Annotated in this window: 44 protein-coding genes (1 of these 44 running past the window's edge); 12 read left to right on the forward strand and 32 right to left on the reverse strand. The window is 66.3% G+C overall.

The features are described from left to right. Positions 1-127 precede the first annotated feature (127 nt). Positions 128-1,804: a long-chain fatty acid--CoA ligase gene (locus QMZ25_RS12265; protein ID WP_065175618.1), complete on the forward strand. Its 1,677-nt coding sequence runs from the start codon at positions 128-130 to the stop codon at positions 1,802-1,804. Between the two features lie 205 nt (positions 1,805-2,009). Further along, positions 2,010-2,879, forward strand: a complete 870-nt coding sequence (locus tag QMZ25_RS12270; RefSeq protein ID WP_053520223.1) for a crotonase/enoyl-CoA hydratase family protein — start codon at positions 2,010-2,012, stop codon at positions 2,877-2,879. 12 nt (positions 2,880-2,891) lie between these two features. On the opposite strand, the gene QMZ25_RS12275 is transcribed toward QMZ25_RS12270, so the two are convergent. The 7 genes from QMZ25_RS12275 to prfB form a co-directional block, all read right to left on the reverse strand. Then, positions 2,892-5,606: a response regulator gene (locus tag QMZ25_RS12275; protein WP_283219701.1), complete on the reverse strand. Its 2,715-nt coding sequence runs from the start codon at positions 5,604-5,606 to the stop codon at positions 2,892-2,894. 1 nt (position 5,607) lies between these two features. Beyond that, positions 5,608-6,747 (reverse strand): two-component system response regulator, encoded by a 1,140-nt coding sequence (locus tag QMZ25_RS12280; protein ID WP_053520222.1) that lies wholly within the window; start codon positions 6,745-6,747, stop codon positions 5,608-5,610. Between the two features lie 206 nt (positions 6,748-6,953). After that, positions 6,954-8,465 carry a lysine--tRNA ligase gene (gene lysS / locus QMZ25_RS12285; protein WP_283219702.1) on the reverse strand — a complete coding sequence of 504 codons (1,512 nt, stop codon included), beginning with the start codon at positions 8,463-8,465 and terminating at the stop codon, positions 6,954-6,956. Between the two features lie 169 nt (positions 8,466-8,634). Continuing rightward, complete coding sequence (locus QMZ25_RS12290) at positions 8,635-10,275, reverse strand: acetolactate synthase large subunit (RefSeq protein ID WP_283219703.1); 1,641 nt, start codon at positions 10,273-10,275, stop codon at positions 8,635-8,637. Positions 10,276-10,339: 64 nt separating this feature from the next. Next, entirely contained in the window at positions 10,340-11,725 is a 1,386-nt protein-coding gene (locus QMZ25_RS12295; protein ID WP_283219704.1) for an NAD-dependent succinate-semialdehyde dehydrogenase, read from the reverse strand. A 569-nt stretch (positions 11,726-12,294) separates the two neighbouring features. Continuing rightward, positions 12,295-13,077, reverse strand: a complete 783-nt coding sequence (locus QMZ25_RS12300; RefSeq protein ID WP_053519318.1) for a helix-turn-helix transcriptional regulator — start codon at positions 13,075-13,077, stop codon at positions 12,295-12,297. 45 nt (positions 13,078-13,122) lie between these two features. Next, positions 13,123-14,248 (reverse strand): peptide chain release factor 2 gene (gene prfB, locus QMZ25_RS12305; protein ID WP_111186457.1). Its coding sequence is split into 2 segments (ribosomal slippage): positions 13,123-14,172 and positions 14,174-14,248, totalling 1,125 coding nucleotides; the frame shifts between segments, so codons are not numbered across the junction. Between the two features lie 183 nt (positions 14,249-14,431). Here prfB and QMZ25_RS12310 point away from each other — a divergent pair. Then, positions 14,432-15,172: a M48 family metallopeptidase gene (locus QMZ25_RS12310; RefSeq protein ID WP_053519322.1), complete on the forward strand. Its 741-nt coding sequence runs from the start codon at positions 14,432-14,434 to the stop codon at positions 15,170-15,172. A gap of 38 nt (positions 15,173-15,210) precedes the next feature. Here QMZ25_RS12310 and QMZ25_RS12315 read toward each other — a convergent pair whose 3' ends face one another. Further along, positions 15,211-16,071: a LytTR family DNA-binding domain-containing protein gene (locus QMZ25_RS12315; RefSeq protein ID WP_065182669.1), complete on the reverse strand. Its 861-nt coding sequence runs from the start codon at positions 16,069-16,071 to the stop codon at positions 15,211-15,213. Between the two features lie 175 nt (positions 16,072-16,246). Here QMZ25_RS12315 and QMZ25_RS12320 point away from each other — a divergent pair, with 175 nt between their 5' ends. Further along, entirely contained in the window at positions 16,247-17,455 is a 1,209-nt protein-coding gene (locus QMZ25_RS12320) for an acyltransferase family protein (RefSeq protein WP_283219705.1), read from the forward strand. Between the two features lie 64 nt (positions 17,456-17,519). On the opposite strand, the gene QMZ25_RS12325 is transcribed toward QMZ25_RS12320, so the two are convergent. From QMZ25_RS12325 to dapB, 14 genes are all read right to left on the reverse strand, one after another. Beyond that, entirely contained in the window at positions 17,520-20,426 is a 2,907-nt protein-coding gene (locus QMZ25_RS12325) for a VIT domain-containing protein (protein ID WP_283219706.1), read from the reverse strand. Between the two features lie 162 nt (positions 20,427-20,588). After that, positions 20,589-21,176: an SUKH-4 family immunity protein gene (locus QMZ25_RS12330; protein WP_197571300.1), complete on the reverse strand. Its 588-nt coding sequence runs from the start codon at positions 21,174-21,176 to the stop codon at positions 20,589-20,591. Positions 21,177-21,227: 51 nt separating this feature from the next. Next, the gene (locus tag QMZ25_RS12335; RefSeq protein WP_197571299.1) at positions 21,228-22,094 is read right to left on the reverse strand and encodes a hypothetical protein; all 867 of its coding nucleotides are present in this window, start codon (positions 22,092-22,094) and stop codon (positions 21,228-21,230) included. A gap of 53 nt (positions 22,095-22,147) precedes the next feature. Beyond that, on the reverse strand, positions 22,148-22,648 hold the full coding sequence (locus tag QMZ25_RS12340) for an SMI1/KNR4 family protein (protein ID WP_053519334.1): 501 nt from the start codon (positions 22,646-22,648) through the stop codon (positions 22,148-22,150). Position 22,649: 1 nt separating this feature from the next. Next, positions 22,650-27,080 carry an RHS repeat-associated core domain-containing protein gene (locus tag QMZ25_RS12345; protein WP_262218549.1) on the reverse strand — a complete coding sequence of 1,477 codons (4,431 nt, stop codon included), beginning with the start codon at positions 27,078-27,080 and terminating at the stop codon, positions 22,650-22,652. Positions 27,081-27,099: 19 nt separating this feature from the next. Then, positions 27,100-27,228 carry a hypothetical protein gene (locus QMZ25_RS12350; RefSeq protein WP_006441023.1) on the reverse strand — a complete coding sequence of 43 codons (129 nt, stop codon included), beginning with the start codon at positions 27,226-27,228 and terminating at the stop codon, positions 27,100-27,102. Continuing rightward, positions 27,225-28,841, reverse strand: coding sequence for a hypothetical protein (locus QMZ25_RS12355; protein ID WP_283219707.1), 1,617 nt, complete (start codon positions 28,839-28,841; stop codon positions 27,225-27,227). The genes QMZ25_RS12350 and QMZ25_RS12355 overlap by 4 nt, the downstream gene beginning before the upstream one ends. A 19-nt stretch (positions 28,842-28,860) precedes the next feature. After that, positions 28,861-31,104, reverse strand: a complete 2,244-nt coding sequence (gene tssI, locus QMZ25_RS12360; protein WP_065175609.1) for a type VI secretion system tip protein TssI/VgrG — start codon at positions 31,102-31,104, stop codon at positions 28,861-28,863. A gap of 200 nt (positions 31,105-31,304) precedes the next feature. After that, complete coding sequence (gene recJ / locus QMZ25_RS12365) at positions 31,305-33,062, reverse strand: single-stranded-DNA-specific exonuclease RecJ (protein ID WP_164152632.1); 1,758 nt, start codon at positions 33,060-33,062, stop codon at positions 31,305-31,307. 175 nt (positions 33,063-33,237) lie between these two features. Next, entirely contained in the window at positions 33,238-34,155 is a 918-nt protein-coding gene (locus QMZ25_RS12370; protein ID WP_197571295.1) for a phosphoglycerate mutase, read from the reverse strand. A 4-nt stretch (positions 34,156-34,159) separates the two neighbouring features. Beyond that, the gene (greA, locus tag QMZ25_RS12375; protein WP_026347191.1) at positions 34,160-34,624 is read right to left on the reverse strand and encodes a transcription elongation factor GreA; all 465 of its coding nucleotides are present in this window, start codon (positions 34,622-34,624) and stop codon (positions 34,160-34,162) included. Positions 34,625-34,632: 8 nt separating this feature from the next. Beyond that, positions 34,633-37,875 carry a carbamoyl-phosphate synthase large subunit gene (gene carB / locus QMZ25_RS12380; protein ID WP_197571294.1) on the reverse strand — a complete coding sequence of 1,081 codons (3,243 nt, stop codon included), beginning with the start codon at positions 37,873-37,875 and terminating at the stop codon, positions 34,633-34,635. Positions 37,876-38,025: 150 nt separating this feature from the next. Beyond that, positions 38,026-39,153 carry a glutamine-hydrolyzing carbamoyl-phosphate synthase small subunit gene (gene carA / locus QMZ25_RS12385; protein WP_053519346.1) on the reverse strand — a complete coding sequence of 376 codons (1,128 nt, stop codon included), beginning with the start codon at positions 39,151-39,153 and terminating at the stop codon, positions 38,026-38,028. A 326-nt stretch (positions 39,154-39,479) separates the two neighbouring features. Beyond that, positions 39,480-40,211 (reverse strand): 4-hydroxy-tetrahydrodipicolinate reductase, encoded by a 732-nt coding sequence (dapB, locus tag QMZ25_RS12390; RefSeq protein ID WP_081284436.1) that lies wholly within the window; start codon positions 40,209-40,211, stop codon positions 39,480-39,482. 89 nt (positions 40,212-40,300) lie between these two features. Between dapB and QMZ25_RS12395 the strand changes: the two genes are divergently transcribed. Further along, positions 40,301-41,062, forward strand: coding sequence for a 3-oxoacyl-ACP reductase (locus tag QMZ25_RS12395; RefSeq protein WP_262218468.1), 762 nt, complete (start codon positions 40,301-40,303; stop codon positions 41,060-41,062). A gap of 42 nt (positions 41,063-41,104) precedes the next feature. Here QMZ25_RS12395 and QMZ25_RS12400 read toward each other — a convergent pair whose 3' ends face one another. From QMZ25_RS12400 to QMZ25_RS12410, 3 genes are read right to left on the reverse strand one after another with little or no spacing between them, the layout of a single operon-like run. After that, on the reverse strand, positions 41,105-41,359 hold the full coding sequence (locus QMZ25_RS12400; protein ID WP_065175605.1) for a DUF6587 family protein: 255 nt from the start codon (positions 41,357-41,359) through the stop codon (positions 41,105-41,107). Next, a complete protein-coding gene (gene feoB / locus QMZ25_RS12405; RefSeq protein WP_053519515.1) occupies positions 41,359-43,221 on the reverse strand; it encodes a ferrous iron transport protein B in 1,863 nt (620 codons plus the stop codon). Before feoB ends, QMZ25_RS12400 begins: the two co-directional genes overlap by 1 nt. Continuing rightward, a complete protein-coding gene (locus tag QMZ25_RS12410) occupies positions 43,218-43,472 on the reverse strand; it encodes a FeoA family protein (RefSeq protein ID WP_053519514.1) in 255 nt (84 codons plus the stop codon). The genes feoB and QMZ25_RS12410 overlap by 4 nt, the downstream gene beginning before the upstream one ends. A gap of 119 nt (positions 43,473-43,591) precedes the next feature. Here QMZ25_RS12410 and QMZ25_RS12415 point away from each other — a divergent pair, with 119 nt between their 5' ends. The 5 genes from QMZ25_RS12415 to yeiP all read left to right on the forward strand — a co-directional run bounded on the left by QMZ25_RS12415 (position 43,592) and on the right by yeiP (position 47,163). After that, complete coding sequence (locus QMZ25_RS12415) at positions 43,592-44,380, forward strand: enoyl-CoA hydratase/isomerase family protein (protein WP_053519513.1); 789 nt, start codon at positions 43,592-43,594, stop codon at positions 44,378-44,380. A 2-nt stretch (positions 44,381-44,382) separates the two neighbouring features. Next, positions 44,383-44,784: a VOC family protein gene (locus tag QMZ25_RS12420; RefSeq protein ID WP_065175603.1), complete on the forward strand. Its 402-nt coding sequence runs from the start codon at positions 44,383-44,385 to the stop codon at positions 44,782-44,784. After that, positions 44,781-45,674, forward strand: coding sequence for a hydroxymethylglutaryl-CoA lyase (locus QMZ25_RS12425; protein WP_065175602.1), 894 nt, complete (start codon positions 44,781-44,783; stop codon positions 45,672-45,674). Before QMZ25_RS12420 ends, QMZ25_RS12425 begins: the two co-directional genes overlap by 4 nt. Before the next feature lie 103 nt (positions 45,675-45,777). Beyond that, complete coding sequence (locus tag QMZ25_RS12430) at positions 45,778-46,548, forward strand: SDR family oxidoreductase (RefSeq protein ID WP_128988706.1); 771 nt, start codon at positions 45,778-45,780, stop codon at positions 46,546-46,548. A gap of 48 nt (positions 46,549-46,596) precedes the next feature. After that, entirely contained in the window at positions 46,597-47,163 is a 567-nt protein-coding gene (yeiP, locus tag QMZ25_RS12435) for an elongation factor P-like protein YeiP (RefSeq protein WP_005409468.1), read from the forward strand. A 53-nt stretch (positions 47,164-47,216) separates the two neighbouring features. Here yeiP and QMZ25_RS12440 read toward each other — a convergent pair whose 3' ends face one another. The 4 genes from QMZ25_RS12440 to QMZ25_RS12455 all read right to left on the reverse strand — a co-directional run bounded on the left by QMZ25_RS12440 (position 47,217) and on the right by QMZ25_RS12455 (position 52,706). Further along, entirely contained in the window at positions 47,217-47,915 is a 699-nt protein-coding gene (locus QMZ25_RS12440; protein WP_197571289.1) for an MliC family protein, read from the reverse strand. Positions 47,916-47,998: 83 nt separating this feature from the next. Next, positions 47,999-48,391: a nuclear transport factor 2 family protein gene (locus QMZ25_RS12445; RefSeq protein ID WP_197571288.1), complete on the reverse strand. Its 393-nt coding sequence runs from the start codon at positions 48,389-48,391 to the stop codon at positions 47,999-48,001. Then, positions 48,378-51,521, reverse strand: coding sequence for a multidrug efflux RND transporter permease subunit (locus tag QMZ25_RS12450; protein WP_283219708.1), 3,144 nt, complete (start codon positions 51,519-51,521; stop codon positions 48,378-48,380). The genes QMZ25_RS12445 and QMZ25_RS12450 overlap by 14 nt, the downstream gene beginning before the upstream one ends. Positions 51,522-51,557: 36 nt before the next feature. Then, positions 51,558-52,706: an efflux RND transporter periplasmic adaptor subunit gene (locus QMZ25_RS12455; RefSeq protein ID WP_283219709.1), complete on the reverse strand. Its 1,149-nt coding sequence runs from the start codon at positions 52,704-52,706 to the stop codon at positions 51,558-51,560. A gap of 129 nt (positions 52,707-52,835) precedes the next feature. On the opposite strand from QMZ25_RS12455, the gene QMZ25_RS12460 reads away from it, so the two are divergent. Both QMZ25_RS12460 and QMZ25_RS12465 read left to right on the forward strand, forming a co-directional pair. Continuing rightward, the gene (locus QMZ25_RS12460) at positions 52,836-53,552 is read left to right on the forward strand and encodes a response regulator (protein ID WP_180876004.1); all 717 of its coding nucleotides are present in this window, start codon (positions 52,836-52,838) and stop codon (positions 53,550-53,552) included. Then, positions 53,552-54,619 carry an ATP-binding protein gene (locus QMZ25_RS12465; protein WP_053519504.1) on the forward strand — a complete coding sequence of 356 codons (1,068 nt, stop codon included), beginning with the start codon at positions 53,552-53,554 and terminating at the stop codon, positions 54,617-54,619. Before QMZ25_RS12460 ends, QMZ25_RS12465 begins: the two co-directional genes overlap by 1 nt. Here QMZ25_RS12465 and QMZ25_RS12470 read toward each other — a convergent pair. From QMZ25_RS12470 to QMZ25_RS12480, 3 genes are all read right to left on the reverse strand, one after another. Beyond that, positions 54,597-56,351: a DUF4105 domain-containing protein gene (locus QMZ25_RS12470; RefSeq protein ID WP_283219711.1), complete on the reverse strand. Its 1,755-nt coding sequence runs from the start codon at positions 56,349-56,351 to the stop codon at positions 54,597-54,599. The genes QMZ25_RS12465 and QMZ25_RS12470 overlap by 23 nt on opposite strands. Before the next feature lie 145 nt (positions 56,352-56,496). Next, the gene (locus QMZ25_RS12475; RefSeq protein WP_053519503.1) at positions 56,497-56,796 is read right to left on the reverse strand and encodes a DUF2388 domain-containing protein; all 300 of its coding nucleotides are present in this window, start codon (positions 56,794-56,796) and stop codon (positions 56,497-56,499) included. A 62-nt stretch (positions 56,797-56,858) separates the two neighbouring features. Beyond that, positions 56,859-57,671: the 3' portion of an FAD-binding oxidoreductase gene (locus tag QMZ25_RS12480; protein WP_283219710.1), read on the reverse strand. Its footprint extends 576 nt past the window's final position; 813 of the gene's 1,389 nt are visible here — the last part of the coding sequence; its start codon lies beyond the right edge, outside the window — the gene reads right to left on this strand; the stop codon is at positions 56,859-56,861.

Genomic DNA, 57,671 nt, shown 5'->3' on the forward strand with positions numbered 1-57,671 from the left:
GCGATCGCACAGGCCGTCGCGCGATGCCCTCTTCGCGTTTCCCCTACGGCGGGGTATGCTGCAATGACCGGCCGCTGTCAGTACGCTCAGGGTCGGACCCAACAATCACGATTCCTGGAGGGGGAATATGAGTCTGGATCGTCCCTGGCTGCAGAGCTATCCGAAAGGCGTTCCCGCCGAGATCGACGTCAACGAATTCCATTCGGTAGCCTCCGTCTTCGACGCCTCCGTCGCCAAGTACCGCGACCGCCCCGCCTACTCCAGTTTCGGCAAGGTCCTCACCTATGGCGAGACCGATGCGCTGGTTGACCAGTTCGCGGCCTACCTGCTGGGTGAGCTCAAGCTCAAGAAGGGCGACCGCGTCGCCCTGATGATGCCCAACTGCCTGCAGTACCCGGTCGCCACCTTCGGCGTGCTGCGTGCCGGCCTGACCGTGGTCAACGTCAACCCGCTGTATACCGCACGCGAACTCAAGCACCAGCTGGTCGACGCCGGCGCCTCGGTGCTGGTGGTGGTCGACAACTTCGGCGATACCGTCCAGCAGGTCATCGCCGACACGCCGGTCAGGCAGGTGGTCACCACCGGCCTGGGCGATCTGCTCGGCGCGAAGGGCGCGATCGTCAACTTCGTGCTGAAGTACGTCAAGAAGATGGTGCCCAACTATCACGTGAAGGGTGCCATCCGCTTCAAGCAGGCACTCAAGCTCGGCAGCCGCCACACCCTGCCCGAGGTCGAGATCGACCACGACGACGTGGCGTTCCTGCAGTACACCGGCGGCACCACCGGCGTGGCCAAGGGCGCGATGCTGACCAACCGCAACCTGATCGCCAACATGCAGCAGGCCTCGGCATGGCTGTCGACCTCCGGCATCGAGCCGGGCAAGGAAGTGATCATCACCGCGCTGCCGCTGTACCACATCTTCGCGTTGACCGCGAACGGTCTGGTCTTCATGAAGTTCGGCGGCTGCAATCATCTGATCACCAATCCGCGCGACATGAAGGGCTTCGTCAAGGAGCTCAAGGGCACGCGCTTCACCGCCATCACCGGCGTCAACACGCTGTTCAACGGTCTGCTCAATACGCCCGGTTTCGATGAGATCGATTTCTCGTCGGTGAAGTTCACCCTGGGCGGCGGCATGGCGGTGCAGCGCGCTGTGGCCGAGCGCTGGAAGAAGGTTACCGGGGTGACGTTGGTCGAGGCCTACGGCCTGACCGAAACCTCGCCGGCCGCCTGCATCAACCCGCTTACCCTGCCGGAGTACAACGGCTCCATCGGCCTGCCGATCCCGTCCACCGATGCGTGCATCAAGGACGACAACGGCAACATCCTGCCGCTGGGTGAAGTGGGCGAGCTGTGCATCAAGGGCCCGCAGGTGATGAAGGGCTACTGGCAGCGCCCCGAAGAGACCGCCCAGGCGATCGACAGCGACGGCTGGCTGCATACCGGCGACATGGCGAAGATGGATGAACGGGGTTTCTTCTACATCGTCGACCGCAAGAAGGACATGATCCTGGTGTCCGGCTTCAATGTGTATCCGAACGAAGTCGAAGACGTCATCGCGATGATGCCGGGCGTGCTGGAAGTGGCCGCGGTCGGCGTGCCGGACGAGAAGTCCGGCGAAGTGGTCAAGGTGGTCATCGTGAAGAAGGATCCGAACCTGACCGCCGAAATGGTCAAGGAGCATGCCCGGGCAAATCTGACCGGTTACAAGCACCCGCGCATCGTGGAGTTCCGCAAGGAACTGCCGAAGACCAATGTCGGCAAGATCCTCCGTCGCGAGCTGCGCGATACGCCCGCGCAGTAAGGGTTTCCACGGTTCGACGCAGATCAGGGCCCCGCCGGCGACGGCGGGGCCCTTTTCGTTGGCGGCCAGCGCGGGCGGCGGCCGCTTGCAGGCGGTTCACGAGCGGTGCATAGAATCACTCGCCACCGCACGTTCCGCCCACTCCCTCACATTCCATCTCTCCGTCCGCTCTGCGGTTGGCCGGACGGTCACTCGGAGAACACCCATGTCTGCAGTACGCCCCATCATCACCCGTCCGTCGCAGCACCCGACCCTGCGCATCACCGAGGAAACCGAACGGGATGTCTACTGGATCCACATGCATGCCAACCTGGTCAACCAGCCGGGCCGCCCGTGCTTTGCCTCACGCCTGGTAGACGACATCGTCGACTATCAGCGTGAACTGGGAGACCGTCTCAGTGCCGCCCACGTTCTCTCGCCTCACGTGGTCCTGGCCTCCGATAGTGACGTATTCAACCTGGGCGGTGACCTCGAACTGTTCTGCCGGCTGATCCGCGAGGGCGACCGTGCCCGCCTGCTCGACTATGCGCAGCGCTGCGTGCGCGGCGTGCATGCGTTCCACGCCGGGCTGGGCGCACGCGCCCACAGCATCGCGCTGGTCCAGGGCAATGCACTGGGCGGCGGCTTCGAGGCCGCGCTTAGCTGCCATACCATCGTCGCCGAAGAAGGCGTGCTGATGGGACTGCCGGAGGTGCTGTTCGACCTGTTCCCGGGCATGGGCGCCTACTCCTTCCTGTGCCAGCGGGTCAGCCCGCGGCTGGCCGAGAAGATCATGCTGGAGGGCAACCTCTTCACCGCCCGGCAGTTGAAGGACATGGGCCTGGTGGATGTCGTCGTGCCGGTGGGCGAAGGCGTTGCGGCGGTCGAACAGGTGATCCGGGACAGCCGGCGCATTCCGCACGCCTGGGCGGCCATGCGCGAAGTGAACGAGATCGCCACCATGGTGCCGCTGCACGAAATGATGCGCATCACCGAGATCTGGGTCGACACCGCCATGCAGTTGGGCGAGAAGTCGCTGCGGACCATGGACCGGCTGGTCCGCGCCCAGGCCCGCCGCAATGGCGAGGCGGGCTGACAGACCTCGCGGTCAGGAGGGCGTGCGTTCCCCGTTGTCGCGTTGCTGGATGCCTGCGACGCGGGACGCCAGCGCTTTCCTGCCGATGCGCAGTGCACCTACCAGGCTGGACAGGCGCATTGTCCACTCGGCCTTCAATTGCCAGTCGGCCATGCGCATCATCTCGCCACTGGCGGCAGCAACCTGGACCAGGCCCAGGTTGCTCGCCACGCCGCGCAGGGCGTGGGCGTGTTCGCGGAAGTCCTCCCAGTCCAGCCGCTCGCCACAGGCCTGCATCTGCGCCATGCTCGCGTCCACATCGACCAGGCACTGGTCGATGAACTTGCGTTCGAAGCCATCGCCCATGCCCAGTGACGCCAGCTCGTCCAGCACGGCGGTGTCGAGTACGCCGTCACCGACCTCCATGGCCGGTACCGACTGGATGCCCGGCTCGGTACGCGTGTTGGCGGCCACATCGGCCAACACCTCCAGCAGACGCGTCGCGACGACCGGCTTGGCCAGGAATGCACGTGCACCTGCCTGCTCACAGCGCAGGATGGATTCCGGGGTGACATCGGCGCTGAGCACCATCACCGGCACATACGGCAGGCCACTGGCCTGCATCACCCGCAGCTGCTTGAGCAGGTCCAGGCCGCTCATGCCGGGCATGTGCAGATCAACGATGGCTGCGTCGTAATTGGCCTGCTCGAGAGCGTCGAGCACCTCGACCCCACCATTGACGCATGTGACCTTGTGGCCGGCCTTCTCGAGCAACCGCTGCAGCACCATGCGGTTGGCGGCATGGTCATCGGCAACCAGCACCCGCAGGCTGCGTACACGGGCCCGATGGCGCAGGAATGGATTGGAGAACGCAATGACGTTTCCGCCCTCCGGCAGCTCGCCCTGCACGTCCGGCGTCGGCGCCACGTCCAGCGCGATTTCCACCCAGAACACGCTGCCGCGCGGCGTGTTCGGCAGGTAACCGACCTGCCCGCCCATCGATTCGACCAGCCCCTTGGCGATCGCCGTACCCAGTCCGGTGCCTTCATGGCGGCGGGCCAGGCCGACGTCGGCCTGCTCGAAGGCGTTGAACAGGCGGCTGCGCAGGGCCACGGGTACGCCGATGCCGCTGTCGAGGATCTCGAAACGCAGCCGGGCACGCTCGCTGCCACGCTCGTCATGGCTGCTGACACGCAGATGGACGAAGCCACTGTCGGTGAACTTCACCGCGTTGCCCATCAGATTCAGCAGAATCTGCTGCAGATGGCCGGCGTCGCCGAACAACCGTGGCGGAACGTTGTCGTCCACGTCGACGCGATACTCCAATGACTTGGAACGCGTCTGCGGGGTGAGGATCAGGTTGATCGCCTGCAGCACGTCGGCCAGCGCGAACTCATGCCATTCCACCCGGACCTTGCCGGCCTCGATCGCCGAGATGTCCAGCACCTCCTCCACCAGCGCCAGCAGGCTGCGGGTGGACGCCTGGATGGTGCTGAGGCACTCGCGCTGCTCCTCATCCAGCCGCGTGGTGGCCAGCACTTCGGTCATGCCGGCCAGGCCGTTGAGCGGCGTACGGAATTCGTGGCTCATGTTCGCCAGGAAACGGCTCTTGGCTTCGTTGGCCTGGCGCGCTTCGGCCACCGCACGGGTCAAGGCATGCAGCAGCGAATCGAAGTACAGCGGAATCGCGCCCAGGCCCAGCAGCAGGCCCCAGCCGAGGTAGTCGTGGCTGCGCCAGTAGGGCGACAGCATCACGGTACACAGGAAAGCCAGGCACCCCATTGCGGTTGCCACCCGCAGGTAGGTGCTGCCGTAGCGCATGCCGTTGCCGATCGTGACCCACAGCATCACCGCGTACAGCGGAGCTGCCGGCTCACCCTGGATGGTCATGATCCAGGCCATGCAGGTGTAGTCGGTCAGCATGCCGATCACGCGGCGGACGTGTGACACCCCGGGATCGACCAGGATCGCCACCAGCAGGCCCGCCGAGATGGCCAGCTCGAAGGCGAGGATCAGCCACGTCGTGGTCAGCGTCTCGCCACCCGCGCTCAGGTAGCGCCAGCCGAGATAGCTGATGAACAGCGCGGTGATCACGATGCGGATCAGGTTCTGCGCGTGCTCGCTGTCCTCGCGTCCGGACAGCCGTTGCTTCACCCGGGCCAGCAGCGACCGGGCCGGGGAGGATTCAACGGCAGGAGTGTCCATGGGGGGATGTCGCATCCGTCGTCGCAACAGGGAGGAGCAGCACAGCGGAACCGCCACCAGGCCCAGCCACAGGGGCACGGCCAGGCTGGGGTTGTCACGCCAGTAGGGTGTCAACAGCACGGTGGTACCGAAGCTGACCAGGGCCATGGCGATCGCCACGCCCAGGTAGCGGTTGCCGAAGCGCAGGCCATTGCCCACCGTGACCCACATCACCACCGCATAGACCCAGGCCAGAGGCTCGCCCATCTGCACCATGCCGACCGTCATCAACCCATAGTCGGCGACCATGCCGACCACCCTGCGCGCATCGGAGCGCCCCGGCTTCCACAGCAACCAGGCGAACAGCAGCAGGGATATCGACAGCCCGGTCAGCACGGTCACGAGCACGCCCTGGTACTGCTCCAGGCGATGCATCCGGGCCCCGGACAGCAGTACGTAAACCAGGATCAGCGAGATCAGCGCGATCCGCACTATCACCTGCCCGTGCTCGGAGTCGGGCCGCTGCGACAGCCGGCGCTTCAGCCGTGCGAACAGGTCCTGCATCTCATCCACCCGGTCGCGTGGAGGCCGTCGAGTGCTGCGCGCAGATGTCCAGCAGTTGCTGGCGGCCCCGCAGCAGCGCATCCACGCAGCGGGGGTCGAACAGGCGGCCACGCTGGGCATACAGATAGGCCAGCGTTGCTTCCATCGTCCAGGCTTCCTTGTATGGACGCGGGGAAATCAGGGCGTCGAAGACATCGGCGACGGCAACGATGCGCGCTTCCAGTGGAATCGCTTCGCCTACCAGCCCATCGGGGTAACCACTGCCGTCGTAGCGTTCATGGTGGCGCAGCGCGATCAGCGCACCGACCTGGATGAAGCGGTTCTGGCTGCCGCTGAGCAGTTCATGGCCGATGCGCGGGTGACGGCGCATGATCGCCAGCTCCTCTTCATTGAGCTTGCCCTGCTTGAGCAGCACCGCATCCGGTATGGCGATCTTTCCCATGTCGTGCAGGGGCGCCGCCATCTCGATCAGCCGCACCTCGTCTTCCGGCAGGCCCAGCTGCTCGGCGATAAGCCCGGCCACGCGGGCCATCCGCTCCAGGTAGGCACTGGTGCCGGCGTCACGAAACTCGATCGCACGAGCCAATCGCGACAAGGTCTCGCGCTCCCGCTCCTCGACCTCGTGCATGCTGGCGAGCAGGCGCTGTTCCAGTGACAGCGCGCGCTGTTTCACGTTCTCGGTCTGCTGGCGCAGCTGCAGCAGGTTGTAGCAGCGCGCCCGCAGTTCGCGCGGGCGGATCGGCTTGACCAGGAAGTCGATCACACCTGCCTCCAGCGCGGCCTGCCGGATCGGCTCGTCGCCCACCACGGTGATCAGGATCACGGGAATGTCGCGATGCTTGGGCAGGCGCCGGAAGCGGCGGGCGAATTCCAGCCCATCCATTTCCGGCATGCGGTAGTCGAGCAGCAGCAGGTCGACCGGATGCGATTCGCACCAGGCCAGCGCGGTCAGGGGATCGCCGAAGTCATGCACGCTCAGTTCCGGCGCGATGTCCTCGATGACGTGCCGCAGCATCGTCCGCGCGGAGGTCTGGTCATCGACGATGACGATGTTCAACGTGTACTCCGCCTGGTTTCTCGACCACGCTTGGTCATCAGCAGGCGTGGAAACGCTGCCGCTGCGCACGCTGGCACCCTGCATCGGACTGACTCCCGTGTCATGCGTCCCGGTTCATGATCGTGGTCACATTGTGAAGCGGGCTCTCCACATTGCGCTCTTCCCCGTCACCGATCAAGCCATAGCCGGCGTCAAGGTAGTGCAATTACGATACGCCGAGTGCCAGAGACGTCAATTGCGCCGTCCCGTTTCGGGACGGCGCGCACAAACGGGAGTCACAAAACCCCGGCTCAGTGCTCCGGACGCATGTACGGGAACAGCAGCACGTCGCGGATGGAGCTGCTGCCGGTCAGCAGCATCACCAGGCGGTCGACGCCGATGCCGAGGCCGCCGGTCGGCGCCATGCCGTACTCCAGCGCGCGGATGTAGTCGGCGTCGTAGTGCATGGCCTCGTCATCGCCCCCCTCCTTGGCGGCCACCTGGGCCTGGAAACGCTGGGCCTGATCCTCCGGGTCGTTCAGCTCGGAGAAGCCGTTGGCCAGCTCCTTGCCGTTCACGAACAGCTCGAAGCGATCGGTGTAGCCGGGGTCGTTGTCGTTGGCACGCGCCAGCGGCGAGACCTCCACCGGATGGTCGGTGATGAAGGTGGGCTGGATCAGGGTGTGCTCGACGGTGGCTTCGAAGATCTCCAGCAGCAGCTTGCCCCAGCCGTAGGACGGCTTGACCTTGATCTTCAGGCGCTCGCAGTGCCGCAGCAGCGCTTCGCGGTCGGTGCAGTCGGCAGCGGAGATCTCCGGATTGTGGTGCCGCACGGCCTCGTCCATCCGCCAGCGGCGGAACGCCGGGCCGAGATCGATCTTCGCGCCGTCCCACTCCACTTCGGTAGTGCCGTTCACCGTCCTGGCCACGTCCCGGATCACGCCTTCGGTCAGGTCCATGATCTCGTTGTACGTGGCGTAGGCCTCGTACAGCTCCATCATGGTGAACTCCGGGTTGTGCCGGGTGCTGACGCCTTCATTGCGGAAATTGCGGTTGATTTCGTACACCCGCTCCAGGCCACCGACGGTCAGGCGCTTCAGGTACAACTCCGGCGCCACGCGCAGGTACAGGTCCAGGTCCAGCGCGTTGTGATGGGTGGTGAACGGCTTGGCCGCCGCACCGCCGGGGATGTAATGCATCATCGGCGTCTCGACTTCGAGGAAGTCGCGGTTGTCCAGCCACGCGCGCATGGTACGGATGATCTTCGAGCGCTTGATGAACACCGCGCGCGACTCCGGGGTCACGATCAGATCGACGTAACGCTGGCGGTAGCGCTGCTCGACGTCGGCCAGGCCATGCCACTTGTCCGGAAGCGGACGCAGCGACTTGGTCAGCAGTCGGATCGTTGCGGCCTTGACCGACAGTTCACCGGTGCGGGTACGGGTCAGGCCGCCCTCGACGGCGATGATGTCACCCACGTCCCAGCCCTTGAAAGCAGCGTAGTCATCGCCCAGGGCCGCGCCCTGCAGGAACAGCTGGATGCGGCCGGACTCGTCCTGGATCTGGGCGAAGCTGGCCTTGCCCATGATGCGCTTGGCCATCAGGCGTCCGGCCATGCGCACCTGGCGGCCATTGGCTTCCAGGGCCTCGGCGGTCCAGGTTTCGGCGTCGCTGTACTCGTCCTGCAGCTGGCCGGCGAAGTCCTCGCGACGGAAGTCGTTCGGGTACGCGATCCCCTGCCCGCGCAGCGCTTTGAGTTTCTCGCGGCGCTCGGCGATCAACTTGTTTTCGTCGACGGAAGGGGTTTCGGTAGCTTCGCTCATGGATCTGCGGGAATCGTGTAGTTGGGGGAGTCTTGCGCCCGGCACGGCCGGCTGCACAGCATAGCAAAACCACCCTGCCCCGGCCCTGGCCGGCGCCCACGGCCCGGTAGCGCCGGGCCATGCCCGGCGGTCAGTCGGCAGGAATCCCCGGGCGTGGCCCGGCGCTACCTCAGGCATTCCCCGGGAACGCCCGGCGCAGCTCATCCACCAGCACCCGCTCGTTCTCCGAATAGTCGATCGGCACCGACACCAGGTGCACTCCGCCTTCGTTGAACGCCGCCTCCAGCGTCGGGATGAACTGCTCGATGGCCGTCACTTCGTGGCCCTTGCAACCATAGGCCTCGGCGTACCTGACGAAGTCCGGGTTGCCGAAGGTCATCCCATAGTCGGTGAAGCCATCCACCGCCTGCTTCCAGCGGATCATGCCGTAGGCACCATCGTTGAGGATCAGCACCACCAGGTTCAGCCCCAGCCGCCGCGCGGTTTCCAGCTCCTGGCTGTTCATCATGAAGCCGCCGTCGCCACACACCGCCAGCACCCGGCGCTGCGGGTACAGGATCGAGGCCATGATCGCCGAAGGCAGGCCCGCACCCATCGTGGCAAGCGCATTGTCCAGAAGCAGCGTATTGGCTACCTGGGTGCGGTAATTGCGCGCGAACCATATCTTGTACATGCCATTGTCCAGCGCCACGATGCCGTCGGGCGGCATCACCCGGCGCACGTCGTGGACCAGCCGCTGCGGGGTGAACCGGGCCTCTTCGGCACGGTCGGCGAGATGGTCGAGGATGGTGGCCCGCAGCGGCAGCAGCGCATCGGCATGGGCCACCTGGCCTTCGATGCGGTCGGCCAGCTGGGTCAGCGAACGGCCGATATCGCCGATCACCTCCACCTGCGGGAAGTAGACCTGCTCGACCGCCGCCTGCGAATAGCCGATGTGGATGACGGTCGGTCCGCCGGGCCGCATCACGAAAGGCGGCTTCTCGGTCACTTCATGGCCGATGGTGACGATCACGTCGGCCTGGTCGATGGCCATGTGCACATAGTCGCGTTCGGTCAGCGCGGCGGTCCCCATGTACAGGCCTGATCCGCCCGCCACCGCACCCTTGCCCATCTGCGTGGTGAAGAAGGGAATGCCGGCACGCAGCACGAAGGCTGACAGCGCGTCGCTGGACTGCGGCCGTGACGCCGCGGAGGCGATCATCAGCAGCGGACGCTTCGCATTGCGGATGATCTGCGCGGCGCGATCGAGCGCCTCGGGACTGGCGATCGGTCGATCCACCGCATGCGTCGGGATCAATGCCACATCCTCGACTTCAGTGGCCGCGATGTCCTCCGGCAGTTCCAGCAGGACCGGGCCCGGACGTTCTTCCTGCGCGACACGGAATGCCTCGCGGACGATGGTCGGGATGGTGCGCGCCGATACGATCTGCCGCGCCTGCTTGGTCAGCGGCTTCATCGTGCTGACGATGTCGACGATCTGGAAGCGCGCCTGCTTGCTGGCGACGATGCCCTTCTGCCCGGTGATCATGATCACCGGCCATGCGCCCAGCAGCGCGTAGGCCGCACCGGTGGTGAAGTTGAGGGCACCCGGGCCGAGCGTGGCCAGGCACACGCCCGGCTTGCCGGTCAGGCGTCCGTAGGTGGCCGCCATGAACACCGCCGCCTGCTCATGGCGGGTGATGACCAGCTCGATGCTGGAATGGCGCAGCGACTCGACGACATCGAGGTTCTCTTCGCCGGGAATACCGAAAATACGTTCGACGCCCTCGTTCTCGAGCGCCGCGACAAGCAGATCTGAACCCTTGGACATGGGAATGCCGTCCCTCTTCACTGGACTGGTGGTGGATCGTTACAGGAAGGATGCAAGCCGTGCGTCAACGACGGTCGAACCACACGGTCTGCGCGTTCACGAACTCGCGGATGCCGAAATGCGACAGCTCGCGGCCGAAGCCACTCTTCTTCACGCCACCGATCGGCACGCGCGGGTCGGACGCGGAGAAGCCGTTGACGAACACGCCCCCGGTCTGCAGCCTGCGTGCCAGCCGCATCGCGCGCTCGCGATCGCCGCTCCACAGGTTGCCGCTGAGGCCGAATTCGCTCTGGTTGGCCAGCTCCACCGCATGATCGGCATCGCGTGCGCGGCTGATCGAAGCCACCGGGCCGAAGGTCTCGGTATCGAACGCCTGCATGCCCGGCTCGACACCGGCCAACACCGTTGGGGCATAGAAGCTGCCCGGACGATCCAGCTGATGACCGCCGACCAGCAGCTGCGCACCGGCCTCTACCGATGCACGCACCTGCGCATCGAGCTGCTCGAGCAGGTCCTGCCGGGCCATGGGACCGATGCGGTTGCCCGGTTCACGGCCATCACCGACGGTCAGCGCCTGCACCTTCGCGCAGAACTGCGCCACGAAACGGTCGTACACGCCGTCCTCGACGATGATGCGCTTGCCGGCGATGCAGACCTGTCCGGTGTTCTGGAAGCGCGAGGCGAGTGCCGCATCCACCGCCGCGTCGAGGTCGGCATCGTCCAGCACGATGAAGGGGTCCGAGCCCCCCAGTTCCAGCACGACCTTCTTCAATGCCTGCCCGGCCTGCGCGGCAATGCTGCGGCCTGCGCCGACGCTGCCGGTCAGGGTGACGGCTGCGATGCGGTCATCGGCGATGGCACGGCTGGTGCACTCACGGCTGATGTTGGCGGCGATGAAGGTGCCTTCCGGCAGGCCCGCGTCGCGCCAGGCGGCGTCGAGCAGATGGGCGGTACCGACGATGTTCTCGGCCGGCTTGAGCAGGAAACCATTGCCTCCCATCAGGATCGGCACCGCTGCGCGCATCACCTGCCAGTACGGGAAATTCCACGGCATGATGCCCAGCACCACGCCCAGTGGCAGGTAGGACACGTAGGCCTTGTCATCGGGAACCAGCGTCGGCTCGTCGCGCAGGTACTGTGCGCCGTTATCCGCATACCACTCGCAGAGCACCGCGCACTTCTCGATTTCGGCCAACGATTCGGCATGGACCTTGCCCATCTCGGCGGTGGCCAGCGCCGCAAGCGATTCGCGGTCGCGGCGCAGGACCGCGGCCATCGCACGCAGTACATCGGCGCGCTGCTCCAGCGACTGCGCGCTCCAGGCGGCAAAGCCGGCCTGGCCTCGATCGAGGATCACCTCCAGCTCGGCGTCGGTAACGAAGGGATGGCGGGCGATTTCCTGGCCGGTGGCCGGATCGAGGGAAATCGCAATGGCGGGGGCAGCGGACATGCAGGGCTCCTGTTGTCTCGGCAACGGGCCGATTGCCCGTCTCCTGTCGGAATGTGGACCCGAAGCTGCCGCGCAACAAGGCGTCTGCTTATCCTGTGACCTGCACTTACCTGCCTGAATGGGGTTGCTGGCAGGGCTGCGCCCTGCCCCCTAAGCCACAGCCCAGCAACAGCAGAAGCTGGATTCCTGCGGGATGGCGGGGTGGGGCCGATGGCGGGAGACGCCGTGAACCCCGCCATGGGGGCTTGGCAGCCGCATCCATGCCGCGGACACAGTTTCCCGCGATCTGTTGGAAGTACTCTCGGGGTCAGATCCGTTTTCCGCAGGAAAACGGATCTGACCCCGGAATTTCATTCGATATCTGACAGATGTGTCGACCAAGGTCGACACCCACCCACAGCCGCGGGAAATTGTCAGAGGCGGGGCGGCGTCGGAGTGCGGGGTGTCAGCCGCATGGATACGGCGTCCCCGCACTTCGACGCCACCCCGCCATCCCACGGAATGCACGCCGTTGCCGTTGCCGTGGCTTGAAGCCTCTGCGGGTGCAGGGCGCAGCCCTGCCGACCCACCTACTTTCGCGGCAGGTAGGTGACCAACGACAGGTCGTGCCGGCTCTCCGGCACCAGCGCCACGTACTGCAGGTCCAGCAACCCGCGCGTGGGGTGGTTCAGCTTCTTCGCCCCCTCGTCGAAGCGGCGCACATCATGCTCCGGCCACCACTGCCGGAACGTATCGCTGTGGGCAGCGATGTCCTCGGCCAGCGCCAGGAAAGGCGCCTTGTCCTGCGCCTGCGCCATCGCCGCGCGGAAGCCGGCCAGCAGGCCCCGGGCCATCTCCTCCCAGTTGAGGATCAACGTGCGATAGGGCGGATACAGGAACATCAGCCGCAGCGTGTTGCGCTCATGCGGCGCCAGCTGGCTGTAGTCGACGAACAGTTCGGCAATGGCCGGATTCCAGGCCAGGATGTCGAAACGGGTGTTGCGTACGTAGGCCGGGATCGGCTGCATCGCGTCCACCAGCTGGCGCAGGCCATCAGTCACGCTTTCATCTGGCGACTCCAGCGGAACGCCATAGCCGGACAGCGCGAACGCATATGCGCGCTCGTCATCGCTCATCCGCAACACCCGGGCCAGGCGCTCGAGCACTTCCGGCGACGCACGCACTTCACGTCCCTGCTCGATCCAGGTGTACCAGCTGACACTGACCCCCACCGCCAGCGCCACTTCCTCGCGCTTCAGGCCGGGGGTACGCCTGCGCCCGGCCGGCAGGCCCAGCGTGGCCGGGTCGACACGGGCGCGGCAGGCCTTGAGGAAACCGCCGAGCTCCCTGCGTTCACTCTCGCTGCGCATCATCGCCCTCCGTTGCGGAAGGCGATGATATCGGCGCAGGCGTGCGCATCAGGCATCGACGCGCTTGGACCCCACCGCCAGGCCGGCCTTCAGGCTGGCCTCGACGAACTCATCGAGGTCACCATCGAGCACCTTCTGCGTATCGGAACGCTCGATGCCCGTGCGCAGGTCCTTGATGCGGCTCTGATCGAGCACGTAATTGCGGATCTGGCTGCCCCAGCCGATGTCGGACTTGGTCGCTTCCACGGCATCCTTCTCCGCGTTGCGCTTCTGGATCTCGAGCTCGTAGAGCTTTGCGGCCAGCATCTTCATCGCGTTGTCGCGGTTCTGGTGCTGGCTGCGGCCGGTCTGGCACGCCACCACGATGTTGGTCGGAATGTGGGTGATACGCACCGCCGACTCGGTCTTGTTGACGTGCTGACCACCGGCGCCGGACGAACGGTAGACGTCGGTGCGCAGATCGGCCGGGTTGATGGTGATGTCGATGTTGTCGTCGATCTCCGGCGAAACGAACACCGAGGTGAAGCTGGTGTGGCGACGGTTGTCCGAGTCGAACGGCGACTTGCGCACCAGGCGGTGCACGCCGGTCTCGGTCTTCAGCCAGCCATAGGCATAGTCACCTTCCACGCGCAGGGTGGCCGACTTGATGCCCGCCACATCACCGCCGGAAACTTCCATCAGCTCGGTCTTCCAGCCACGCGATTCGCACCAGCGCAGGTACATGCGCAGCAGGATCTCGGCCCAGTCCTGGGCTTCGGTACCACCGGCACCGGCCTGGATGTCGACGAACGCAGCGGCATTGTCCATCTCGCCGGAGAACATGCGCTGGAACTCCAGCTTCTCGACGTGCGACTGGTGCTTGTCCAGATCGGCAACCACGGCCAGCGCGGTGTCCTCGTCCTGCTCGGACTCGGCCAGCTCCAGCAGCTCGGTCGCATCCTTCAGGCCATCGAGCACCGAGGCGATGCCGCCCACGGTCTTTTCCAGGCTGGATCGCTCGCGCCCCAGGTTCTGGGCGTACTCGGCGTTGTTCCAGACGTCGGGGTTTTCAAGCTCCCGCGTTACTTCTTCAAGACGCTCTTTCTTGGCGTCGTAGTCAAAGATACCCCCGAAGCGACAGCACGCGATCGGTCAGATCGGTGATGCGCTGGCGGACAGGATTCAGTTCGATCATGTCGGCGGTCGTGCGTTCAAAAAATGACTGCCAATGATAACGCAGGCGCCCGGCAGGCGGCGAGGCACCCCCAGCGGCCCGGCCGGCGGCTGGACACGGGCCGGGCTGAAGCCGGTAGACTTCCCGGCCGCCGCGGCAACAGGGGGACGCGCGGCCCATCCCAATCCAAGGAGCACCATTTCAATGAAGATCATGCGTTCCACCCTGTGCCTGGCCGCCTGCCTGCTGGCCGCCAATGCCTCGGCCATCGACCTGAAGGGCCTGACCAGCACCGGCCTGAAGGCCGGCAAGGCGCTGACCCTGTCCGACGCAGAGGTCTCGGCGGCCGCCGACCAGGCCTGCGCCTACATGGACAAGGAGAACCAGCTGGCACCCGCCAACGATCCCTATGCCCAGCGCCTGGCCAAGATCACCCAGGGGCTCGCCAACGAGGACGGCCTGAACCTGAACTTCAAGGTCTACCGGACCGCCGATGTCAACGCCTGGGCGATGGCCAACGGCTGCGTCCGCGTCTACACCGGCCTGATGGACATGGCCAGTGATGACGAGGTGCGTGGCGTGATCGGCCACGAAATCGGCCACGTGAAGCTGGGCCACAGCAAGACCAAGATGCGCACTGCGCTGCTCGCATCGGCCGGCCGCGAAGGCCTGGCAGCGTCGGGCAACGGCAACCTGACCCAGCTCAGCCAGGGCCAGCTCGGCGACCTCGCCGAGGGTTTCGTCAACGCCCAGTTCTCGCAGAAGGAAGAGAGCGCGGCGGACGAGTACGGCTACCAGTTCATGAAGCGCCACAACTATGATCCGGCAGCCCTGGCCAGCATGTTCCGCAAGCTGTCCAGCGAAGGCGGCCTGATGTCGTCGCACCCCGGCTCGGAAGCCCGCGCCGCGCGCATCGACGCGATGATCAAGAAGGACAGGAAGTAAGCACGAAGGGGGCGGGCGCTCCGCAGGTCCGCCCGCCCCTATCCTCCCGCCAGCGCCTGCCGCAGCAGCGGCAGCTGGCGCCTGCTGCAGGGAATCTTGGCCCCATCGGCCATGTGCAGCAGGGCCTCGCCGCCATCCAACGGCTCGATGGAGCGCAGCTGGCCGCGGTTGATCAGCCAGCTGCGATGCGGCCGCAGGAACACCAGCGGATCCAGCCGCAGTTCCAGCACCGCCATGGTGATCCGCAGCGGATAGTCATGGCCGCGGACCCTCAGATTCACGTAGTTGCCAGCGGCCTGGGCGTACTCGACGTCCTCGGTGGCGACCAGGAATTCCTTGCCCAGCTTGCGCACCAGGAAGTGCTGCGGGCGCTCGACCGGCTCGACCGGCGGACCGACATCCGGCGCGGCCAGCAGGGATGCCTCACCCTGGCGGCGGCGGCCGAACCAGCCGGCAAGGTGCTCCAGCGCCACGAACAACGCGAACGTGCGGACATCCTTCAGGTACTCGTAGGCAAAGCGCTGCAACCAGCCGTCATCGTCCTGGTAGTGATGGCCCAGTGCGGCGTACGCGAGGTGGCGGATCACCATCATCCCCACCACGTGCAACAGCGACCACCCCACGCTGGCCAGCAGGTACAGCGGCAGCAGGCGCCTCCAGGTGTCGGCATGCAACGGCCAGCGCTGGCACCCCCACCACAGCAGCGGCAGGGTCAGCAGCACCGCTCCGGCGCTGCTGAACTCCCACACCAGGGGCTCCCACAGGGCCAGGGCGGTGCCGTGGCGCCCGGAATCCATCACTTCCACCAGCGCGTTCGTCACTGCGGTCGCCGACAGGATCGCGGCCCACACCAGCAGGCGACTTGACGTTCGCCAGCGCGGCAGTCTGCCCTGAGCCATTGCTGCATCCATCTCGTCGCGGTCCCTCAGCGTGCATCAAGGGAGCGAGCGTAGCCTCCCCGTTGATCCCGGCACGCCCGCCATTGGTCACTACCGCGGCACCGGTGGCCCCCTGCCGCTTACGCCGCCACCTTTGCGGACGCAGTCTGGCGTCACCTTCCTGCCGGTTGCGGCCATGACCCGACGCCATGACATCGACACGCTCCGCGTGCTCGCCTTCGCCCTGCTCATCCTTTACCACGCGGCCATGGCCTATGTGGATGGCTGGGGCTTCCATCTCAAGAGCGCCTACACGGCCGAGTGGCTGCAGTGGCCGATGATCGCTCTGAACCGCTGGCGCATGCCACTGCTGTTCGTGATCTCGGGTATCGCTCTGGGTCTCTCATTGCCGCGGCACGGGCGGCACCGGTTCGCACTGAAACGCAGCGGACGCCTGCTGCTGCCCCTGTTGTTCGGCATCGTCGCGATCGTCTCGCTGCAGGCCTACTGCGAAGCGGTGGACAAGGGCGATGTGACGCCAGGACTCGGCGCCTTCCTGTGGCGTTACTGGCAGTTCCGGCCGTGGCCGGGCGCACATTTCGACGGCGCAGCCTACGGCTTCACCTGGAATCACCTGTGGTATCTGGCGTACCTGGTGCCCTACACCCTGCTGGCCATCGCGCTGGCCGGTCCGATGCAGGCCCTGTGGGCGCGGCTGCCGTCATGGCGGCCCGATGACCGCCTGATCGCGATCGTCGGCCTGCTGCTGCCGGTGCTCTGGCTGGCCTGGGCCCTGCTGGTGGTGATGCCTGCGTGGCCGCCCACCCATGCGCTGCTGAACGACCTCTACGTGCATGCCGAATCCCTGCCCCTGTTCCTGGCCGGTTTCTGGGCCGCACGCTGGCAACGCGGCTGGGACCTGCTCGTGCGCAGCCGGCGCCTGACGTTGGCGCTGGCCTTGATCGGGCTGCTGGTCGAACTCGGCATCCGCGCCCTGGGCCGGATGCCGGACCTTGGCCAGCTCGATCCATGGGTGCTGTCGCTGCCATGGGCGCAGACCGAGCGCGTCGGCCGGGCCCTGTACACCTGGTGCGCACTGCTGGCGATGTTCGGCTGGGCCCGCGTGCTGGTCGACCGGCCGTGGCGTGGCCTCGACTACTGCCGAGAGGCGGTCTTCAGCTGGTACATCCTGCACCAGACCGTGCTGATCGTCCTGCTCTACTGGCTGCGGCCCCTTCAGCTCGGCCCCTGGCTGGAACCGGCTCTGCTGGTTGCCGGCACCGTCGCCGGCTGCCTGCTGATCCACGAGCTGCTGATCCGTCGTGTCCGCTGGCTGCGTCCCCTGTTCGGCCTGCGCGTCCATCCGCCATCGCCTTCGGTGGCAGGCGCAGCGACGGCACCGTGACACCATCGCGTGGAGCCGGGTCATGCCCGGCTCCGACTCAAGCCTGCCCGAACTGAGCTCGGCGCTATCTGACCTCGAACTCGCCCACCAGCACTGTTTCGGCACGATCCTTCAACCGCATCGTCACCCTCTGGTCCTTCTGCTTCGGCGTGCCCCAATGGGTGGTCAGGCGCAGCATCAGGGTCGTGGCACCGGTCACCAGCTGCTGGCGACTGCCGAAATAATTGGCCTCCACCTTGTACCTGCCCGGCTTGGCATCACGCAGTGAGAACTGCTCGGGTCCATAGCCTCCGGTGAAGTCCTGTGACATCTGTCCTCCCTGGTAGGTCAGACGATTGCCGTAGTACGCGCGCTCGCCGTTCGGGTCGGTCACCCACAGGTCCATGTCGCTGTTGTCCGCATCCCACGACAGCACTACCCGCAGGTCCAGCGGCATCGGCTGCAGCAGGCGCGGGTCGATGGCCGAGGTATCAAGCCCTGGCGTGCTGCGTGCAACCAGTTGGGTCAGCTCGTCCAGCGCGATCAGTGCAATGCCGTTGAACCGGCTGTCCCAGGGCCGCGTCACCACCTGGTACAGCGGCGCCAGCGCCTGCTGTGGCCGGCCCGCCGCCGCCAGGGCCAGGCCGAGATCACGGAAGCTCTGCGGCTCCTCCTCGCCCATCGCCAACACCTGCTCGAACACCGGCACCGCCAGCATCGGTGCGTCGGCCTGCATCAGGCGGTAGCCAAGCACGCGAAGCAGATGGCGGTTGTCCAGGTCCATCTCGGCCAGGTTGGACAGCACGCGCAGGGCCAGGTCCCGCTGCCCCTGCTCCAGCAACAGATCGGCCACGTCGAGAAAGAACGCACTGCTGTCGGCATGCGCGGCGCGCTCGGCCAGGTAGCGGTCGTACAGCTGCGAGGACGGCCCCTGGCGCAGGCGCCGGGCAATGGCCGAATCTGGCTGCCATGCGGCCAGTTGGATGCCGAGCGCACCGCTGTTCGCTGCCGCCTCTGGCGCTGCGGCAGCGCCGCTCCCTGTGCTCGCATCGCGTGCGGCTTCCTGTGCAGGTGCCGAGCGACGGGCGCGTGCACGCGACACCTGGACGTCGCGTTCCGCGGCCGCAAGCATCGGTGCGGGCGCGGGAGGTGCGGCCGCCAGCATCGCTACCGGCGCAGCGGCCGAAGCAGAGACGGCAACCCTGTCCAACGCCTTTCCCTGCAACTGCGGCGGTGTGTCTTTCGGCCAGCTGCGCCGCCACCACTCCCGGCGCTCCTGCCACTGTGCGGCGATGTCGTCCAGGCGACGGCGCTCGGCGGCGCTGCGGTCAGCGACCACGCGTGCAAAGCGGGCATCGTACTCGGCCCGCAGCGCGCCGGCAGGCCGGATCGCGTAGCGCAGGTAATCGTCCAGCGTCTCCAGCACGATCAACGACGTATCCGGACCGACCAGGCCGAACTGCTGCGACAGGCGCTGCATCGCCTCACGGTTGCCGCGACGGTCGGCGGCCAGCTGCTGCAGCCGCGCCTGCGCCCACAGGCCGGCCAGCAGTTCTCCGTTGCCGCTCGTCTGTGTCGCGGGCAGCGCCAGCCATTGGCCGCCGACGCGGACCCGCATCGGCACGCCGTCCGCCGCCAGCCGCGAGTGCAGCCACAGCCAGCCCTGGGCTTCACTGCGACGATCGATCACCACGTCCTGTACACCGCGGCCCGTATCGACCTGCACGTCCAGCGGCGAAGACAGCAGTTCGCGCGCAGCGGCATCGACATCCGTCCCCAGGGCGACGAAACGACCGCCATGCGATTCGCTCCAACCGCGCAGCCGAACGACATCGGTATGCGCGCCCGCACTGCTGACCGCGAACAGGCGCTGGTCAGCAGCGAGCGTCGGCAACACCTGCGGGCCGTAGGTCAACAGACCATCGCTGACCAGCAGATATTCCTTCACGGCTGCCTGCGGCTGCCACTGCGCCAGCGCGCTGGCGCCATCCGGGCGGACGGCCTGCAAAGCCTGCCGCAATGCCGACCAGTCTCCGCCGCGGATGCGGAAGCGACGCACCGGCTCGGCCCGGTCACGCAGGACCGTCAACGCGACCGTGCCGTTTCCCAGCGCAGCGAAGTAGCGGTCCAGCAATGCAAACTCCCGCGAACGGTCACGCCGGTCTGATGAGCCGGAGCCATCCCACAGCAGGCCGATATCGGTCGGCAGCGTGCGCGGCGCGTTATCGACCGGCACCGGCAGCTGTGCCAGCAGATAGTGACCGTCCTGCCACGGCGCGACCTGTACCCGTGCCTGACGTGATGCCGGGAGCGTCCACTGCAGCTGCGCCGGCAACAGGGTACCCCGGCCCTGCCAATGCAGTTGCCCCTCAGTGAAGCGGAACGGCCCTGCGCCCGTGGTCGCCGCCTCCGGCGCCTGCAGCGTCAGCTCGACCGAGGCCGCACCAGCGGCGAACTGCAACGGCAAGGTCCATTGCCAGCCGTGGCCTGCAAACGCCAGCGGTTCGCGCAGCACCAGCTGCACACGGCGGCTGCCGCCGGCGGGCAACGGGTAGACACGCAGGCGGAACTGATTGCCGGCGGTCTGCTCCAGCAGGCCCGGATCGACGCCGCGACGCGCGATGTCCTCGAACACCTGACGCCCCCGGTCCTTGGGCACGGGCACCGCCTCGCGCAACTGGCCATCGATATCCAGGGCGAAGCCGGTGATCTGCTGGCCGTCAGCCAGCGGGAACTGCAGCTCGCCCTCCATGACCCGGCGGTTGGGGTTATGGAACTCCAACGTGATGCGGGTCTGGGCGATACCCGCCTGGACCTCCCCTTTGATCGAGGCCCGACGCAGCACGATAGGCTGCTCGACGCCCGCGACCTGCAGCAACGGGACCGCACGAACCGGGCGGACGGCCGGACGGCCGTGGGTCTGGGCGGCCGTGGTGAAGGCACAGAGCAGCAGCGCCAGCAGGCACAGCACACGACGAAGGACGGGCGACATGGTACGTCTCCAGAGCGAGGACGAACTGTTCAACGCATGGCAGGCCGGATCGGGGTTGATCGGGTGATCGTCCGCGATGGCTCTGGAAGATATTGCTGCCGGACGCCACCCAGTGGTCGTCCGGATTCTGCTGCCCGAATGTCGCCTTACAGGACCGACATCTCAAACAAGGCCATCCTGGATCTGTTCCAGAACAATTGACCACCGTGACCCTCCCGTCAGTGCAGCGGCATCAAGCCTCCTCCACTCCGACACCAGCGTCCTGATCGCCCTACTGCGATCGAATCGCGGCTTTGCAGAGCGCTTGGAAATCTCACCCCGCTCGAATGCCTCCAGCCGGGCCTGCATCTCCGCCTGGGAGTAGACCATCGGACCGGAATCATCCGCCTTTGCCCGGGCCTGGAATGCCTCATACGCTTCGAGAAACCCAAGGAAGCTCGACAGGCGTCCATTCACGATCTGACGTACGCCATCGCCCACGGCAAGTACCTCGCCACTCGCCGACAGGCACAGCAGCAGATCCTCGCCCCATGGCTCTCGCGCGATAGCCAGAAGTCCGGTGCCATCGATCTCGACCAGGTGGGGCACTTCGAACTGAACAACAGGTACATCGCCCGCCAGCCGTGAAGGAAGTCCCAGCCGAAGCATCAGCTCACTCGTCGACGGTTCCAGTCCGAAATCCCGAAGGACCTGGGCACTCACCTCCAACGAACCCGAGGCATAAACGCGGGAGAATGCAGTTTCAGTCACGCATGAACCTCATGCAGTTTCAGCGGGCACGGCACCGCACATGCAATGTGGCTAGGTCGTCGCCCCGATGGTGCGCTTCTGAAGCGATTCGATCTTTGCCTGTATTTTCTTAAGACCCACCTTTCCGCAACCCACGAGCGTCAACTCACGAAGCGCGGAAAGATCATTGATGACCTCGATGTTGGCAATCTTCTTGCAGTACTGGATATCCAGTTTCCTGAGCTGCTCGAGCCCCACCAGTGCACGGATGTCTGTCAGCGAACTCAGATTCTTCAGCCATACCGACGTCAACGCGGCAAGTGTCTCGATGCCATCGAGGCTTTTCAGCTTCGTGCCACCCAACAGTCCCAGGCGTTCGAGGCCACCAGCCGATGCAGACAGGATGTTGAAGATCTCACCATCCACGGGGACATTCAGAATGTTCAGTTCTTCCAGAGGCAGGGCCAGGGCCTGCCTGAGATTCTTCAATGACCTGTCTGGATAGAGCGAAAGTACTTTCAACGCGGGGAAGCTTGATGTGTCGAAGCGCACCGGCACGTCGACATACAGCGTCCTCAGATTGGGTAGCACAACGCCCGGCCAGGCCAACGTCCCCGTGCCAAGATGGATGCTCAATGCCCCGATGCTCTCAGGCAGAAGCCCCTCCTCGAGTCCATCCATGATCGACGGTGCGATCGATCCCGGCCCGATGCTGAGCGTCTTGAGACCCCGCATTTCCCTGAGGATCTCCGGAAGCGCTTCGAGCTTGTCGTCGGGAGGTGACCAGAGGTGAACCTGCTCGATCCGGGCGAGCCTCTCAGTGTTGAAAGGGGCGTTGAAGAACACCAGCTCAGCACCCGGAGTCGGGAATGCTGCTTCGTGTCTGCCATGCATCAGAACAACTTTCTGCACGCGCTTTCCGATCTGGCCGATGCCCACGTGCTGCAGCCGCGTCTGCGCGCCAGCGGATGCTGCCGGTGCGCACCCGGCAACTAGCGCCCAAAGAATAGTTCGTCGTACTGGCCATTCATCGCCGCAGTGAGAAATTCGTCGAATGTCTCGGCAAGCCTAGTAACACTTTCAAACTCGGGCTCAACGCCGTGCACAACCGCCCCAGAGCTCCGGCCCAGCCCAACGAATTGATAGTCTCCGTCGACCGCCATAAAAATCGGCAAATACTCTGCCCAGAACTTTCGAACATCCTCGCCATCAGCATCCGTCATTGCAGCGTCAATGCTCATCTTCTCAAACTCATCCCAGGAGAACGCGCCATCCGAGACACCCGCAAACTCCTCGATTGAGACGAACCACCGTGACTCATCCTTGTTCGAGAGCGATGTGAAATTCGAAAGAAACTCCAAGTAAAAGGCCGGAACATCTGCATTTATCGAATCATCGATAACAGGTGGCGATCCATCACCACCATCCCTACCAACCAAAATCCAGCCCTTTCCCACAAGAAAATCCAGGAAATTCGAATACAGAATATTCATATCAGCTCCTACACTGCGCCTTTATCACATTTATTATTCTTCTCTGCAATCCAGTTGCAGCACTATGATTCGGATTCTTAATCTTTCTCGTTTCATTCGTAATCGTTAGTACCTGCCCCTCTGGCCCACCCAGCGCCAAGCCGTGAGGATGATGGCCACCGGATTCTCCAGGTTTAGCGCGAATAACGTCCACTTCCGATTTCGGCCGATAGAACACGGGCGTACTATCCGGGTCGATGCCCTGCCACTCAGGCGCGCTCTTGAATTTATCCCTAGCCTCCTGCAATAGATCTGGGTAATCCTTCAACCACTCAGCAAGTGTTTTTGTTACATAGAGCCCCAGCGCATCAAACCAGCGAAACGGATTCCTTGCATATCCATATATGTTTACTCCACCAGCAATAGAAATTGGATCCTCTGAAACATACGAACCCGCGTGCGGATCGTAATAGCGATATCTATTGTAGTGGAGGCCGGTTTCAAGGTCCGCGTACTGCCCTTGGAATCTGATGAAGTTGTGAACCCCGTCATCGAAGCGTTCCTCATGCAACTTGCCCCAACCATCATACGAGCCTGACCAGCCGCACCTCCCGTCGCGACAAAGCAGCCGGATGGGCCGTCCATTAGGATCAACTTGATAGACCCATACCTCCTTGCCCGGTTGGTTTTCCTTGACCTTGGCACCTGAAGATCCCAGCTCGCCCACTAGGCTTGAAACGGGATCGGCAAATGCCGCTTCACTGTGAAGCGGCTCGGGTGGCTTTTCACCGCGCTCGACCACCTCGGCGGCAATGATTAACCCACTTGAGCCCAATGATGCTCCACCGCCCAACAAACCGATACCGCGTTTACTGGCCCCAACTGTGGAACTCACTGGTATTGAAGCACGATTACGATGTAGCAGAGCATCTGCGCCGCTCGCTGCGGGAGTTGGAGCACTGCTAGTTGCGCTTACGCCCCTGCTGGAGCGCTCTACAACCAACGCCAACGGCACAAACGTACCCGGGTAGTACACATACTCCCGCACCCGCTCATGCAGCCTCTCCAGCTGCCGCTGCCGACGCCGTACCTCGACCAGGCTGCCCACATTCCCCACCCACACCGGCGCCGCCTCTTCGGCGTCATTGGCCTGCTGCACTTCGCCCAGCAACGCATCACCATCCCAGAAGAACCACGTCGTCTGCGTCGGGTTGCGCTTGAACACCCGCCGCCCCAGCGGGTCATAGCCGTAGTACGTTGACTGCCCGTTGCGGCGGCTCTCCGCCAACCGATGGTTGGCATCCCAGATCAGCGTCAGGTCATCCGGCGCATCCCCTTGCGGTGCGCCCTTGCGCACCAGATCACCCGCCCGGTCAAACACGTAGTGCACGCCCTGATAGGTGCCTTCGCGCGTCCAGGTGGTCAGGTCGTCGTCGTCGCCGCCTACCACCTTGCGCGCCTGCACCTGCTTCACTTCGGTGCGCAGCCGGTCGCCGGCCGGATCGTTGAAGTAGCGCTCGACCCTTCCCTTCGGGTCGATATGCTGCAGCAGGCGCCCGATCGCGTCGTAGCGGTACTCATCAACGCCCTGTGCGCTGTCGCTACGTTTGGTCAGGTTGCCACTGCGGTCGTAGTCGTAACGCGTCTCGAACAACGGAGCGGCATCTTTCAACACCGACTGTGAGGTCAGCAGGTTGCGGCTGTCGTAGGTGAACTCGCGTTGCAATTGCGGGCTCAGCTGCTCGCGCGTGGTGCGGCCCAGCGCGTCGCGCTCCATCGAGATCGGCGGCTCGTCATTGATGGCCACCGATACGGTCTGGTCGCGCAAGTCGTAGCCGAACGCTAACCGATTGCCGGCAGCGGTCTCGCGCAGTACGCGGTTGCCTACTTCATCATAGGCATAGCCGACGCGGAACCCGTCCTGCAGTTCCTCCAGCAATTGCCCCAGCGGGTCATACCGGCGCTTCACTGTACGCACCGGATTGCGCAGCTCGACAATCTGGCCCTGCACGTCGTAGACAAAGTGTTCCTGTACCTGCTGTCCAGGATGGCGTACATCCGGCAGCGTCTTGCGGGTGATGCGCCCGAGCTTGTCGGTGGTGAAGGCGATGCGCTGGCCCAGCGGATCCACGGTGGCGGTCAGTCGTCCGGCCGCGTCATAGGTATAGCGCCGCGACTGCCCCCAGTAGTCCACTTCCTCGACGATGCGGCCCAGCGCGTCGCGCACCAGCTGATAGGTTTCGCCGCGCTGGTTGATGACCGCGATGAGCTGCTCTTCGGTGTCGTAGCGGTACTCCACGCTGTGCCCATCGGCCTGCAGGCGCTTGCTGATCTGTCCGATGCCCACGTACTGCAGCCGCGTCTGCGCGCCCGCTTCGTCGGTATAGCGCAGCAGCTGATCTTCGGCATCATACTCGCAACGCACACCGTTGCCGTCGGGGCCAGCGGTGGCCAGTAGGCGTCCCTTGGCGTCGTACTCGTAGCGGCTGACCTGCCCCAGCGGGTCGACCTGGCGCAGCAGGTTGCCGAGTGGATCATGCTCAAACCGGCTCTGATGGCCCAGCGCATCGATAACCGCGGCCACCAGTCCATGACGGTCATAGCGCAGTTGCGTGACCGCGTGCCGTGCGTTGGTCTGCGCCTGCAACTGGCCCTGTGCGTCGTAGTCGAAGCGGGTGGTTGCACCCAATGGATCGGTCTGGCTGACCAGCAGGCCCTGGCCATTGTAGGCCTGCTGCCAGTCGACACCATCCGGCGTACGCAACGACACCATGTGGTCGTCCAGGTCGTACTCCATCTGGATCGACGTGCCATCGGCGCGGGTCAGGCAGACCAGGTTGCCATGCGCATCATAGGCAAACGCCGTTCGCAGTCCTTCCGGATCGGTCACCGCCACGGTCCGCCCGAAATCGTCGTACTCGAACAGCGTCACGCCATCGAGCGGATCGATCTCGCACAGTGGCAGCTGGTTCTCGTCGAACTTGACCACGCTCAGGTGACCCAGCGAGTCGGTCACCCGGGTCTCGCGCAGCAGCGCGTCGTACTCGAAGTGATAATCGTAGAGACCACCATCGCCCCACGAATGCACCACCCTGCCCTGCGCATCGAACGCATAGTGGAACGACAGGCCCACGCGGTCGGTATGCCGCACCATGCGGTGACGTTCATAGGCAAACGTGCGTGGCGCCCCCAGTGCGTCGACTGCCGCCAGCAGGTCACCTTCGGCACTGTACCGGTAGCTCACCAGCGGATGGGCCAGGCCGGTGGCGGGGTCGTGCAGGGCCATGCGCTCAATGTGGCCGTGGCGCGCCTCCACTTCGATGAAGCGGCCCTGCAGGTCACCGATACCGCTCTCGACGATGCGCACCAGATGGCCGTCGCGACGCTCGAAGCGCCAGTGGTTGCCATGCGCATCCTCGATGCGCTCGATCGGCCAGGACTGCGGGCCCGGCAACGCGCTGACACCTGCAGGCAGCTCGCCACCGAACACGTACTGCAGGCCGTTCTTGAAGCGCACCCGCCACTGCCCGCGCCGCCTCAGCAGGCGCGCGCCATCGACGAAATCGAGAATCGCCCCAGCCTCTCCCTCAGCGGGCGGCAGCTCGGGGAAGAACGCGACCTGGTCGGGGCCGGACAGCCAGACGCTGCCATCGGCCAGCAGCTCCAGGCGGATGTCTGCCGGCGTCTGCCAGCCCGCGCCGCACAGACCCGGCGCGTCCGCGTGGCGCGAGCCGTAGCTGCGTTGCCAAGTGAGCGGCAAGCGGCCCGGTACATCGAAATCCTGGTGGTTGACCACCACGCTGCCATCACGGATGTCCACCGGCTCGGCGCGAAGCACCTTGCACTTCAGGAAACCCGAAGGCAGGTTTCCCCACTTGCCACGCCGCCAATTGGCAAAGGCATCCATCTTCTTGCGGAAGAACGCACTCTTGCGCAGCTTGCCCAGTCCGGCGAAGGCGGCGCGGAACGCGAGCGCGGTCCATGACACCGTCGGCGGTCCTCCCACCTTGACGCTGGTGGGAATGGCCACGTTCAGGCCGGTCGGCAGTGACATCGCCCGAAGTGGCTTCTTCGGCTTCTTCACCCGGAACGGGTTGATCATACCGGCCAGATTGCAGTCCAGCACCGGCATCGCCAGCCGCGAGAACGGCTCGCCATCGGCCGACACGGTACGACTGCCCATGAAGATCTCTTCGCCGTCGAACTGAGGGCCCATCGGTGCCGCCAACGGCGGCCCCCACACACCGAGCGGGATGTGGATATCCAGGCCGCCGGTACCGGCGGTGCCGCGATGCACGCCGTTGACCTTGATGGTCGAACCGATGAACGGGATGTAGTCGAACGGATCGAGCACCAGGCCGATGTGCGGCGTCGGCAGCGGGCACGGCGGCACCGCATACATGTGGATGTCGATACCCAACTGCGGATCGAAATGCTTGGCGGCGATGCTCACGGCAACACTCCCTGTTGCTTTACAAGGCGCGGAACAACGCGCGCAGGAACGCCTTTACTTCGTCACGGTACTCGGCGCTGATCCAGGTCACGACGATGATGCCAAGCACGATGGCCACCAGCATCACCACGGTCTTGTTCGACTTCATGCAACAGCCACTCCTGTAACGGCGGGCCCTGCAGGCGCCGCCACGGGCGGCTGCAGCAGGCCACTGGGATCGGGCAGCGGCTGCATCGCCGGGGGCTCGCTCCACACCGGAATCTCGTGGTCGAGCGGGTGTTCGATCGCCGGCAGGCCGTTCCAGCCCGGGTCGAGGAAATCACGGCCGACGGCCACGATCTTGCGGAAGAATTCGTCACCGCCCTGGATCAGCCGCTCGCGTTCCTGCTGCGCACGATGAAAACCGCGCTCCAGCGCGGCATCGAGCTCGGCGTCGATGGCATCCAGCGCCGGACGCGGAGGACGCGGGCCGAGTGCGCGCCCCTGCGCGTCCGCCTTCTCCAGCAGGCCGGTGCTGGCCTGCAGGTAGTCAGTGGCGACCTGCTGCAGTTGCTGGCAGCGTCGTGCGTCCTGAAGCTGCAGCAGATCCCACAATGCCTGCGGCAGCGTCGTCGCCTTGCGATCGGCCGGCGACAGCGGCTTGGCGATGCGGATCGCCTCCAGCAGCTGCGTGCGCGCAGCCTCTCGCTGGCCCGCCTGCACATGACACCAGCCCGCCATGCGCTGGCCCTCCAGTGCGAACATGGGGTGCGGAATGCTGGCTGCGGACGCGGATGCCTGCAGGTAGGTGTGTGCCGCACGCTCGGGTTGCTTGGCCGCCAACCAGCAGCCCGCTTCACCGAACCAGCTCTGCATCACCAGTTCCGGCGCGGCAGGATTGCCGCCGGCACGTGCACCTTCGGCGGCGCTGCGTGCCTGCCGGTAGCTGTTGATCGCCTGGCTGTGATCGCCATGTTTCAGCCAGGCACCAGCCACCATCATCTGCACCACCGACTGCTGGTCCTGCCAGCCATGCCGCTGCGCCAGGCCCTGCGCGCGTCCGGCGCGGGCCACCACCTGCGACGGACTGCCTCGCTCCAGCAGCAGCATCAGGTCCGCCAGCAGCTGCCGGTACAGCACTTCCGGACCGCGACCACCGGATTGCGCGGCGGTATCCCGGGCAATCGCAAACATGTCGACCGGTGCGGTGACCACCCGTGCGGTCCTGGCATGACGCTCCAGCAGCGGCTGCCAGCGCGGGTCCTCTTCGGTATCCACCAGCACCAGTCGCAGGCGCTCTCCCGGCGCAGCGGCCAGCGCCGCATCCAGCCAGCGCTCGAAGCCTTCACCGGGCACGCAACGCTCCGGTTCCAGCACGGCAGCCAGCAGGCGCAGATGCTCGCCGTGATGGTCGATGAAACTCTCCAGCACATCGACCACACCCTGCGCGCTGTCCGGATGCGCCTCGCTCGGGCCACGCCAGCCCAATGGCACCTGCTGCGCGCGCAGATCGTCCTGGCTGGCCAGATAACGGTCGAGCAGATCCCGCTTGACCTGCCGGCTGTAACGGAAGCCCAGCTCATAGGCGGTATCGATGCGCAGGAAGCAGTCCGGCGTATCACGCCCTGCGTCGTTGCGCTGCATCTCGAAGAACGCGGCCAGCAGGCGGCTGGCGGCAGCCGGCAGACGCCATACCAACAGGCGCCTGCTGCTGTCGGCGCTGGCCTCCAGCCAGGCATCGCGCAATGCGTTCAGGCCGCGCAGCATGGGGGTGTCCTGCATGGTGTATCTCCCGTGCTGTTCAGCAGTTGAGCTTGATCTCGCTGCCGTTGACTGACACACCGCCTGCGTCGATGACCACTTCCGAGCCACCGGCGGTGATCTTGATGGCGCTGTCGGTGATCTCGATGACCGAGCCACCCACCTTGGTGGACAGCTTGACCGCCGACTCCAGGCTCATCGCGCCATCCGAGCCCTGGCTGTGCGTACCGGTCACGTCCTGGCTGAAATTGCCGGTGACGTCGATCACCCGCTCGCCGACATTGCTGTCGTCGACCTTGCCCTGCACGCTGCGCTTGTCATGACCGGTAATGGTCACCTCCCGCGCGGCATTCAGCGTCTCCGTCACCAGTCCGCCAACCGTGCGACTGGAGGTCGAGGTGACGGTCTCGGTCCACGTGCCGGTGCGCTGGCTGGTGAAGTTGCCGGTCAGGGTGGTCTTGAAGTCGCCGGTGATGGTTTCGGTATAGCCGGCCGCAGAGATCGTCTTGGTTTCCCCTGCTTCGTACTTCTCGGTCACCGCGCCGGTCACATTGGTGGTGCGGGTGCCGGTAACGCCGAGCGTGTCGGTGCCGGTGACCGTGATGCCACGGTTGCCGCCGACGCTGATGTCCTGGTTGGCGCCGACGTCCATTCGATGGTTGACCGACACCGATGTGGACTTGTTGTTCTTGACGCTGGCGTTCTGGTCGTTGAGCACGGTGGTGACCATGTCACGCTGCGCCCGCATGTTCAGCAGCTCGCCACCGGCGCCATCATGCATGGTGATCTCATTCCAGCCCGCGCCCTTGACCGTCTTCGACTTGAGGCCGCTCACCTCCATGCCGAACGGCGGCATGTTGTCCTCGTTGTAGACACGACCGGTGATGATGGGGCGGTCCGGGTCGCCATCGAGGAAATCGACGATCACCTCCTGGCCCACGCGCGGCGGCGACACGCCACCCATGTCGGCGCCTGCCCACGGACTCGCACTGCGGATCCAGCACGAGGCATTCTCGCGGCGATCGAGCTGGCGGTCCCAATGGAACTGCACTTTCACCCGGCCATAGCGGTCGGCATGCAGTTCCTCCCCCGGCGGACCGACCACGGTGGCGGTCTGCGGTCCCGGCATGCGCGGCCACGGCGTCCGCCGCAGCGGCCTGTAGGGGATACGACGGCGCAGCACCTCGGCCTGCACTTCAACACTCGGGGCTTCAGCGCTGCCGAAATCGGCAGCGAAATTGTTGTGGCCTTCCCGCTGCACACTCACCACGAAGAAGCTGCGGTCGGTATCGTCACGTCCGATGAAATCCGGGTGCCGCTCCAGTTCGAAGCAGGCGCCGGCATCGAGTTCACCGGCATTGCCCGCGCACTCGAACAGCTTGGTCGGCCACGCCACTTCCTCGTTGCGCACCGCCGCCAGCGCCTGGCCAATGCGGCTGTTGGTGAAACGCGCCGCACCGTCGTAGCGGTACTGCTCGAGCGGCGGCAGCAGGCCCAGCGGCACCTGATTGCCCTGGTTGCCATCCAGCGTCTGGCCCGGCTGCTTGAAGTCGAAACTGCGCAGGGTCTGCACGCTGGGCCCGACGCGTCGGCGTGCACCCCAGCGGTGCAGACCGGTGCTGGCCAACGTGCCCTGGTCGGACACGAACGCGATGGGCTGCGGTTCGCCGTGCGCGGTGCTCAGCGTTGAATCGTCGCTGATCACCATCGTATGGCCCTCTTCGTCATGGACGAAGCTGTAGTACAGGCCGGCATCTTCCAGCAGGCGACTGACGAAGGCGAAATCGGACTCGTTGTACTGCACGCAGTACGGCAGCGGCGGCAGCTTGCCGGCATTGAGGTCGTAGCGGAACTTCGCCAGCTGTGCGTAGCCCTGGAACACCTCCTCGATGATCTGCAGCACGTTGCGGTCCTGGAAGATCCGGCAGTTGCAGGTGTAATCGAGGAAGGCGAACCAGGGCGCGAGCTCGGCCCGGTAGGCACTGAACTGGGCCTGTTGGCCGGTACTGGCGAACTCGCGAACGTAGCCGTGCACGCTGCGGTTGCCGAATTCATCGCCCAGCTGCAGGCGCAGCGGCTGCCCGACCAGCTGTTTCAGCTCCAGCCGCGGCTGGACCGACAGCAGTTCGATACGGTAGGCGAACGGGCTGGACACCGCCTCGCTGCCCTCGAAACGCTTGACCAGGAAAGTGTCCGGATCCAGTGCGGTTTCGACGCGGATCAGGCGTCGGTCCTGGTGCAGGCGCTGCAGTGCGGCGCCGGGAAGCAGTGATTCGGCGTACATCGGGCGTTCCGTCGTCCCATGTTGGTCGTGGCCCGACTTTGCCACCGGCAGGTGACATGCGCCAGCTTTTTGACGCTTTTGCCTCTGGATAAAGAGATGAATTCATTAAGGAAATTCAAGGAACTGCGAATTTCCTCACATTTCCTTCCCCGCGACCCCGTCGCCAACGCTGGCCCCGGCGGGAGTGCGCGAACGCTGCCTCACGCCGGCAGGCAATGCTCGACAATCAGCTGGATGGCGCTACCACCGCGATAGTCGTCGCAGGCCAGCCGGTAGGCCAGGTGCACATGGCGGCTCGGCGCATTGCCATGCCAGCCGCCAAAATGGATCGCGTTGATCGTGCCGGGTACGCCCGGCAGCCGCAGTTCCAGCTTGAGGTGCCGCTCCTTCAGCACGCGCCAGTTGGCCACTTCGAAATGGCCATCGAACAGCGGCTCCGGGAAGCCTTGGCCCCAAGGACCGGCCAGGCGCAGCGCATCGGCATGGCGATGGTCGAGCTCGTCCGCCGCCAGTTCACCGTCGCTGAGCACCTGCTGTTGAAGTGCCGCTGGGTCGAGCATCTCCAGCACGACGGCAACGAAGGCCGCCTTGAAGGCGTCGACATGATCGAGCCGCAGGCTGAGGCCGGCCGCCATGGCGTGACCGCCGAAGCGTTCGATCAGGCCGGGATGCCGTGAATCGACCAATGCCAGCGCGTCACGGATATGTAGGCCCGGAATCGAACGCGCGGAGCCACGCAGGGTGTCGGCACCGGGCTCGGCCGGCGCGAAGGCGATCACCGGCCGGTGCAGGCGATCCTTCATCTTCGAGGCCACCAGACCGACCACGCCCGGATGCCACTCGGCATCGAACAGGCAGGCCGCCACCGGCCGCTGCCCGGCCATGTCCAGCACAACTCGGGTCAGCGCCTGCTCGGCATCGTCGGTCATCGACTGCTGCACGGCGCGGCGTTCCGCATTGATCTGCTCCAGCGTCTGCGCGATCTCCCGCGCCTGCCGCGGGTCCTCGGTCAGCAGCAGCGCGATGCCCAGCGCCATGTCTTCCAGCCGACCGGCGGCATTCAGGCGTGGGCCCAGGGCGAAGCCGATGTCGGTCGCGGTCAGCCGCGCCGCGTCGCGCCCACTGGCTTCGATCAGCGCCTTCAGGCCGACACAGCCCTGCCCCGAACGCAATCTGCGCAGGCCCGCACTGACCAGTGCGCGGTTGTTCGGATCCAGCGCCACCAGGTCGGCCACGGTGCCGACCGCCACCAGGTCCAGCAGCGTGGTCAGGTCCGGGCCCTTGCCATCGGCGAACACGCCGGCCTCGCGCATCCGCCGGCGCAGCGCCATCAGCACGTAGAAGATCACGCCGACACCGGCCAGCGACTTGCTGGGAAATGCGTCGCCATCCAGGTTCGGATCGACGATCACGTCGGCCGCAGGCAGCTGCGGGCCCGGCAGATGATGGTCGGTGACCAGCACCTGCCAGCCACGCGCCTTGGCGGCCGCGACGCCGGCATGGCATGCAATGCCATGGTCGACGGTGACCAGCAGGTCCGGCTTCAGCGCGGCCAGTTCCTCCACCAGCGAGGGCGACAGTCCATAGCCGTGCACCATCCGGTTGGGCACCGCGTGGAAGACATGCTGTGCGCCGAGCATGCGCAGGCCGCGCACGCCGACCGCACAGGCGGTAGCGCCATCACAGTCGAAATCGCCGACCACCAGGATGCGCTTGTCATTGGCGATGGCCTCGACCAGCAGGTCGACCGCAGCGTCGATGCCGGTCAGCAGTTCGGGGGCATGCAGATTGCCCAGCTTCGGCAGCGCCAGTTCCGGCGTCCCCGCGCCACGGCTGGCATAGAGACGTGCAAGCAGTGGCAGCGTTCCCTCCGGCCATGCAGCCGGCGTCGCTGCCTCACGGCGTCGGATTGTCGGCGTATCGGAAGACGGCAGCGCTGGATCGGCGGCAAGGGACATCGGCATCGCCGGTTACGAAAGACAGAGGGATGATACCGCGCGTGGGAGAGGCTGGCGGGATTGCGCCCGGCACCTGCGGTAGTGCCGGCCGCTGGCGGCAACCCCGGCAAACATCGGGGTCAGAGCCGTTCTCCGATGGAAAACGGATCCGACCCCCGCTCGACCGAGTCCCCGGTCAGTCGTGCAGCTGGCGCGGCTTCTTCCAGAACTGCCAGCGCTGTCCGCGATCCAGCTGGAACTGCAGGCCGTCCTCGAAATCGAGCACCAGCCGCTGCAGTTCGCCACGCTTCAACGCGGCCAGCAGCGGGCGGATCGCCTCGTTGCCCAACTGCTGCAGCGAACGCAGCTGGCGCAGGTCAACCAGCGCATCGACAGCCTGCTCACCATCCACCGCCACGCCAGCGGCCTGCGCCAGGCTCTGCAGCAGCGCATCGCGGCTGCGCACCTGCGCATGCACCGTGCTGACCGACACCGGCATCACGCCACCGCCCCAGAACCACAGCGAATTGATCGGCTGCTGGCCCTGCGCGGCACGCTGCTGGTTCCAGGAGTGGTTGTGCAGCAGCACCTGCGCCTCGGTCATCAGCGCCCGCCAGCGGCGGCCGCCCTCGCCTTCCGGCAGGTGCGAGAACAGGTCATCGCCGAGCACCTCGTCGGGACCGTCGAACGCCGGCAGTGCGGTATCGATCGGCAGCCGCAGATACCAGCGCGACGGATCAGGCGCGTCGAGCACGAAGCCGGCCTCGGCGAACAACGGCTGCAGCACCGGCAGCAGGGCGAGGCTGTCTGCCAGGGTTGGTCGCAGGGTTTCGCCGTAGGCCATCATCCGCGCGCCATGCATGTCCGGCACCATGCAGGCCGGATCGGCGCGCAGCCAGCTGGCACCGGCCGCATCGCCCACGTCACGCTGGCGGGTCAGCGCGGCCACCGGCCAGTGCGGCGCGGCGACCTTGAAATGGCGCATCAGCTGCGCCCGTTCACCCGGCTCGACCTGCACCGCTGTGGCACGGCCGAGCGCACGTGCCACATCGTCCGGCAGCGCAGCCGCGGCAAAGCGGCTGCGTGCGGGCAACAGCAGGGTCGCCGTCGCCACGTGCTCAGTCCACGTAGCTGACGCTGACGATCTCGTACTCGCGCTGCCCAGCCGGGGCGTCGATCACGATCGAATCGCCTTCCAGCTTGCCGATCATCGCGCGCGCCACCGGCGAGGAAATCGCGATCAACCCCAGCTTGATATCCGCTTCGAGGTCACCCACGATCTGGTACTTCTTCTCTTCGTCGGTTTCCACGTCGGCCAGGGTCACGCTGGCGCCGAACACCACCTTGGAGCCGGCATTGAGCTTGCTCACGTCGATGATCTCGGCGTGCGACAGCTCGCCTTCCAGCTGCTTGATGCGGCCTTCGATGAAGCCCTGTTCCTCGCGCGCGGCGTGGTACTCGGCATTCTCCTTCAGGTCGCCATGCTCACGCGCTTCGGCGATCGCGGCGATCACCTTCGGCCGCTTGACCGACTTCAGGTGATCCAGTTCGTCGCGCAGCTTCTGCGCGCCCTTCATCGTGATGGGGGCTCTCATGCATTCAACTCCTTGTGCAGCTCCTGCAGCGACCAGACGGGGCCGGTGCCGCGGAATTCCAGTGAATCCACCAGCGCCTTGGCGCCGGCAATGGTGGTCGAGTAGGTGACGCGGTGCTGCAGCGCCTCGCGACGGATCGAGAACGAGTCGTTGATCGCCGAGCGACCTTCGGTCGTGTTGACGATGTAGACGATCTCGCCGTTCTTGATCGAATCGACGATGTGCGGACGGCCCTCGACCACCTTGTTGATGATCTCGCACTGCATGCCATGCTGCTGCAGCCAGGCAGCGGTGCCACGGGTGGCCACCAGGCTGTAGCCGCGCGCCAGCAGCGCCCTGGCGACCGGCAGCACGCGCTTCTTGTCCGGGTCGCGCACCGACACGAAGGCCTTGCCGATCGGCGGGGCCTTGATGCCGCCGGCTTCCTGCGCGCGTGCGAAGGCGGCGTTGAAGCTGCGGCCGACGCCCATCACCTCGCCGGTGGAGCGCATTTCCGGCCCGAGGATCGGATCGACGCCCTGGAACTTGGCGAACGGGAAGATCGCTTCCTTCACCGAGTAGTAGTCCGGCACGATCTCTTCAGTCGCACCCTGCTCGGCCAGGGTCTTGCCGGCCATGCAGCGTGCGGCGATCTTGGCCAGCGGCATGCCGGTGGCCTTGGACACGAACGGCACCGTGCGCGAGGCACGCGGGTTCACTTCAAGCAGGTAGACGGTGTCGTCGCCCTCGTCGCTGGTCTGGATCGCGAACTGGGTGTTCATCAGGCCGACCACGTTCAGCGCCTTGGCCAGCTCCACCACCTGGCGACGCAGCTCGGCCTGGGTCTCGGCCGACAGCGAGTACGGCGGCAGCGAGCACGAGGAATCGCCCGAGTGCACGCCGGCTTCTTCGATGTGCTCCATCACGCCACCGATCAGCACGTTGCCATCCTTGTCGGCGATGATGTCGACATCGCACTCGACAGCGTTGTCGAGGAAGCGGTCCAGCAGCACCGGCGAATCGTTGGACACCTTCACCGCATCACGCACGTAGCGGGCCAGATCGGCTTCGCCGTACACGATCTCCATCGCACGGCCACCGAGCACGTAGCTCGGACGCACCACCAGCGGGTAGCCGATCTCGCGGGCCAGCAGCAGGGCTTCCTGGTCGTTGCGGGCGATGCGGTTCGGCGGCTGCTTCAGGCCGAGCTTGTCCACCAGCTGCTGGAAACGCTCGCGGTCTTCGGCCAGGTCGATGGAGTCCGGGCTGGTACCGATCACCGGCACGCCATTGGCTTCCAGCGCGCGCGCCAGCTTCAGCGGCGTCTGGCCACCGTACTGCACGATCACGCCCTTCGGCTGTTCCAGCTCGACGATCTCCAGCACGTCTTCCAGCGTCAGCGGCTCGAAGTACAGGCGGTCGGAGGTGTCGTAGTCGGTCGACACGGTTTCCGGGTTGCAGTTGACCATGATGGTTTCATAACCATCCTCGCGCAGCGCCAGCGCCGCATGCACGCAGCAGTAGTCGAACTCGATGCCCTGGCCGATGCGGTTCGGACCGCCGCCCAGGATCATGATCTTGTCGCGGTTGCTCGGCGCGGCCTCGCACTCGTCCTCGTAGGTCGAATACAGGTAGGCGGTGCCGGTGGCGAACTCGGCAGCACAGGAGTCCACGCGCTTGTAGACCGGGCGCACCTTGTGGGCACGACGCAGTGCGCGGATGGCCGCTTCGTTGGTGCCGGTCAGCTGGGCCAGGCGGGCGTCGGAGAAACCGGCACGCTTGAGCCTGCGCAGACGCGCAGCGTCGAGCGCGTCGATGCCGTCGGCAGCGACTTCACCTTCGGCAGCGATGATTTCCTCGATCTGGTCCAGGAACCAGTGGTCGATGAACGACAGCGCATGGATCTCTTCCACGCTCATGCCGGCGCGGAACGCGTCGGCCACGTAGAACAGGCGCTCCGGACCCGGTGCCTTCAGCTCGCGGCGCAGGGTCTGCAGGTCTTCCTCGTTGGCCAGGTCCAGGCCGGTCGGGTCGAAGCCGACCTTGCCGGTTTCCAGGCCACGCAGCGCCTTCTGTACCGATTCCTGGAAGGTGCGGCCCATCGCCATGACTTCGCCCACCGACTTCATCTGGGTGGTCAGGCGTGCATCGGCGGCCGGGAACTTCTCGAAGGCGAAGCGCGGGATCTTGGTGACCACGTAGTCGATGGACGGCTCGAACGACGCCGGGGTCAGGCCACCGGTGATCTCGTTCTTCAGTTCGTCCAGGGTGTAGCCCACGGCCAGCTTGGCGGCCACCTTCGCGATCGGGAAGCCGGTGGCCTTGGAGGCCAGCGCCGAGGAGCGCGACACGCGCGGATTCATCTCGATGACGACCACGCGGCCGGTCTTCGGGTTGATGCCGAACTGCACGTTGGAGCCGCCGGTATCGACGCCGATCTTGCGCAGCACGGCGATGGAGGCATCGCGCAGGCGCTGGTATTCCTTGTCGGTCAGGGTCTGCGCCGGGGCCACGGTGATCGAGTCACCGGTGTGCACGCCCATCGGATCGAGATTCTCGATCGAGCACACGATGATGCAGTTGTCGGCGGTGTCACGCACCACCTCCATCTCGAATTCCTTCCAGCCCAGCACCGACTCTTCCACCAGCACTTCGGTGGTCGGCGACAGTTCCAGGCCGCGGCTGACGATTTCCACCAGCTCTTCGCGGTTGTAGGCGATACCACCGCCGCTGCCGCCCAGGGTGAAGCTCGGACGGATGATGGTCGGGTAGCCGACGCGGGTCTGGATCTCCAGCGCTTCGTCCAGCGTGTGAGCGACGGCGGCGGTCGGGCACTCCAGGCCGATCTCGCCCATCGCCACGCGGAACAGCTCGCGGTCTTCGGCCATGCGGATCGCTTCGCGCTTGGCACCGATCAGCTCGACGTTGTACTTCTCCAGCACGCCGTTGTCGGCCAGGTCCAGCGCGCAGTTCAGCGCGGTCTGTCCCCCCATGGTCGGCAGCAGCGCGTCGGGCTTCTCTTTGGCGATGATCTTCTCGACCGTCTGCCAGTTGATCGGCTCGATGTAGACGGCGTCGGCCATCTCCGGGTCGGTCATGATCGTGGCCGGGTTGCTGTTGACCAGCACCACGCGGTAACCCTCGTCGCGCAGGGCCTTGCAAGCCTGGGCACCGGAGTAGTCGAACTCGCAGGCCTGGCCGATGACGATCGGGCCGGCACCGATGATGAGGATGGTCTTTAGGTCAGTGCGCTTGGGCATTTTCTTCTCTAAGTCAGTACAGCGTGACAAGGGGGAGTGATCGCACGCTGTCGATCAGGAATCTCGATCCGCAGCGCCGCGCCGCGAGGCAGCAGCAATGCGGGGGCTTACGGTCCATCGCGGTGCCACCGGTGGCCGGTGGCCTGCGGATCACGCCTTGGCCTGTTCCATCAGGGTTACGAAACGGTCGAACAGCGGACCGACGTCGTGCGGGCCCGGCGACGCTTCCGGATGACCCTGGAAGGAGAACGCCGGCACATCGGTGCGTGCGATGCCCTGGTTGGTGCCATCGAACAGCGACCGGTGGGTCACGCGCAACGTCGCCGGCAGGGTGGCTTCATCGACCGCGAAACCATGGTTCTGCGAGGTGATCATCACCCGGCCACTGTCCAGGTCCTGCACCGGATGGTTCGCACCATGGTGGCCATGGCCCATCTTGACGGTCTGCGCGCCCGAGGCCAGGCCCAGCAGCTGGTGGCCCAGGCAGATGCCGAAGGTCGGAATCTTCACGTCGATGAAGGTCTTGATCGCGGCGATCGCGTAATCGCACGGCTCCGGGTCACCCGGGCCATTGGACAGGAAGACACCGTCGGGCTTCAGCGCCAGCACTTCAGCCGCCGGGGTCTGCGCCGGCACCACGGTCACTTCGCAGCCGCGTTCGGCCAGCATGCGCAGGATGTTGGTCTTCACGCCGAAATCGTAGGCCACGACCTTGAAGCGGGCCGGCACGCTGACGAAGGCGTTGGCATCCAGGTCCAGCTGGCCCTCGGTCCAGACATAGGTCTTCTCGGTAGTGACGACCTTGGCCAGATCCATGCCCTTCAGACCCGGGAACTTGCGGGCGGCTTCCAGCGCCTTCTCAACATCGATGTCACCAGCCATCAGCGCACCGTTCTGGGCGCCGTTCTCGCGCAGGATGCGGGTGAGCTTGCGGGTATCGATGCCAGCGATGGCCACCACGCCACGCTGGATCAGCCAGTCCTGCAGCGACACCTGGCTGCGCCAGTTGCTGGGGCGGCGCGGCACATCGCGCACGATCAGGCCGGCCGACCACACTTTGGAGGCTTCGTCGTCCTGGTCGGTCATGCCGGTGTTGCCAATATGCGGATAGGTCAGCGTGACCATCTGCCGGGCGTAGGACGGATCGGTCAGCACTTCCTGGTAACCGGTCATGGCGGTGTTGAACACCACTTCACCGACGGACAGGCCGGGCGCGCCTACGGATTCGCCCTCGAATACGGTGCCGTCTTCGAGGACGAGGATTGCGGCTTGGGTCACGGAAATCTCACTTTGGCTACCGAGGGGGTGCCGAAGTCACGCCTGTGCTTCACGGAAATCCGGTTGCAAAAAAGCGCGGACGTACGGTTCAGGACCGGTCCGGCTTTGGTGATTCGGCGAGTGCGAATTGTAGCGCTGCCGGAGCGCTCGCGCCAGCGGTTGAATCGTTTCATGAACAGGCGACTGCGTATTCATTTCAATACGCCCGCGTGTGCAAAGCGCGATGGCCGGGGTCGGATCCCTTTTCATGCGGGAAAAGGGCTCTGATCCCAATCGCGGCGAGGGGTCAGATCCCTTTCCGTGGGAAAGGGATCTGACCCCGTGAATCAGTCCGCCGGGGTGTCCAGCAGGTCGCGCACCCGGTAGCTCCCGGGCGCCCGCCCCTGCAGCTGGCGTGCGGCGAACAGCGCACCGCGGGCGAAGATGTCGCGGTTGGTCGCCCGGTGGACCAGTTCGATGCGCTCGCCCAGGCCGGTGAACTGCACCAGATGCTCACCCACGATATCGCCGGCCCGCAGGCTGGCGTACTGCGGATCCGCCCCACCCCGCTGCGCGGCTGCGCCCAGGGTCAGTGCCGTTCCCGAGGGCGCATCCTTCTTCTGCGTATGGTGCGATTCCACGATGTCGCAGTCCCAGCCCGACAGGGCCTGCGCAGCACGCTCGACCAGCTCGTCCAGCACCGCGACACCGAGGCTGAAGTTCGAAGCCCACACCAGCGGAATGCGCGCCGCGGCGGCGTCCAGCGCCTGGCGCTGCGCACTGGAGATGCCGGTGGTACCCGATACCAGGCCTGCGCCGCGTTCAACGCACAGGGCCAGCATCGCATCGAAGCCTTCCGGCAGGCTGAAGTCGATGGCCACATCGAATGCCGGCGCCCCTGCCAGCTCGCTGGCGGCAAAGAACGGCACTCCGTCGACCACCCGCTGGGCCGGCGCGCGGCCGGTCACCGCCGCCACGATCTGCAGGGTTTCGGGATGATCGGCGGCCAGCCGCAGCAGGGCCTGGCCCATGCGCCCGGAAGCGCCGTGAATGAGCAATCGCAGGGGAGTCTGGTTCATGCCCCGCAGGCTAGCGGCAGCATGCCCGGTCCGGCAAGCATCATCGCTGCTACGCTGCAGGACTCTTCATGCAATGGACCGCATTTCCCATGCAGATCAGCGAACAGCTGGTACTGGTCACCGGCGCTGGCCGCGGCCTCGGCCAGCATATCGCCCGCGCATTCGCCGCGCAGGGTGCCCGGATCATCATCAACTACCACCGCAGCGAGGCGGCCGCACGTGCGCTGGCGGTGGAGCTGGGCGGGCAGGCACTCGCGCTCCGCGCCGACGTCACCGACCGGAGCCAGATCGAGGCACTGCTGCAGCAGGCGCTGGCGCATTTCGGCCAGGGCGTGACCACCGTGGTCAACAACGCATTGGCCGATTTCTCCTTCAATGGTGATGCGCGCGACGGCGCCGCCGACATTGGCTGGCCGGCGTTCCAGGCGCAGTTCGAAGGCAGCGTGCGCGGCGCGCTCAACACCGTGCAGGCCGCCCTGCCCGGCATGCAGGCGCGCGGTTTCGGCCGCATCATCAACATCGGCACCAATCTGTTCCAGAACCCGGTGGTGCCCTATCACGACTACACGGCCGCCAAAGCCGCCCTGCTTTCGCTGACCCGCACCTTGGCCGGCGACCTGGGGCCGCAGGGCATCACCGTCAACATGCTGTCCGGCGGCCTGCTGCGCAGCACCGATGCCAGCGCGGCGACACCGCAGGCGGTGTTCGATTACATCGCCGCCAACACGCCACTGCGCAGCGTGACCACGCCGGCCGAGTTCGCCGACGCCGCGCTGTTCTTCGCCAGCCCCTGGGCGCGCGCGGTCACCGGCCAGAATCTGGTGGTGGACGGTGGGCTGGTGCGGGATTGAGGCTTCGGCGAGCGCAGCAGCCCCCGCTCTCTCCCGCCATCGTCAGTGCTGCTTCGGCGGCGTCGGCCCGCAGCTGTCGCAGCCACCACAGGCACCGCCGCCGCCACTGACAGGGGGCGCGATCCTGCGGCCCAGCGCCTGCAGCCAGCCGGCGCGGCCGGGCTTGAGCAGCGCCAGTGCCAAGGCACCGCGCATTCTGCGCACGGTGCCGGGGAACTGCTTTTTCAGTACGACCCACGCGCTGACCAGCACGGCCAGCGCAACGAGCAGGTACTGGAGCAGCAGTCCTGCGTCCATCAGCCGCCTCCCAGCGCCACGGTCACCTGGTAGGTGATCAGCGCTGCAACGTAGGCCGCTGCGAACAGGTAGAACGCTGCGAAACCCATCTTCTTCCACGAGTTGGTCTCACGCTTGATGGTGGCCAGCGTGGAGATGCACATCGGCGCATAGATGAACCACACCAGCAGCGACAGGCCCGTGGCCAGCGACCAGCCATCGGCCACCACCGGCGTGAGCGCCGAGATCGCCGCATCGTCGTCGGCCGCGGACAGCGCGTACACCGTCGCCAGCGAGGAAACCGCCACTTCACGCGCGGCCAGGCCCGGAATCAGTGCGATGCAGATCTGCCAGTTGAAACCCAGCGGGGCGAAAACCGCGGTCATCGCATGGCCGATGCGGCCGGCGTAGCTGTAATCGATGGCCGGCAGCGTGGCGTCGGCAGGCGCACCGGGGAACGACAGCAGGAACCACAGCAGCACGGTCAACGCCAGGATGATGCCGCCCACGCGCCGCAGGAAGATCATGCCGCGCTCATACAGGCCGACTGCCAGATCACGCGGATGCGGAATACGGTACGAGGGCAGCTCCAGCATCAGCGGATGCTCGCTCTTGTCGCGGCGCCACTTCTTCATGACCCACGACATCGCCAGCGCGCTGAGGATGCCGGCCACGTACAGTCCGAACAGCACCAGGCCCTGCTGGTTGAAGATGCCGACCTTGCCATCGGGAATGAAGGCGGCGATCAGCAGGGCATACACCGGCAGGCGGGCCGAACAGGTCATCAGCGGCGCCACCAGGATCGTCGCCAGCCGGTCGCGTGGATCCTGGATGCTGCGGGTGGCCATGATGCCCGGCACCGCGCAGGCGAAGCTGGACAGCAGCGGGATGAACGAACGCCCCGACAGGCCGGCCGCGGCCATCAGCCGATCGAGCAGGAACGCTGCACGTGGCAGGTAGCCGGACTCTTCCAGCGCGAGGATGAACGCGAACAGGATCAGGATCTGCGGCAGGAACACCACCACGCCTCCCAGGCCGGCGATGATGCCGTCGGTCAGCAGGCTGGTCAGCGGCCCCTCCGGCAGCGCGCCACCGACCACCTCGCCCAGCCAGCCGAAGCCGGCCTCGATGCCATCCATCAGCGGTGTCGCCCAGGCGAACACCGCCTGGAAGATCAGGAACATCACCACGACCAACGTCACCAGTCCGAACACCGGGTGCAGCAGCCAGCGGTCAAGCGTGTCGTCGATCTTCGCGGTGCGCGCCGGCATGCGCACGGCCACCGCCAGGATGTCGCGTACCCGGGCGTGGTAGTCGATGCCGTCCTCGGCCGGCGGCACCGGCGCATCCAGGTGCGGCACCATGCGGTCCAGGCGCTCGACCAGCGCACGCGCGCCCTGCTTGCGTACCGCCACGGTCTCGACCACCGGCACGCCCAGCTCGCGCTCCAGCGCTGCCACGTCCAGTTGGATGCCACGGCGCTCGGCCGCATCCACCATGTTCAGCGCCACCACCATCGGTTTGCCCAACTCGCGCAGTTCCAGTGCGAAGCGCAGGTGCAGGCGCAGGTTGGTGGCATCGATCACGCACAACAGTACGTCCGGCGCGGCCTCGCCCGGATAGAAGCCGCGGCACAGGTCGCGGGTGATCGCCTCGTCCAGGCTCGCCGGGTGCAGGCTGTACGCACCCGGCAGGTCAAGCACGGCGAACTCGCGGCCGGAGGGTGCGCGCAGGCGTCCTTCCTTGCGCTCGACGGTCACGCCGGTGTAATTGGCGACCTTCTGCCGGCTGCCGGTCAGCTGGTTGAACAGGGCGGTCTTGCCGCTGTTCGGGTTACCGACCAGCGCGATGCGCAGGGGGGCGGCAGTGGCGGATGCGGTCATGCACGTCTTTCCTGGCTGGCAGCGTCGATCACGACGCGCTTGGCTTCACTGATACGCAGTGCGAAACGGGTGAACCCGACCTGCACCAGCAACGGCTCTCCCCCCAGTGGGCCCTTGGCCACCAGGCGGACCTCCTCGCCCTTGACGAAGCCCAGCTCGCGCAGGCGGCGGGCAATGGCATCGTTGGCATGCAGGTCCTGCACGGAGTCGACCACGGCCGAGGTATGCAGGGGCAGTTCGGACAGCGTCATCTAGCCTGTTCTCTGCTGGATGTAAATGGTTCTCGATTCTAACATTCCCGCGTCGCGTCATGGCCCATGACCAATGGCCCGCTATGATCCATACAGGTATGGAGTGACCCTGGAATCCCATGAACGATGCTTTGCAGATCGAGCGCAGTGGCGCCGTCCTCACCCTCTGGCTGAACCGGCCGGAGCTGCACAACGCCTTCGATGCAGGCCTGATCGCCCGGCTGACCGCCGCGCTGGAGGCGGCCGGGCGGGAAGACGCGGTGCGCGCGGTGGTGGTGGCCGGCCACGGCGCATCCTTCTCGGCCGGTGCCGACCTGCAGTGGATGCGGGGCATGGCCGCTGCCAGCGAGGCTGACAACCGCGAGGATTCTCTGGCCCTGGCGCGCCTGATGCGCACCCTGGACGAACTGCCCAAGCCGACCCTGGCCCGGGTCCACGGTGCCGCCTTCGGCGGGGGTGTCGGTCTGGTCGCCTGCTGCGACATCGCCATCGCCAGCACCAGCGCCCGGTTCGGCCTGACCGAAAGCCGCCTTGGCCTGCTGCCGGCCGTGATCTCGCCGTACGTGATCGAGGCGATCGGGCCGCGTCAGGCCCGCCGCTGGTTCGCGACCGGCGAGCACTTCGACGCCGACACCGCGCTGCGCATCGGCCTGGTGCACCAGCTGGTGGAACCGGAGCGGCTGGACGAGGCGGTGCAGCGCCAGCTGGCCCTGCTCGACAAGGCCGGCCCGATCGCCTCAGCGTCGGCCAAGCGCCTGGTCCGGCAGGTCCGTGACAGCCATGACCGCGATGCGCTCGACCGCGACAATGCCGCCCTGATCGCGCGCCTGCGGGTCTCGGCCGAGGGTCAGGAAGGCCTGGGCGCCTTCCTCGACAAGCGCGCCCCCCATTGGGTCACGGAGGCCTGAACATGCTCGATCATCTTGGTTTGACCAGCGCCGACCTGGCGCGCAGCAGGGCGTTCTTCAGCCAGGCACTGGCCCCACTGCAGATCGGCGTGGTGATGGAGGTCACCGCGGAGCAGACCGGCACCCATGACCAGGTCGGCTTCGGCCGCGATGGCAAGCCGTTCTTCTGGATCGGCAATGGCGGCAGCGTCAGCCATGGCGTGCACGTCGCCTTCGCCTGTACCGGCCGCGCGCAGGTGGACGCGTTCCATGCCGCCGCCCTGGCCGCCGGAGGACGCGACAATGGTGGTCCCGGCGTACGTCCCTGGTATCACCCGAACTACTACGCCGCCTTCGTGCTCGACCCGGACGGCAACAACATCGAGGCGGTCTGCCAGCGCCCCGCTGCGGAGACGGAGGCATGAGCGACTACGTCCGCATCGTCGAGGTCGGCCCGCGGGACGGCCTGCAGAACGAAAAGCAACCGGTCTCTACGGCCGACAAGATCGAGCTGATCAACCGCCTGTCGGCCACCGGCCTGCGCAGCATCGAAGCGACCAGTTTCGTCAGCCCGAAGTGGGTGCCGCAGCTGGCGGATGCCGCTGAGGTCTATGCCGGCATCCAGCGCCGGCCCGGCATCCACTATCCAGTGCTGGTACCGAATGAACAGGGCTACGAGCGGGCGCTCGCGGTCGGCGTGGAGGAAGTGGCGGTGTTCACGGCCGCCTCCGAGGCGTTCAACCGCACCAACACCAACGCCGGCATCGACGAGTCGCTGGCCCGCTTCGAGCCGATCCTGCGCCGCGCCGCCGCCGATGGCGTACGGGTACGCGGCTATGTCTCCACCGTGCTGGGGTGTCCCTACCAGGGCGAGGTCCCCCTGGCCGATGTGGTGCGGGTGGCGCGCGCCCTGCACCAGATGGGCTGCTATGAGATCTCGCTGGGCGACACGATCGGCGTCGGCACGCCGCGCAAGGCGCGGGCGATGCTGCAGGCAGTCGCCACGGAGATCCCGATGAGCGCGCTGGCCGTGCACTTCCATGACACCTACGGGCAGGCCATTGCCAACATCGCCACCTGCCTGGAAGAAGGCGTGCGCGTGGTCGACAGCGCCGTCTCCGGCGCGGGCGGCTGCCCTTACGCGAAAGGCGCCAGCGGCAACGTCGCCAGCGAGGACGTGGTCTATCTGCTGCAGGGCCTTGGCCTGGACAGCGGGGTGGACCTGCCGGCGCTGGCGGAAACCGGTCGTTGGCTGGCCGGCCTGCTCGGGCGTGCGACCGCCAGCCGCACCGGCCAGGCCCTCGCGGCCGTCTGATCCATCAGGGCGCGTCGCCCGGGCTCCGGGCGGCGCGGTGCACAACGGCAGCGGTCGTGGCTTCCGTTAGAATCGGCGGTTCTCGAACCTGCAGGACCGTGCAATGCAGCTGTCTTCCGTACGTGCCGTGATCACCGGCGGCGTTTCCGGCCTTGGCCTGGCCGTGGCCGAGCACCTCGTCGCCCAAGGCGGCAAGGTGGCCCTGTTCGACCTCAACGACGACAAAGGCAGCGCCGCCGTCGCCGCGCTGGGTGCCGACAACGCCCGCTATTTCAACGTCAACGTCAGTGATGAAGCTGCCGTGGCGGCGGCCATCGACCAGGCCCACGATTTCCTCGGCGGCCTCAACGTGGCGATGAACTGCGCCGGCATCCTCGGCGCGGGCCGTGTGCTCGGCAAGGAAGGCCCGATGCCGCTGGCCGGCTTCCAGGGCACGGTGATGGTCAACCTGGTCGGCAGCTTCAACGTGGCCAAGGCCGCCGCCAACCGCATGCAGCACAACGAGGCCGGCGCCGATGGCGAACGCGGTGTCATCATCAACACCGCCAGCATCGCCGCCTATGAGGGCCAGATCGGCCAGGCCGCGTACGCCGCCAGCAAGGGCGGTGTGGTGTCGATGACGCTGCCGATGGCCCGCGAGCTCTCGCGCTTCGGCATCCGCGTCAACACCATCGCCCCGGGCGTGTTCTGGACACCGATGGTCGATGGCATGCCCGAAGCCGTACAGCAGTCGCTTGCCGCCTCGATCCCGTTCCCGTCGCGGCTGGGCAAGCCGGAGGATTTCGCCAGCCTGGTCGGCTTCATCCTCGGCAACACCTACCTCAATGGCGAGACCATCCGCCTGGACGGCGCTACCCGCCTCGCTCCGAAGTGATTCCCCCGGGCGCCGGGACGGCGTCCACCCCCAACGACCCAGATCACCATGAAAGCCAACGACATCAAGAAGGGCAACGTCGTCGAGTACAACAACGGCGTCTACCAGATCCGCGACATCGAGCGCAGCTCCCCGCAGGGCCGGGGTGGCAACGTCCGCTTCCGCTTCATCATGTACAGCGTGCCGGGCGGCAACAAGCTCGATGCCAGCTTCGATGCCGACGACAATCTGGTCGAGGTCGAACTGCTGCGCCGCCAGTCCACCTATTCGTACAAGGATGGCGATGCATTCGTCTTCCTCGATGACGAGGACTACACCCCCTACACCCTGGATGCGGACGTCATCGGCGACGACGCCGGCTACATCACCGATGGCCTGACCGGCATCTACGTGCAGGTGATCGACGAGCAGCCGGTGGCCATCCAGTTGCCGGCCTCGGTGGTGCTGGAAGTGATCGAGACCCCGCCGGAACTGAAGGGCGGCACCGCCACCAAGCGTCCCAAGCCGGCCAAGCTCAATACCGGTATCGAGATCATGGTGCCGGAGTACATCGTCAATGGCGAACGCGTGCTGGTGAACACTGCCACCGGCGAGTTCGCAGGCCGCGCGGACTGAGCTGACCGCACGCGCCTGGCAGAGCCGAGCCCCGCTCGGCTCTGCCGACCAACTTACGGCTGCCTGGCGCCGAAATTGCCACACCCATGGTACTGGCGCGTGCCGACGGTCAGCATCGCCTTCGCCTCGAACGGCTCCCCACTCATGTCGTCCGTGCACGTCGTGCGCTGGAAGGTGAGCTTGATGTCGGTACCGTCCGCGGCCTTGCCACTCCACCCGTCGGCTCCCTCGTTGGGTGCGCCCACGTCGAAGTGCCGCTGGCCATAATCGACCTGCACCTGCAGGCCCGGCGTGTCACCGTCGACCACCGCCAGCCAGCCCGGTTCGTTGCCGGTCGCCCTGAACGCGGCAGCACCGGCACGGCCGTCGCCTTCCGTGGCCTCCACCGCGCGGCACTCGCGGTCCGCTTCGCCCTTCAGGCTGAGCAGCCCGTCATCGTGGCCCTTCGTCCAGAAACTGTTGCCCTGCCCGTCGCCGTACTTCGCCCCCGAAGCAGCACGCTCGGAGGTCATGGCGAACGTGCGATCCCCGATCACCACGGTGGCTGCGTCCTCGCCGTTGAACGTCGCACGCACGGCCAGATCGCCACACTGATAGGCCGTCTGGCTGGCGGTCGAGTTCGTGGACAGCGGCTGCGGCTCCGGCGGCGCCGGGTCAGCCGTGCCACCTGCTGCGGCAGGCGGCGTCGATGGCTGGCAGGCCGCCAGCACCAGGGCCAGCGAAGCCGTCGACAGACTGGAAACTACACGCATGACTCGACTCCTTGTCGACCGTACTTAAGATAACCACCCTATCATCCGGCGATGAGCCGGCGCTGAAACCGATGTGATCGCGTTCACGCCGCGAGCACCGTCATCGACAGCAGCTGCGCGCCCTCCCCGCCGGAACTACAGGCCCAGACCCGCAACAGACGCATCCGCAATGCCTGCTCCTGCCCGTGCCGGACGACCACCATCTGCACCGGGCTGGACAGCAGCGCCAGCCGACCGCACAGCAGGGTGTCCACCGCCTGCAGATGCAGCGCCCGCACCTGCAGGTGCCCGCCCAACCAGTCATCCAGCCAGGGCAGATCAAACAGACGCCCGCCATCGCCATCCATCATGAACATCGCCGGCGACAACAGCAGCGACAGTGCCTGCCGATCACCCTCGATCAGGGCCTGGCACAGGCGCCGTTCCAGCGCCTTCAGCTGTACGTCGTGCAGCGTTTGACCGTTATCCGTTCCCATCCACAGATCCTTCCGGCAGTGGCCGGCGCCTGCGCAGGCGCCGCGCGATCCGTTGCCGCACCCCCTGCACCACCACATAGAACACCGGCACGAAGAACACCGCGAGCACGGTCGCGCTGACCATGCCACCGAACACACCGGTACCGATTGCCTGCTGTGTTTCCTTCGAGGCACCCTGCGCCACCATCAGGGGCACCACGCCGAGCGCGAACGCCAGCGACGTCATCACGATGGGCCGCAGGCGCAGGCGCGCTGCCTCCACGGCCGCTTCCACCAGCCCGCGTCCCTGCTGCTGCAGCTGTCGCGCGAACTCGACGATCAGGATCGCGTTCTTCGCCGACAGGCCGATCACCGTGATCATGCCGACCTTGAAGAAAACGTCGTTGGGCATGCCCCGCAGCAGCACCGCCGCTACGGCTCCCAGCAGGCCCAGCGGCACCACCAGCATCACCGCCATTGGTATGGACCAGCTCTCGTACAGCGCCGCCAGGACCAGGAACACCACCAGCATCGACAGCAGCAGCAACCACGGGGCCTGCGCGCCGGACTCGCGCTCCTGCAGCGACTGACTGGTCCACTGCAGTGCGAAGCCCGCCGGCAGCTGCCGGGCCAGGCGCTCCATCTCGTCCATCGCCTGCCCGGTGGAAACGCCCGACGCGGGCGCGCCGGACAGATTCAATGCCGGGAAGCCGAGATAGCGCTGCAGCTGCAGGGGCGCTTCCGTCCACTGCGGATCGACCAGCTCCGACAGCGCCACCATGCCCCCTTCGCTGTTGCGGACATACAGCTTGAGCACGTCGCCCAGCTCCATCCGGTACGGCGCATCCGCCTGGACGATGACCTGCTGCAGCCGTCCCTTGTTCGGAAAGTCGTTGACGTATTGCGAGCCCATTGCCGCCGACAGCGTTCCGCTGATCTCGCTGAACGCCACGCCCATCGCCTCGGCCTTGGCGCGATCGATGTCAAGCCGGACGCTGGTACCTGCGGGCATTCCATCGGCATGCACATCGGACAGCAGTGTGCTGGCCTGGGCCAGCTGCAGCAGCTGCTGGAGGGCAGCGCGCAGCTCGGCCTGGGTCTGCCCGGTCCGCGCCTGCAGCGCCAGCGAGAAGCCTGACGAGCGGCCGAGGCTGTCGATGGCCGGCGGCATCACGCTCATGACTTCGCCCTCGACCAGCGTCGACATCGCCTTCCGTACCGCCTCCACCTCGCCGGCAGCCGTCGCACCGGCACGCTCCCCCCAATCCTTCAGCATCGTGTAGGCCAGTGCAGCACTCGGCCCCGAGCCGGAGAAGCTGTACCCGAGGATCGACTGGTTGGATGCAACGCCGGGGCGCGAGGCCACGTGATGTTCGTACGCTTCAACGACGGCAAGCGTGCGCTCGGTGGTCGCCTCGGCCGGCAGCTGGATCGAGGTCATGAAGTACCCCTGGTCCTCCTCCGGCAGGAATGCCCCGGGCAACCCGTTAAGGCCCAGCAGAAGCGCTGCCACCAGTGCGACGAACACCCCCATCACGCGCCCGCTTCGCTGCAGCACGGCGGCCACGCAACGCTGGTAGCGGCCGGTCATCCGCTCGAAGCCGCGGTTGAAGGCGCCGAACAGGCCACTGCGGCCATGATGCCCGCGTGTGTTTCCGCGTAGCAGCGTGGCGCACAGTGCAGGCGTGAGGCTAAGCGCCAGCAGCGCGGAGAACAGGATCGATACCGACATCGCCACGGTGAACTGACGGTAGATCGCGCCCACCGAACCACTGGCGAACGCCATCGGAATGAACACCGCGGTCAATACCAGGGTGATGCCGATCACCGCGCCGGTCAGTTCGCGCATTGCCTTGATCGTCGCCTCGCGGGGTGGCAACCCCTCCTCGGCCATGATCCGTTCCACGCCTTCGACCACCACGATCGCATCATCGACGATGATGCCGATCGCCAGCACCATGCCGAACATGGTGAGGACGTTGATCGAGAATCCCAGCGCCAGCATTGCCGCGAACGTACCCAGCAGCGCGATCGGCGCGACCACGGCAGGTATCAGCGTATAGCGCCAGTTCTGCAGGAACAGGTACATCACCGCGAACACCAGCAGCATGGCCTCCAGCAGTGTCTGCACTACCTTGCGGATCGAGATGCTGACAAAGGGCGCGGTATCGAACGGAATGCTCGACTCCACGCCACGCGGCAGCAGCGGCGCCAGCTCGGCCATCCTGTCGCGCACCGCTGCGGCAGTGCGTACGGCGTTCGCACCGGGCCGCAGCTGGACGCCCGCCGCAGTCGCAGGCTGACCATCCTCACGGGTACCCCAGGCGTAACTCTGCGCCCCCAGTTCGACCCGGGCGACGTCACCCAGCAACACCCGCGAGCCATCCGCACGCGCACGCAGCACGATCGAAGCGAACTGCGCGGGCGTGGACAGCTGGCCATCGGCGCTCAGCGGCACGGTCAGGCGCTGGCCGGGCAGACCGGGGGAGTCGCCGATGCGACCCGGTGCGATTTCCAGGTTCTGCTGCTCGATGGCGCTGACCACGTCGCCCATGGTCAGGCCATACCCGGTCAGCCGCGTGGGATCGAGCCAGACGCGCATCGCCTGCTCCGCGCCGAACAGCTGCACGCGACCGACACCGTCGATGCGGCGCAATTCCTCGATGATGTTGCGCGCCATGAAGTCACCCAGCGCGGCCTCGCTGACGCTGGCATCCGGCGAACGCAGGCCGACCAGCATCAGGAAACCGGAATCGGCCGCCTCCACGTACAGCCCGTTCTGGCGCACGCTGCGCGGCAGGCGCGGCTCGATCGCCTTGATCCGGTTCTGCACATCGACCTGGGCCAGTTCGGGGTTGGTTCCTGGCTGGAAGGTCGCCGTGATCGACGCCTCCCCGGAGGTATCCACCGACGATTCGAAGTACAGCAGGTGCTTGACGCTGGACAGTTCGCGCTCGATCAGCGCGACCACCGCATCGTTCAATGTCTGCGGGCTTGCGCCTGGATAGCTCGCGTAGATGCTGACACTGGGCGGAGCGACTGCCGGGTAGCGTTCCACGGCCAACCGCGGAATCGCCAGGACACCGGCAAGGATGATGAAGATCGCCAGCACCCAGGCGAACACCGGGCGATCGATGAAGAAACGTGCCATGTTGGATTTTCCTGGATCGGCCGGGTCCTGGCGGACTCAGCCCTGACGACCGGACGGTGCGGCCCCGGCAGTGGCGACGGGCCGTGACCAGTCGTGCATCTGGACCACCACGCCTTCCTGCAGGCGCTCCTGGCCTTCGACCACCACCTTCTCGCCCGCCTTCAGGCCATGCCGGACCAGCCACTGCCGATCCACGCTGCCATCGATCTCCAGCGTGCGGATCACCGCCTTGCCGTCACTGCCGACCACCCAGGCATAGGCCTGGCCACCGGCACTGCGCAGCACGGCCTGCTGCGGCAGCACCAGCGCACTGGACGGGGCACCGCGCGGCACTCTTGCCCGTACGTACATTCCGGGCAGCAGCTGGCGCTGCGGGTTGTTCACCAGGATGCGCAGCATCACGTCGCCCGTACGCGCATCGACGCTGATGCCGGAGAACAGCAGCTCGCCACGTTCCGACAACGGCCGGCCCGCCGGGCCGATGATCGCCACCGACGACTGTCCACCGCTCGCGGCGCTGCGCTGCAGCGACTCCAGCTGGGACGCAGGCTGGCGAACATCCACGTAGACCTGGTCGATCTGCTGCACCACCGCCATCGGCTCGGCATCGGCCACGCCGACCAGCGCTCCCTCGGTCACCCATGCCTGATCGATGCGTCCGCTGATCGGCGCGCTGACCGTCGCATAGCGCAGGTCCAGCTGGCGGCGGGCAAGAATCGCCCGGGCTTCATTCACCGCGGCGCGCGCCTGCTCGTACTCGGCGCTGGCGTCGTCGCGATGCTGCTGGCTGACGGCCTGCGCCGCCGCCAGGGCGTGCAGCCGCTGCGACTGCACACGGCTGCGGGCAAGCGCCGCCTCGCTGCGCTGCAGGGCCGCCAGCGCCGAATCGACGTCCGCACGGAAGGCCGCCGGATCGATCTGGAACAACGCCTGCCCGGCGGTGACTTCGGCCCCCTGCTCGAACAGGCGACGCTGCACGATGCCGCCGACCTGCGCACGGATCTGTGCGGTACGCACGGCCGTCACGCGGCCCGGCAGCTCATCGTCGCGCTGCACGACCTGTGGGCCGACGGTCACCACACTCACGCGCGGTGCGGGTTCGGGGCTGGCCTCGGGCGAGGAACAGGCCGTCATGGCCAAGGCGAGGACCGCGATCAACGCGGCCGGGGTCCTGAAGGTTCTCATTGCTGTGCACAATGCCGCGGGCGCGGCGGATAGGTCATGAAGCGCGCAGTCTGCGCGGCGATGATGGGGTTTCGATGGAGGAAGTGTGGAGATACGATGGAGGCAAGCACCTTATGGCCTGATCCACGCATGCACGCCTCCACCGCCCTCGCCGCCCTGGTCCTGATCGTGGAGGACGAGGCCGAGATCGCCGACATCCTCACTGCCTATCTTGAACGTGAGGGCCTGCGCACCCTGCGCGCCGGCGACGGCCACAGCGCACTGGACCTGCACCGCAACATGCGTCCGGACCTGGTCCTGCTGGATGTACAACTGCCGCGGCTGGACGGATGGAGCGTGCTGAGCCAGCTGCGCCAGCGCGGGGAAACGCCGGTGATCATGCTGACCGCGCTCGACCAGGACCTGGACAAGCTGACCGCGCTGCGCATGGGTGCCGACGATTACGTGGTCAAGCCGTTCAACCCGGCCGAGGTGGCTGCGCGCGTGCGCGCGGTGCTGCGGCGGACGCTCAGATCCTCACGCGTGGATGCACCGGCGGCACTGCGCATCGGGCAGCTGCTGATCGATCCGGCAACCCATGCCGTGCATGTGGAAGGCGATGGCTACAGCCATGAAGTCCTGCTGACGCTGACCGAGTTCAAGCTGCTGCACTGCATGGCCCTGGCACCGACCCGCATCTTCAGCCGCAGTGAACTGATGCATGAATGCCTGCCTGAGAGTGAAGCGCTGGAGCGCACGGTCGACAGCCATGTCAGCAAGCTGCGCCGCAAGCTGGACGACGTGGGCATGGTCAACATCCCGGCCAGCGTGCGCGGCGTCGGTTACCGCCTGATGGCCGACCGCTGATGCGCCGGTCCGGGCTCAGCCGCCACATCGTCGTCTCGATGTCGCTGATGGTGATCGGCGTCATCGTGATGATGATCCTCTCGTCCTGGCTGCTGTATGCGGTGCTGGTCGAGTTTTCGCCGGCCAGTACGGTCGAGCCGGAAAGCTGGCTACCGACGGGTCCCGAACTGGCCTGGATGGTCGGTGTCATCCTGACCGGACTCGCCCTTGCGATCGCCGCGTCGTTCCGCCTCGCCCACCGTATCCTGTCCCCGTTGAATTCGCTGGTCGACAGCGTGCGAGCGCTGGCCAGCGGCGACCTGGGCGCACGCGCCAGCGCCGACGGCAACTCTCCCGGCGAGGTCGCCGCGCTGGTCGATGACTTCAACGCGATGGCGCGCCGCCTGCAGCACATGGAAAGCGAACGGATGATGTGGCACGCCGCCATCGCCCACGAACTGCGCACGCCGGTCACCATCCTGCGTGGTCGCCTGCAGGGCCTGGCCGAAGGCGTGTTCCACCCCGACGAATCGCAGTTCCGCAGCCTGCTGGCGCAGGTGGAAGGGCTGTCGCGGCTGATCGAGGATCTGCGCGTGCTGAGCCTGGCGGACAACGCCCGGCTGGACGTGCGCCGCGCCCGCACCGATGTGGTGGCCGAGGTGCACTCGGTGATGACCCTGGTCGATCCCCAGTTCCGCGCGGCCGGCTTCGTGCTGGAACTGGAGACCAGCCGCGAGGAGCACAACGCCCACTGCGATCCGACCCGCCTGCGGCAGGCGCTTCTTGCGTTGCTGGAGAACGCACGGCGCTACGCCAGCCCGGGCCGGGTGCGGATTGCCGTGCATGACACCCCGGGACACGTGCAGGTTGCCATCGAGGATGAGGGCCCCGGCATCGATCCGGCACTGCACGCGGACATTTTCAGCCCCTTCATGCGCGCCGACGGTTCACGTTCGCGCCAGGGCGGTGGCAGCGGCCTGGGCCTGGCCGTGGTCAAGGCCATTGCCGATGCACATGGCGGAAAGGTCTACTGCGCGCCCGGTGGCAGTGGCGGCAGCCGCTTCGTCATCGAACTGCCGCGTCAGTAGGCGTCGCCTGCCGTCGCAGGCGCTCACCCAGCGCCGCCAGGTTCGCATCGATGTCATCGAGCTCACCCCGCTGCGACGGCGGCAGCTGCTGCCGCAGCTGCATGCGCAGGGTCCGCCATGCCGGCACCGCCTGGGCGCTGGCCAGCGCAACGCGGTCGGCCAGCAGTACCTGTTCCTCAGGCAGCGGCAAGCCGTAGCCGCCGTCCGCCAGCAGCTCCCCGGGACGCAGCCACTGCCCGCTCAGGTCCAGCAGTTCACGCAGGCTCTGTGCCTCAGCGCTTTCCGGCGCCGCCAGCAGACGGCGCTTCAGCACGTCACGCGCGCGCAGCTCCGCGCGTCGCTGCGCGGCCTGTTCCAGCAGCAGCAGGCCAGCACTCGCGCGCAGATCACCCTGCAGCAGCCAGGGGCCGCGTTCGCGCGCGGGCAGCTTCAGCCATGCGCGCACGTCGCGCGCCGGCAAGGCGAGCTGGGTGGCAGCCACGGAAAAAAGCTGCTGGTAATGATCACGCGCGGAAGCAAAGTAATACCCCTGCGCCTGCGCACCCGCCCGATCCGCCAGTACCTGGTCGTCCAGAACATGCAACCGTGCCAGCCGACGCCGCAGTCCCCGCGGGGTGAGCTGGGCGAGCCCGGCCTGGCCGAGCCGGGGCACGCCGGCCTGCAGCAGTTTCGCAGTCTCCACCGCGCAGTTGTTGCTGACGAAGTAGTAGCGTCCGTCATAGGTCCAATGCACCTGCGCGGTGCGTTCCAGCAGGCTGGCGATTTCGTCGCGCTGCAGGCGCAGGGGCAGCGACTGCAGGCCACGCAGCTCGACCTTGGTGTATTCATCCACCACCTGCTGTAGCGGCAGCACGAACAGGCGCGAAGGATAGTCGCCGGTCAGGCCACGCCAGTTGGAAATCTGCACATCGCCCACGAACGCGCGGAAGGACAGCACGCGGTGATGTTCGAGATCCAGCCGGCACGCCGGTCCCGGCGTCCGGCCCGGCCGGCAGATGACCAGCCGCAGCATGCTGTGGCCCCAGCGGCTCATCGGCTGCCGGCTGCCTTCGGCGAACAGGTAGTCCACCGCATAGACGCGCGCGGGATCCAGCTGCAGCAACGAGGCTGCCCCCTCCTCCGCTTCGGCCTGCAGCAGTGGGAGGGTTGCCTCACAGTGCGGGCGTGGCAGCGATGGCGGCGTGCCGAAATGCGCCCGGTACCACTGCGCCAGGGCTGGACGGCGGCAGCCGAACGCACCATCGAGCACGAAATGCTCGGCATTCACTGCCAGGTACTCGGCCGCATCCGTCAGCTCGTAGGGATCCGGGCTGCGGTCACGGAAATCATTGTCACCGCGGCCCAGATGCCACGGCCTGCGCTGCCAGCCGGACAGATCGCGCCAGCGAGCGCTGCGCGACCAGCCTGCACCGTTGCGGTCGGCAACGTGGGCCAGTTCGTGCACCAGCGCGCTGCGTCGCGCGCGGCGGGCGCCGGGCACCTCCTCATCCAGCAGGTCGCGACGCAGCGACACGCGTCCGCCAAAGGCCCGACCGTGCACATCGGCCGGCAGGGCCTCACTCCAGCGCACCTGCACCTGCGGCGGCAACGCGCGCAGCAGCCCCTCGGGCAGCAGCGACTGCACGTCGGCCAGGGTCTGCCGGGCCAGCCGTTGTTGTGTTGGGTCCAGGCCTGCGGGGTCCAGCTGCAGGCGGTCGGTCGCATGCGCCACCGGTATCGCCAGCCACGCCAATGCGATACCCCATCCTGCATGCAGGGCACGCTTGGACAGCGCCGGGTCGCGGCCGGCATCTGCTGCTGCCCGCGTACGCAAGACGTTCAGCCGTGCATCGGCCGGCGCCACGGCAAGCGAAACCGCGGGCGGCATGCGGCCCGGATCAACGCGCCAGCAGGGCGCGCGCCAGTTCCAGATCGCTCTGCTGCTGCGCGGCAGCGTCCTGCTCGCGCAGATGGACCAGCGCGGCCTGCAGGCGCGCGCCACGGATCTGGCCGTCGCTGGCGACAAAGGCCGCGGCATCATCGCGCGCAGCGCGCACGACCTTGTCGTCACCCGAGCTGCTGCCCGACGAGCCGGACGATGCACCGGTTGCCGAACCGGCCGAGGTGCCGGCGAAGCTGGAAGCGAAGCCGGCCAGCGGCAGGGACAGCAGGGCAATCAGCAGGAACGGTCGGATCATCGGTCGCAGGCCGGTTGAAGGAATGGGTGGAGCGTAACGGGTGCGTGAAGGGTTTGCCCAGATCAGGCGTCGAACAGCTTGCCCGGGTTCAGCCGCCCTTCGGGATCGAACGCACGCTTGACCGCCTTCATCAACGCGATTTCCGCCGACCCGCGCGTGCTGTCCAGGTAACCCTTCTTGACCAGGCCGATCCCATGTTCGGCCGAAATGCTGCCATCGAAACGCGCCAGCACCTGCGCCAGCAGCTTGGTCACCTGCTCGCACTGGGCAAGGAACTCGGCGTCGCTGGTGTCGTCCGGCTTCAGCACGTTGATGTGCAGGTTGCCGTCGCCGATATGGCCGAACCAGACCACATCGAAGTGTGGATAGGCCTGGCCGATCAGCGCCTGGGTCTCGGCCAGGAATGCCGGCATCGCCGAGATACGCACCGAGACGTCATTCTTGTAGGGCTTGTAGCGCGCCAGTGATTCGGTGATGCCCTCCCGCAGGCGCCACAGCTGGGCCGCCTGGGCGTCGCTGGCGCTGATCACGCCGTCGCTGACCCAGCCGTTGCCCATGCAGTCCTCGAAGGCCGCCATTGCCGCGGCTTCCTGTGCCTCATCATTGGCAGCGAACTCGGTCACGACATAGTACGGATGCACTTCGTCGAACGGCGCCTGCGCACCATGTGCCAGCACGTGTTCCAGCGCCCGGTCGGTGAAGAACTCGAACGCCTGCAGCTGCAGGCGCGCGCGGAAGGCGGCGAATACCTGCATCAGCACATCGAAGCTGGGCAACGCCAGCAGCATCACGTTGCTGGCCGGCGGGGGATCGGTCAGCTTCACCGTTGCCTCGACGATCACGCCCAGCGTGCCTTCCGACCCGATCAGCAGCTG

Origin of the sequence: Stenotrophomonas sp. RS-48, from assembly GCF_030053245.1 — a bacterium.
GTDB lineage: Bacteria > Pseudomonadota > Gammaproteobacteria > Xanthomonadales > Xanthomonadaceae > Stenotrophomonas > Stenotrophomonas maltophilia_P.

Coding starts and splice junctions, on each gene's coding strand:
- QMZ25_RS12265 (WP_065175618.1), top strand. CDS start 128: ATGAGTCTGGATCGTCCCTGGCTGCAGAGCTATCCGAAAGGCGTTCCC.
- QMZ25_RS12270 (WP_053520223.1), top strand. CDS start 2,010: ATGTCTGCAGTACGCCCCATCATCACCCGTCCGTCGCAGCACCCGACC.
- QMZ25_RS12275 (WP_283219701.1), bottom strand. CDS start 5,606: ATGCAGGACCTGTTCGCACGGCTGAAGCGCCGGCTGTCGCAGCGGCCC.
- QMZ25_RS12280 (WP_053520222.1), bottom strand. CDS start 6,747: ATGCAGGGTGCCAGCGTGCGCAGCGGCAGCGTTTCCACGCCTGCTGAT.
- lysS (WP_283219702.1), bottom strand. CDS start 8,465: ATGAGCGAAGCTACCGAAACCCCTTCCGTCGACGAAAACAAGTTGATC.
- QMZ25_RS12290 (WP_283219703.1), bottom strand. CDS start 10,275: ATGTCCAAGGGTTCAGATCTGCTTGTCGCGGCGCTCGAGAACGAGGGC.
- QMZ25_RS12295 (WP_283219704.1), bottom strand. CDS start 11,725: ATGTCCGCTGCCCCCGCCATTGCGATTTCCCTCGATCCGGCCACCGGC.
- QMZ25_RS12300 (WP_053519318.1), bottom strand. CDS start 13,077: ATGATGCGCAGCGAGAGTGAACGCAGGGAGCTCGGCGGTTTCCTCAAG.
- QMZ25_RS12310 (WP_053519322.1), top strand. CDS start 14,432: ATGAAGATCATGCGTTCCACCCTGTGCCTGGCCGCCTGCCTGCTGGCC.
- QMZ25_RS12315 (WP_065182669.1), bottom strand. CDS start 16,071: ATGGCTCAGGGCAGACTGCCGCGCTGGCGAACGTCAAGTCGCCTGCTG.
- QMZ25_RS12320 (WP_283219705.1), top strand. CDS start 16,247: ATGACCCGACGCCATGACATCGACACGCTCCGCGTGCTCGCCTTCGCC.
- QMZ25_RS12325 (WP_283219706.1), bottom strand. CDS start 20,426: ATGTCGCCCGTCCTTCGTCGTGTGCTGTGCCTGCTGGCGCTGCTGCTC.
- QMZ25_RS12340 (WP_053519334.1), bottom strand. CDS start 22,648: ATGAATATTCTGTATTCGAATTTCCTGGATTTTCTTGTGGGAAAGGGC.
- QMZ25_RS12350 (WP_006441023.1), bottom strand. CDS start 27,228: ATGAAGTCGAACAAGACCGTGGTGATGCTGGTGGCCATCGTGCTTGGC.
- QMZ25_RS12355 (WP_283219707.1), bottom strand. CDS start 28,841: ATGCAGGACACCCCCATGCTGCGCGGCCTGAACGCATTGCGCGATGCC.
- tssI (WP_065175609.1), bottom strand. CDS start 31,104: ATGTACGCCGAATCACTGCTTCCCGGCGCCGCACTGCAGCGCCTGCAC.
- recJ (WP_164152632.1), bottom strand. CDS start 33,062: ATGTCCCTTGCCGCCGATCCAGCGCTGCCGTCTTCCGATACGCCGACA.
- carB (WP_197571294.1), bottom strand. CDS start 37,875: ATGCCCAAGCGCACTGACCTAAAGACCATCCTCATCATCGGTGCCGGC.
- dapB (WP_081284436.1), bottom strand. CDS start 40,211: ATGAACCAGACTCCCCTGCGATTGCTCATTCACGGCGCTTCCGGGCGC.
- QMZ25_RS12395 (WP_262218468.1), top strand. CDS start 40,301: ATGCAGATCAGCGAACAGCTGGTACTGGTCACCGGCGCTGGCCGCGGC.
- QMZ25_RS12400 (WP_065175605.1), bottom strand. CDS start 41,359: ATGGACGCAGGACTGCTGCTCCAGTACCTGCTCGTTGCGCTGGCCGTG.
- feoB (WP_053519515.1), bottom strand. CDS start 43,221: ATGACCGCATCCGCCACTGCCGCCCCCCTGCGCATCGCGCTGGTCGGT.
- QMZ25_RS12410 (WP_053519514.1), bottom strand. CDS start 43,472: ATGACGCTGTCCGAACTGCCCCTGCATACCTCGGCCGTGGTCGACTCC.
- QMZ25_RS12415 (WP_053519513.1), top strand. CDS start 43,592: ATGAACGATGCTTTGCAGATCGAGCGCAGTGGCGCCGTCCTCACCCTC.
- QMZ25_RS12420 (WP_065175603.1), top strand. CDS start 44,383: ATGCTCGATCATCTTGGTTTGACCAGCGCCGACCTGGCGCGCAGCAGG.
- QMZ25_RS12425 (WP_065175602.1), top strand. CDS start 44,781: ATGAGCGACTACGTCCGCATCGTCGAGGTCGGCCCGCGGGACGGCCTG.
- QMZ25_RS12430 (WP_128988706.1), top strand. CDS start 45,778: ATGCAGCTGTCTTCCGTACGTGCCGTGATCACCGGCGGCGTTTCCGGC.
- yeiP (WP_005409468.1), top strand. CDS start 46,597: ATGAAAGCCAACGACATCAAGAAGGGCAACGTCGTCGAGTACAACAAC.
- QMZ25_RS12440 (WP_197571289.1), bottom strand. CDS start 47,915: ATGCGTGTAGTTTCCAGTCTGTCGACGGCTTCGCTGGCCCTGGTGCTG.
- QMZ25_RS12445 (WP_197571288.1), bottom strand. CDS start 48,391: ATGGGAACGGATAACGGTCAAACGCTGCACGACGTACAGCTGAAGGCG.
- QMZ25_RS12450 (WP_283219708.1), bottom strand. CDS start 51,521: ATGGCACGTTTCTTCATCGATCGCCCGGTGTTCGCCTGGGTGCTGGCG.
- QMZ25_RS12455 (WP_283219709.1), bottom strand. CDS start 52,706: ATGAGAACCTTCAGGACCCCGGCCGCGTTGATCGCGGTCCTCGCCTTG.
- QMZ25_RS12460 (WP_180876004.1), top strand. CDS start 52,836: ATGCACGCCTCCACCGCCCTCGCCGCCCTGGTCCTGATCGTGGAGGAC.
- QMZ25_RS12465 (WP_053519504.1), top strand. CDS start 53,552: ATGCGCCGGTCCGGGCTCAGCCGCCACATCGTCGTCTCGATGTCGCTG.
- QMZ25_RS12475 (WP_053519503.1), bottom strand. CDS start 56,796: ATGATCCGACCGTTCCTGCTGATTGCCCTGCTGTCCCTGCCGCTGGCC.